The organism is uncultured Croceicoccus sp. (assembly GCF_947496385.1).
In the GTDB taxonomy this organism is placed as follows: Bacteria; Pseudomonadota; Alphaproteobacteria; order Sphingomonadales; family Sphingomonadaceae; genus Croceicoccus.
In genome coordinates this window covers 114,048-166,725 of sequence record NZ_CANMCP010000002.1, presented here as the reverse complement: position 1 = coordinate 166,725, position 52,678 = coordinate 114,048, and the positions used below count along the sequence as shown (strand labels likewise).

The following is a 52,678-nucleotide window of genomic DNA, read 5'->3' as shown; positions in this document are numbered from 1 at the left end:
CTCGCGTAGCGTGGCGCCAGTGTCGCTTGCTTCTCGCGGTGTCATGCACGCGCGACGGCCTCGAAGGTTTCTAGCGCGGCAAGTGCGTCGGCCGCCTTTCGCCGTTTCTTCTCCGCGGAAGGATCGATGCCTGAAACCAACTGCTCGCGGGCTAGGTCGCGTGCCTTCCTGGCTTCCGACAAGGATGTCTGCGGATAGCTGCCGATGGTGAGCAGCTTCTCGCGACCGTCGCGCAGTCGATACTTGTATTTCCAGCTCTTGGAGCCGGTTGTCCTTACCAGCAGAAAGAGGCCACCCGAATCCGAAAGCTTCCGATTCTTGGTAGAAGCCTTCGCTGTCCGGCAGGCCGCATCGGTCAGCATGGAGCCCCCGAAACGGAACCCCCAACGAGACCCCCAAACTGTCCGCGCTTACCTGCTCTTCTATGCACTTCCATGCACCATCAGACAGCGCAAAAACGGCAGAAACGCAAGGTTCCTGCCCCAAATTGCACGTCGATGAAAAGAGGTAGTGGCTCCCCGAGTAGAACAGCGAATACATGTCCAAGTCCCTGCTTCACAAAGCAAATTGCTAGTTTTGAAATACGCGAGGCCCCCATCGAGGCCCCCTTACTTAATTGTGGAGTTCTTCGAGGGTGCGGCGCTTCCAATCGTCGATTTCACGTTCGATCCACGCGACTCGCCCGCTTCCGATTTTGCGGGGCGAGGGGAATTCTCCGGCTTTGATCCTTCGGCGGATCGTCCATCGGCTGAGCGAAGTTTCCTTCTCGACGTCGTCGATTTTCAGGAAGCGGCCGATCGGCCGTTCGGCGTGTTCGTTCATTGTCCGAACCTTTCGGAAAGGCCGCGGCGGCGCTGCTCGGTCGCAATGACGTCGCGCGCGGAATGGAGGGAGATGGCCCAAGCTTTCGACAGGCGATCGGATGCAAGCGAGGCGGTCAGCTGTTCGGCCGACCAGCTGGAGACCACCTCGGCTGCGGCGCGTTTTGCGCGGGCTAGCGTCGCGGCGTCGATGGGGCGCGCTTTGACTTTGGCCATCAGTCGATGCCCAGAGCGGATTTGTAAGTTTCGAGGACCATGTCCATTTCGCGGCGATCGTCGGCCTTCATCTTTCGGAGGCGCACGATCTGGCGCATGATCTTCACGTCATAGCCGACGGCTTTGGCCTCGCCGTAGACCTCGCGCAGATCGTCCGCGATGCCCTTCTTTTCTTCCTCGAGCCGCTCGATCCGTTCGATCAGCAGTCGCAGGCGGTCATCGGTCGTTTCGGCCATGTCCGGCTCTCCATTCTTGGTATGTTTCGGCGTGAGCCCCGCACAGGTCTTTGCCGGGCGCAGGCGAGATGGTGCAGCGCGCGCACAGCGGCGCGCGCAAGTTCCGGTTCGGGACGAAGTCTTCCAGTCGCAGAGACGCACAGCCGGGCGGCCGCACATGCAGCGCTGCCTTGGACGGGTGCCGCAGACGATAGCGTTGCCGCCGGTGGGCATCGGGATCGACTGGCACGCCATCACCAATAGTCCTCGAAGTTATCATGCCCGCACGCGGGGCAGTCGAGGATCAAGGTTCCGTCTTCGTTTACGAGCAGGCTCGACGCGATCTCGGCGACGTCGCCGCAGGCGGGACATTCTGCGAGCCGGCTCGACAGGTCGGGCGCTCGATATGCGATTACGTCGTGCCATGGCGCGTGGCCCGCCGGTCTTTCGATGATGCGGCAATCTTTGGTGACGCAGCTGACGGGCCAATCGCTACGAACGATTGCGGGGGTTTCGCTAGCGGTGCGCTGGTAACGGTGGCTGTCGATGAAGGTGTCGAGGGGCCATTGGTGCCCCTCCGCCTCGATAGTCTGCATGATCATGCGACCTCTCGCCGACGCTCGCAAAGCTCGATGACGTTCGCGTGCTCGGTCGTGAAAGTGATGACCGTGACGCGAGGATTGCAGCGCCACCCGGATATGTCGGCTTTCGAGAACCCGTTTTGCTGGGCACGGTCCCAATCGCGAGCAAATGACGCGCGGCTGCCGAAGCCTTCGCGAAGTGCCCCCTGCTCGTCGATATCCTGAAGGTTCTGCTCCTCGACGAGCGCAATTCGGAGCACCATACGCGAGAAAGTCTTCGGTAGCGTACGACCCGCGCGAGGGCTGCCATATCCTGCCGGCCGATCAGGCCAGTGCGCGACAAAACGCAGGTCGAGGTTCGGATCGGCCGAGCTCGCCTGCAATGGAGAACGGCCGTCGAAGCGAACGGGCAGATAGAAAGGTTCGCGCACCCAAAGCTGCGCGCCAGGCACAACGAAGCGCATGCGCCCGGTGTTGATACGGCGGATGTTCACCTTGTGCCCGGCGGCGATCTTTCGAGCGTCGTCCGCCGAAATGTTGATCGGCTGCGGGGTCATGCCGCCGTCTCCTCGACCTGGTCGTTTACGTTCGGATCCTGGTCCGGGTCGGCGGGGGCTTCTTCTTCGGGGTCAACAGGCTCCCCATCGGGAGAGGCATTTTCCTCTTCGGCCTTACGCTGCGCTTCGGCCTGGGCCTCTTCCAGATCGATCTGGCGGGCGGCCGCTTCGATCTGCGCATTCTGGTCGTCACGTTCGACGCGCACGATTATCGCGACGTAGAATTCCCCATCGGGGCCGGTCCGGATGGGGTCGACATAATGTGAGGTCGGCCAGAACGCGCGACCCTCGAACGCTGTGCCTTTCGTTTGCGGAGTGGCAAGGCGCGCGGCGCGCAATTTGATCGCTTGCTCGCGGGCGATGGCGGTACGTTGCTCGGGCGTAAGCGGCTTGTGGGTGGCCGAGCTCGCGTTCTCGATCTCCGGCACGAAATAGCTGTTGAGCTGCTCGATCCCGGTTCCGTCCGCCTTCAGCGCGAAGGCCGCGATCGCATCAATGCGATCCTTCAGGCGCACGCCACCGCTGCCTGTCCAGACTTGGCGGAACCCCTTCGGCGTCGGAGGGCTTTGGTAGATGGGAGCCGTTACCGGGCGTATCACCGCGCCCTTCCACCCGTTGTAGTCGGCTAGGCGATTGGCCTCGCCTTGCGCTTTTTCCATCGCCAGCTTTTCGAGCAGCGTAGGATCGATCAGCATTTCCCGCTCGCCATCGTCGAAGAACAGGTCGGCCTCTATCCGCCCACCGGCGTCGCGATAGGCGTCGAGGCCGACATAGCGCGCGAGCCGATCGTCGAGCGAATAGACGCGTCCGGCGAGCGCATCGCGGATCCGTTGCGGATCGTGCGGTCGGAAAGCCGATTTCGCTTCGCGGGCGAATATCTTCAGTTGCTCGTCATGGTCGGGATGACGGGCGTAGGCCTGCGCCGCTGCCAAGGTCAGCGCACCGTCACGCAACCCATCGAGGATCTCCGGCGCGAGCGCGGCGAGGGCGAGACGCTGGCCGACGATCCGATCGGACACGCCGAAGCGGCGGGCGCAATTGGCGATGCGTTCCGCCTGTGACGCCATGCCGTTTGCCTCGTATCCGTCGACGATCGCGGCGAAGGCCTCGACCTCGTCGGCAGGGTTCATCGCGATCTTTTGCAGGTTTTCGGCAAGGCTGGCCTCGGTCGCGGCATCGCGCGGCACGACATGAACGGGCACGGGCCAGTTGTACGGAAGATGCTTGTCCTTCGCCAGCAGGCGAAGCGCGCGCAGGCGGCGACCGCCGGCGTCGACTTCGAACGTGCCGGATTTCGCGGCGGCGCTTACGACGAGATTTTGCAGAAGGCCTTTCGAGCGGATTGAATCGGCAAGCCCCGCAACGTCCTCGTCGACATTTGTTTTGCGGACGTTCCGGGGGGAAAGAGCGAGCTTGTTCAAGGGGACGGATTGGGTCATGGGAGGAGTTCTCCGTTCTCAGCTTCGATGGGATCGGGGGTGCCCGCGGCGGCTTCAGACACCGGTGCGGGCGAAGGATGGCGGGAGGGGTTCTGGCCCTTCCCGTCATCCCATGAGGCGGCGAGCCAGAAGGCAGCGCCGATAATGACGCCCCAAAAGACAGCCGCGATTGGTGCGGCAATCGCGAGACCACGCCACACATTGCCGTTAGCGATGGGGTGCAATTTGCCGTGCATCCGCTGGCGCGTAGTCTCTGGCTGTGGGGGCCGGGTCATCAGTCGAGCGCCGGGGGGCAGGCGGTGCATCGGTCCGTCTCGTTGTCACGCCAACCGCAAAGCCCGTCTTTCGAGGCGCAAGGGCGATCCCATGTGCAGCCACAGCCGGTGCAGATCCGCGGGCAAGGCAGTTCGCTTTCGGGATCCTGCGCGAAGCCGACCAGGGTGAGATAGATATTGAAGTCGAGATCGATCTGATCGGCGATCTGCGCGACGCGGCGGCGGTTCTCGATGATGTGATCCGCCTCGATCGCGTGAAGCTCTTCCTCGATCGCGGCGCGGTCTCCGGGCGTTGCGGCGATGATGACCGCCAGTTCGGAACGCTTCCAACCCGCCTTGGCGCGGCGCAGGCGAACATAGGTGCCCGGCGTCATACAGCGCCTCGATCGTGCAGTTTCGGGGCGGCGCGGCGTGTCGGTAAAGCGCGGCGGCTGCGCTTCGGGCGCGAGGGCCGTTGCGGCAAGAAACGCGCGGGCCATCGGACCTGCGGGAAGGCGTGGCGGGCGGGTACGGGCATGAGCGTTCATCGACATGGGATTGGCTTTCTTCAGACAGCAGAAAGGGGTTCGCGAAAGCGCATGGCTTCGCGGGCGGCGGTTGGATCGATTGGGGATCAGGAGGCTGGCGGTTGCCAGCGTCCTTTGTTGTGTACGTGGGTTTTAGAACCCGACGGGCACAGCGTCCGGGTTGCGGTCATCGTCGTTCGCCGGGGCGGCGACCGGCACCTCCCGGCCGGCGGGATTGTCGTTCACGGCGCGTCGAGCGAATGTCGAAGTGCGCAGGTGGATTTCGGGATCGGGGATCGCACTCGGCGAAATGGTATGGGTGATCGTCATGTCGGCAGCGAAAGTGTGCCCGCATTCGGCGTTCCGGCATGCGATATTCAGCTGTCGGTAGAGGGGCGTGACAGCCCGGCTCGTCCGGACCGTGGCCCGTGACGAGCAGTGGGGGCAGGCGATCGATACGCTCATGAGGCGGTTCCTTCTTCAACGCGCAGGGTTCGTTCGGAGTTGAGCCGCGCCCGGATGGCCGCGAGCGTATTCGTCTTCGCCTCGATCGCTTCCTCGATCTCCCGAATGGCGGTGACGTAATCTGTATGGCTGGCGCCGGGGCTGGCCGCGGCGATGGCGGCGGAGATGGCCTCGCCGCCTTCCTTGGCCGCGCTGGCGACCGCCTCGGCAATGGCCTCCGCCGAACCCATGGAATTCGACAGGGCCGATTTCAGGCGCGTGGCGTAGCATTCAAGGAAAGGGGCGCCTTTGCCGCCAGCCTCCTGAAACGCGATATCCAGCAGCTCGGCCGCGTCGAGACGGATACCGGCAGCGGCATCGGGATCCGACCAATTGCGAATCGTGCGCTCCGACTGTCCGAGGATGGTGGCGGCGCCCGCCCACCCGATGGTGCCGGCGATTTTCGTTAAGGCGAGTTCGAAAGTCAGCGGGGCGCGCAGCTTTGTCATTGCGTGGGCTCACTTGCAAAAGAGGCCGCGGATCGCACGGGCGCTGCGGCCGCGGCGGTGATAGAACCGGTGCATGGGGCAAGCAGGGCGATCATGGGGCAGGCGCCCCGAGGGGGGTTGCGACGCTTCGACGGGGGGATGTCGAAGCGTCGCTCTCCGCTGCGCAGGGTGCGGGGGTAGCCACAGCGGAGGAAGAGGTTTCACGCGGGTAGATGTCAGGGCGCAGATCATGGCGGGATACGCCGGTCGCGGCTTCAATCGGCAAAACGTGCTCGGCGGGGAGAGGCTTCGAAACCTGCAGCCAATAATTCACAACCGACTGCCGTTTGCCAATCAACTTGGCAAAAGCAGTCTGCGAGCCCGCTCTGCGGATCGCGATCGCCAGAGGCGAATTCGATTCATGTTCCAATGCCATTAGCAGGGGGTAACGTTAAATCGTTAGCCGAGTCAAATGGAAAGTCGTTAGCGACGGTAACGGAAGATCGTTAGATAATGGGCCTATGCTTCTGGGACAGCGAATAGCTGAGCGTCTTGATGCTTTGGGGATGAGCCAAGCCGAATTGGCGAGGCGCGTTGGCGTGCGCCAAAGCACGATGAATGGTTTAGTCAACGGACGATCGCAGGGCACAAAGCATCTGCATCAGATTGCGCGCGAGCTTCAAACTACGCCAGAGTACCTGTCCGGTGAAAGTGATGATCCCGATACGGGGTCGGAAGATATTCTGTCTTTCGATGACCGGGAATGGCTGCGCCTAGTTGGCGCGTTAACACCTGCCGTTCGTACTCCGCTCATGCAGATGCTTCGCGAAATGGTTCGAGTGCAGCAGGGCGGCCGCAGCTCGACTCTGCACGACCCCAGCAGCGAATTTCTCGGCTTTAATCAGTGACGGTGCGAAACAACATGCACAGGGGAATGAGATGGATTGGTTGAGTAGGCTATCGGAAGAGTTAGGTGGCCGGAAGGTTGTGCCGCTCGATCCTCCTGGCCGGAAGTCGACCGAACATATTGTGGAGGCCGACGATGTGACGCCGGCGGGCGAACCGGATGAGGCTTCAGCGTGGTCGGCTTTCATCACCTACACCAGCGCGGAGGGAGAAGAGACTTCGCGCGTGATTACGCTGCGTCGTATTTCAGGATCATTCGGGGCACCGGAATTGATCGGTGCTCACTGTCACAAGCGGGATTGCTATCGCACGTTTCGGGTTGATCGGATCAGTTCGATGGCATGCGCAGTTACGGGCGAAGAGCTGGACCCGGTCGAGCATTGCATTGCATTGCATCGCAACGGAGCCTTGAAAATCGAGGACAAGGTGCTCACGCGCGTGATGCGGATTATGACCTTCATGGCGCGATGCGACGGTGAATTCCATGCGTTGGAGCGTGACGCATTGGAGGATACGCTCGGTCGGTATTTTCGGTTCTTCGGCGGTGACGACGAGTCTTATGAATGTGCGATCCGGGAGGCGCCACGGCTTGCCCCATCGTCCGCTGATGTTCTGAAGGCGCTCAATTTCCTTAAGCGAGCTCCGCAGCGTCAGGAACTGGCAAGATTTGTATTGAACAGCGCAGGTGCGATGGTCGATGCGGACGGGCGACATACCAGTGAGGAATTACTCTGGGCTACTGAATTGAGTTCGGCGCTCAAGCGATTGGTAAATGCGTGACCGATAATATTCCGACCTACGAAGAGTTGGATGCGCAACTCGAGGCTATTCGCTCGCAGGCGCATAAGGAGCACGAAAAAGCTATCGTGATGTTCATGGATCAAATTCGGATAAACGCCGGTCTCATAGAAGCGCTGCGGAATCTCTCTCTTAAAGGCGAGCTCGATCCCGCAGAAATCATGTCCCTAAGCAGATCCTTCAGCAAAATGCTGAGCGATGCGGAGGAGTTCGTCCAGCTAAGTCTTTTAGGAGGCGAGGGTGTCTCTTGATACTCGACTAGCGGAGATCCATGCTAAGCAGGCGAAGTTGGATCAGATGCAGGACCAAATCATGAACGGAGGAAACGGACTAGGCGGGAGCGGGGGCATGGATGCTCGCGTTACAAGGCTCGAAGGACGTATTGATAAGATTGGCGATGAACTTTCCGGCGTAAAGGTCAATCTAGCTACATTGACTGAGCGAGTCGCCCACCTTCCCTCCAAAGGTTTTATCATCACAGGATTATTGACATCGCTTGCTGTGATTACGGCACTTATCGCATTCGCTGACAAACTGCAGGCGCTCGTTTCCTAAGCCTTCGCTTCCAGCTTCATCCGTGTCGCGAGCCCACCGCCCGCATCGAGCGCGTGGGTCAATTCGCCAACAAGCCACGCCTGCCCGTCGATTTCTGACTTGAAGCCCGAAACCGCCAGCGCGCGATCTGGATATAGATCTGGCCGACCGTGCACGAGCTCGATCTCGAACTCTGCCGCCGCTCGCTCCATCTTCTCGCTTTCGCTTTGTGCTGCGCGCTTGGCTGCCGCCTCGCTGGCGAAGCTCCGCTTTAATTTCTTGCGTGGCCGATCGCTCGCTGCACCGGTTGCAACCGTTTTCCGCTCCGCCGCATTTCGGTCATCCCATTCCGCCTCGACGCCCCCGAACTGCCCGCGCTCACCGCGCCGGTAGCTGTAGCGATCGCCGCTTGCGCGCGTGATGGAGGCGACGGGGATAGGGGTGCCGCTGGCGGTTTGTCCGGCGCCGATCGGGGCGAAGATGAGGCGGCCGGCCTTGATCGTGGCGGCCGCGTCGTAGCGGCGGCCGAGCCGGCGAAGGAGGGCGGCGTCGCTCATGCCGTTCTGCTCGATAGCGTCGATAACGATGTCGGCGAGCTCGGCCGCGATCTGCGCGGTAAGGTTTTGCCGGGTGGCGATGTCGGAGACGATCTCGCCCAGGGTGCGGCCGATATGGCTGCGGTGCTGGCGTTGATCGAAGCTTGCGCTGAAATTAGCCGAGCGGGCGCGGAGGGTCACGATGTCGGGTGGGCCGCTCCATTCGACTTCGTCGACCTTAAAGCGCCCCTTGTCGACCAAGCCGATCGGCACGTCGGACCCTTCGACCCAGCCCAGCTGCAGCGCGAGCACGGCGCCCGGCTTTGGCAGCTCGAGTGCGCCGTCGTGATCGTGGAGGACGATGTCGAGCTGGTCAGCCTCGCCCCCGCGCTTTTCAGTCAGGGTCAGCGAAATGAGCCGGGGGCTGATGGTTTCGGCGAAGCGTTCGCGCAGGATCTCGGCGAAGACGTTCGGGGCGTCGTGGCGAAGGTCGCGACCTTCCAGCGTGAGGCGATAGTCGGCGCGGTTCTGGCGATGGCTGGGCATGGATCAGAGCCGGCGCAGCTCGAGCGTGAAGTCGGCGCGGCGGGCTTCGCCGGTGTTCAGGAATTCCGATTGCCGTTCGTCCAAGCTGACAATGACGCAATCGCCGTGCACGGTGCCGCGTGCGTCGACCAGCGCATGCGCCTCGCCGCTCGCCGCCATGTCACGCAGGGTTCGGATTGCCGAGTGGCGTCCAGACAGGCCGGGCAGGACGATGCCGGACAGGGAGAAGGTTTCGGCGCCGGGACCGAGGAACTGACTGGCCGGGCGGGCGCCGAAGCGCGGCGTTTCCGCGTGGCGCCATTCGGTGCGGCGGACAAGATCCTGAAACGCGGCGGTGCCGATCTCGAACGTGAAAAGGCCGAGGGCCATCAGCATCAATCGTCTCCAAAGCTGGAACGGCGGCGGGCGGCGGCTTGCCTGGCATTCGCCTCGAGCTCGCGCCGAACGGCTGTCGCTATATCGCCTGCCGATTGGCCGGGGTGAGCCGCAACGGTTATCGTGATCGGGCCTGAATAGGTAATTCCATGGTCGGAGCTACCCGCGCGCGCGATAGGCGATGGTGCTGCCAAGGGGCGATAACCACCCGATGCAGCCGCTGCCGGCATTGCCGCGATGGAGGCCGCGCCGGCTACGCCGAGGGCGAGCCGGCGGGCGCTGTTTTGCGCGGCGCGGCTGCGGCGATCGATGCCGATTGCTATGCCGTCTACTATATGTCCGCCATACGCCATGAAAACTCGAGACGGAGATTTAATACCGAGTTTCTCGGCGAACTTCGCGCCGATGGTGCCTGCTAGGTTGAAGATGGCGGATATGACGCCGCCCGTCATCGACGCGATGCCACGAATCAATCCGCCGACGATATTTGCCCCGAAACCGAAAAACTTATCAACAAGCCCGCCGAGGAAATTCCCGATTTGAATGAATGGACGCATGAAGGGTCTGACGATGCCTCCAACGGTGGCCAGCATCTGTAAGGTCGCGCTCTTGATCTTGTCCCAATTGCGAATGACGACCGACGCGGCCAGCATAATGGCAGCGAGGAAGGGGGCAAAAATGACCACGGCACCCAGAAGCACGTTTCGAATGGTGGTCCAGTTGCGCTGAAAGAAGCCTGAGATTGCACCCCAATGTTTGTAAATGGCGTAGGCCGCTGCCGCGACCCCTGCGACGACTAGACCCCACGGCCCCATCATCAAGCGCAGACCAATACCGATCAATCGGCCAGCTTTGGCAACCAGAGCCGCAGAGCGCGGTAGCTGAGTTGCGAACCGGCTCACCCCTTCCACCTTCTTAAAGTAGCCGTAGGCGGTCGCCATCGGTTTGAGCAGTCCGCCGAACGCGAATTGCAGCCCGCCCAACGCGACCTTGCCGAGCGCGAGGGCGGTGACCAGCTTCAGCATCATGCCGGCGGCGGCCGGGTGCTTTTCGGCGAAGGCTGTCACCCATTGGGCGCCAGCGGAAAGCTGGTCGGTCAGCGTGCGCAAGAAGGGCAGCAGCACCGGCGACACCGAGAGCACGAGATTGCTCATCGCGACCGACAGTTCACGCCAGGCAACCGTCTGGTCATTGGCGACGCGCTGGTCGAAGGCTCGGTCGGTGACGCCGGCGGCGGCCCCGACCTTGTCCTTTGCCGCGGCGAAAGCGTCGTAATTCTGGATCAGCGTGCGCATGGCGGCGGCCGATTCCTTGTCGGCGAAGGCATAGCCGATCTTCGACAGATCGCCGCCAGTCGCTTGCCTGGTCAGGGCGATCATCGTCTCGAGCGGGGTGATGCCCGCCTCCGCGCCCTTTTTTATCGCGGCGGGGACGTCGAGGCCGAAGTTCTTGGCAAAGGCGGAGACCGTCGCGGGCGCGGTCAGCTTCGTCAGCAGATCGCTCGCCTGTGTCGCGGCCTGTTCCGAACTGCCGGCTCCGCTGCGCACGGTTTCCAGCATCGCGATCAGCTCGGCCGTGGCGTCGGTTCCGGTTTGGCCGAGCGCCTTCATCTGCGCGGTCAGGCTGGGCAGGGCGGCGGCCATGTCCTTCACCTCGAATGCGCCGACATTGCCGCCCTCGGCCATCATGTCGAGCAGCTTGCCGGTTTGCGCCAGCGGGATGTTCATCGTCTTCAGGCCGGAAAAGATCGCGGCGGCCGCATCGGTCCCCTCGACCTTGAACGCGGTCATGAAGCGGGCCATCGGCGCAGACAGCGTCGCCGCATCCTCGACCGCCATGCCGAGCCCGGCCAGCGTGTCGACAGCCAAGGCCATGTCCGCCGGCATCTGCTTTCCTGCCTTGGCCGCGGCGGTGATGTTGTTGCGCACGCCGATCATCGCGCGATCGGTCAGCTCCGCCTTTTGCTGAATATCGACGAGCGTGCTGGAAAACTCGCCGCCGGCGCGGGCAGCGAGTACGATCGGGGCGAGTATGCCGATACCGCCGACGATATTGTCGCGGCCCCGGCTCATAAAGCGATCGCCTTGGGCGCGGATGGCGTTCGCGCGTTTGTCGATCTCCATGAGGTTGCGCTGGCGCTTGAGAGCGGCGTTCGCCGCTTCGACATCGCGCGTCAGCTTGCGCTCTTGCTGCGCCAGTTCCGACAGTTGGCGTTCGCCGTCGGCCATGCCGACCACGAGCTGCTGGCGAACGTCCTTCAGCTCCTTTTCAAGCCTTCGGCTTTCGCTCGCCATGTCTTTGATCGTATCGCCGGCGCTGCGCCCGAGACCAACGAGATTGCGCAAGCCGCCCTCGAGCTTATCGAGGCCGGCCTGCGCGAAATTGACGACGAGATTGAGGCGGTTGTCCACTTGATCAGCCTTCCTGCCCGTTCATGGCGTTCCAGCGGGCGACGGCCCGTTCCCGCCAGCGTTGCAGATCTTCGAAGTCGAGCGCTTCCAACTCGGACAGCGGCCAGTGGAAGATCGCGGCGATATCGGCGATCAGTTCGTCGACGTCGTGCCGGTCAGCTTTTCGATCTGCGCTTTCTGACGCGGCGTCATAAAAAAACCGAACACCGTGCCCCCGATCTCGGCAAAGTCATCGGCCTCCAGCTCGGCGGCTTCCTCGGCCGTGAGCGCCGGATTGGATATACGGGGGATCAGCGTGATGAGCGCCGACACGTCGGCCTGCAGGATGTCCTGCATCGTGAGACCGCGCAGCGCGCCCGCCTTGGGCTTGCGCAGGGTGATACGCTCGATCGTCGTATCGCCGCGCGTGATCGGCGTGGCGAGGGCGACGTCGGCGGTCTGCGGAACGGAGGCGGCGGGAGCGGGCGTGTCGGTCATGGGTCAGGCCTTCGTGATTGGGGGCGAGGGGCGCGGCGATCAGCCGCCGATGATGGCGCGGATGTCGGCCATGCGGTCATTGCCGCCGACCCGGTAGACGCAGTTCAGCACGTCGATCTCGACCTCGACCCGGCCCGCGATCGTCCATTTGAGGTAGGTGAGGGTGGAGGCGACCTTCCATTCGGTGTCGCTGCCCGCCTCGGCGGAGCCGGGATCGATCTCGGTATGGCGGCCGCGCACGACCAGCTCGGCCGCGACCGGGCCGCCGGCATCGTCAGCCTGATAGGCGCCGACGAAGCGCAGCATGGCGCCATCGATCCGGGTCAGGCCGAACTGGCGCAGCACGCCGACGACGAGGCCGCCATAGGTCGCCGACATGGTCAGCTTTTCGAGGCCCATGTCGGCATCGACAGGCGCGAGCATGCCGGCGCCGCGATATTCCTCGGACGCCATGGCGAGCTTGGGCAGCTCGAGTTGCTTGACGATGCCCAGGTAGGATGCACCGTCATTGAAGACGTTGAACTGTTTCAGCTTGGCGGGAAGCATGGTCGGAAACTCCTTGGATGACAGGCGGGCCGCAGGCGGCAGATCAGATGCGGTTCAGCTGATCGCCGAGGCTGGCGTAGAAGCGGTCGGACACGCGCTAGCCCAGCGTCAGCCCCTCGAGCGGGGCGGGCACGGTGAACTCGTAATCGAGCGCGAGCTGCCCCGCGCCCAGCGAGGCGGCGGTGTTCGCGGCCATGTCGAGCGGCAGCACCTCCGCGCCGATCAGCCGGCCTTCACCTTGGAGGCGGCGGAACTCGGCATTGATGGTCTCGGAAATATCGCGGACCAGGTGCGGGTTGAGCGGCTTGTCGATCGCCCAGACCAGCCCCTGCGCGATCGTGTCCTGCAAGGCCTGGCTCGAGCGGACGGTGCTTTCGAACGCCCATGCCGCATCGTCCGCGCAGGTGCGGTTGCCCCAGAAGCGATAGCCGTTCATGCGCGCCATCGTCGTCACATGGCCAGCGTTGAGAACGCCGGCGGTCGTGCTCGCGTCCTGAAGATCGAAGTGCACGTCCTTCGTCAGCCCCGTAACGCCGTTGATCGCGACGTTCGACAGCGTCTTGTGCCAGCCCGTTTCCTCATCGATGCGGGCGCGCAGGCCCATGGCGCGCGCGACCGCATCGCCGGGGAAGACATCGGTGCCGGCAAAATCGGGCCAGATCAGCATAAGTTCGCGTGCGCCGAAATTTTCGCGATAGGTGACGGCGGCGGCAGCATCGGTGCCCTGCGCCGCGGCATAGACGAAGCCGCGCAGTTTCTGCGCCGCGGTGACCAGCGCATCGGTGACCAGTTGCGTATCGAGGCCGGGCGCGCCGAGGATGCGGGGGCGCACGCCGAGCGCCGCTTCGGCGCCGAGCAGCGCCTCGATCCCGGTGAACTGCCCATCGGTGACGCCGCCGATGACATTCGTTTCGGTGTCGGCGGCATCGATGCCTTCGGCCACGCGAACGACGACGATGACCGGGCTGGCCTGATCGGTGATGGCGGCGAGCGCATGGGACAGCGTGCCCGTGGTTCCGGCCTTGGCAAGAGCGGCGCGAATATCGGTAACGAGTGCCGGGCGGTCCAGCGGGAACGCGGCCGCGTCGGCATCGTCGGCGGTGGCGACGAGACCGATGACGGCGGTGGCGACCGATTGCAGCGCGCGAACGCCGGCGGCGAGTTCATTGACCTTGATGCCATGGAAAAAGGGCATGGGAAGGGTTCCTTCAGTTGAGGCGCGGGAGCGGCAGGGTCAGCCGGGTGAAGCTGTTGGGTTGCGGGACATCGGCGCGGCGGCCCTCGATGACGAGCGCGGCCTTGCCCGCTTCGCCCAGTTCGAGATGGCAGCGCGTGAGGGTGAGTTGCGGGAGCCAGCGGCGCAGCGCATCGGCGGTCGCCGCGTAGAGATGGAGGGCGGTTGCCTCGTTTAGCGGCTGATCGAGCAGCGAGGGCACGGCCGAACCGTAATCGCGGCGCATGACGCGCGTGCCGATCGGCGTGAACAGCACATCGGCGGCGGCCTGCGCCAGCCATTCAACGCCGTCGATCGCGCGGCCGGTTCCGGCATCGAGGCCGGTCATTGCGGCTTGCCCGAGAGCGCGGCGCCCGCCTGCACGTCCTTGTGCCGGTGGTCGGTCAGGCTGATTCCGTCCGCGACGATATCGCCGGTGGCGGTGAGCTTGCCCGACAGTTCGACATCGCCGTCGATCGCGATGCCGCCCTTCGCTACAATGCGGAACGTGGCACCGGCGGGAAGTTCGAAGGCGAGGGTGTGCGCTTGCGGATCATAAGAGAGTTGCGCGCCGTCATCGAAGGCGATCAGTTCGCGCAGCGTGTCGCCCGCAAGGGGAAAGGCGTTCTGGGCGATAGCGCCCAGCGCGATGCCCTGCGCGATATCGCCGCCCGGGCAGAGCAGCAGCACCTGTTCGCCAATACTGGGCGGCGACCAGATGCGGGTCTTGCCCTGCCGTCCGGCGGAGAAAGGGATGGGCGCGGTACGGATTTCGCCGATCGCCACCTTGACCAGGCCGGCCTCGAGATCCACGGCCGCGATCGTGCCGACGCGCAGCAGCGCGGCCGTGTCGATCGGCTCTTCGTCGAAGGGGAAGGGATGGCTGGCCATGACGCGGCACATTGCCGGGCCGCCCCTTCAAAAGCGCGGGCCGCTTGTTGTAACCGTGCCATTTACAACAAGCGGGGGCCTTATCGTGGACTTGCTATAGGCTGACCGGATCGGTCCAGGCTTCGGGCTGGTTCATCGCCCCCGCCGCCTGTACGAGACATTTCACGTTGCCCGTCATGCCGTCAGGCACGGTGTAAGACGCACCATGCTTGCCGCCGACCGGATAGCCGTCGATGTGCCATAGATATTCGATGTGTGACACGCTCGGCAGCTTCGCATCGCAGGTGAAGGTCCGCGTGGCCTTCGTGAGGGTCGGACGCGCCGTGAACGGCGCGGGCGCTGTCGCCGGATAGACGATTTCATTGCGCTGCAATACCTCGACCCAATCAAGCCAGTAACGGATGATGGCCCATTCTTTCGCAGGCGTGCCGGTATTGGTCGTGGTTTCGGCGCCGTTCCCGTCGAGCCACAGCTTGTTCCCGTCCCAATCGACCTTCTGCGAAACGCGCCGGAAATGCCCGCCATATTCTTTCGCCTGCGTCACGCGGGAACATGTGTTGGCGATGACGTTGAAAGGCTGTAAGTGCATCGGAGAGGTAGGGAAACGGAACAGTTCGACCATGCCGCTCCGATCCGTGACCGATTCAGGGCTGTCGAGACAGATGTTGATATAGATGAAATCAGGATCGACGCGGATTTCCCAAGTGACCCATTTCCCGTCCCATCCTCGATATTGCGTATTCGCAGGCCACCCGTTCGAGTCCGTCAGACTGCCAGCGTGCCCCTTGTTCGATGAGAACCGGTCCTCGACGAAACTCCAATTGGTTTCGTGGACGTGATTGACCGCACCGTTCAGATAGGCCGCGTTCCACCCTTCGGTTTCCCAGTAGTCGAACTCGATACGATGTTCGTGCCCCCATTCGAGCGTGCGAGTGCCATAACCCCACAGCGCCCAGAACAAGGCCGGTAGATCAGCCTTCGGGTCCGACCAGTGGTCCATCTTCGTGCGGGCGCGGACGACATAGCCGCCCTTGAACGAGCGACCAAAGCCGCTGTTGTCCGTTGTGAATATGGCCGTCGAAAGGATCTTGCCTTTTGACACGTCCGGTTGGGGATCCTGAATCGGAATGTCCGCTTCGGGCGGCGGAACTGCATCGGGGGCCACGTCGGGATACCACCGCTGCAACAGTTGCAGCTTCTTTCGCGGGCCGTTCCAGCGTATCATTTCCGGCGTGAAGGGGTTCTCGCTCGAAAAGGTTATCATCTGCGGGTTCTGTCCCCCGGCGTCACCGCCGATCGCGGGGTTCCATCCCGGCCCAAACCATTGCCCCCGTTCGTCTGTGCGATAGACGGAACTGTCGGCCACCGTGCAGATACGAAAATCGTCCAAAAAGACGCGAGTATAGTCGGTCAAGGGCAGCGAAGGCCCGCCCCGATTTGCGTATTTCTTGGTGTCGTCTGCAAGAAATGTCGCGGTTTCAGTTCGCCACGCATCCCAATCGGTCTTGGCGAGGCGGAACATTTCATCGAAGTCGTCCGCTTCGACGACAGGGTGCGTTGTCCGGTAAGGATGGTTGGTTGGCAGGCTGGCTTGCTGCCCAACGTCCCAAGCAACCCACGCCTCCAATTTGCGCTCGAATTTCTCGGACAATTCGCCCTGACCCATGAACAGATATTTCAGGGTCACCTTGCTATTGGTGGTGGACTGAAACGGCCCAATGATGGTTCGTATGCCAAGCTTGCGTACGCAATTCCACCGCTTGTCAGGGGCACTATGCGTCGAATGAGGGACGCCGTTAAGCCGGCTGAACGTCTTGCCGTTGCGGCGATGCGAAAGCGAGATGTTCCAGCGCGTGTCGTCAAAAACCGGGCCGTCGCAATCCGAGATAAACGAATTGTCACGGCGATTGCCCGCCGATCCGGCAAGGGGAAGGCCGGTCGTTTGGTCGAAGTCGCGTTCTTGCCCGTCCCATTGCGAACGGACCTTGCCGTTCACTACCGAAACGCGCGGCATCTTGTGCGTGTAATTGATCGAAAAGATGTGCCCATCGTCCACCGGAGCCTTGTTCAATTTGAACACAGGCATGAACCAACGCATGACAGGCGCGCTGCTGGTTTCCTCGGACTGAAAAAGAAACTGGCCGCTGTTTTCCGCAAAGACTACGCCGTCCGCTGTTTTCGTCGGCTGCAACGCTTCGTTCGTCTGATAGCCGATGCGAGGCGAAAGCAGTGTGTCGTAGTCGTTGCCGACCAGCCCGCGCGGCACCCATTCCGCGACCTTCCCATCCGGCAAATCTTCGGCATAGAACGCGCAGAACAGATGGCGGGGGAACACGTCGGGCGTCCATTTTTCGCCAATGTTCGGAAGCCGGGTCGTGACCTCTTTGATGACGCCGTCACCAATATCGACTTCATATTTGATTTCGGCGGGAAGCCGCTTGATGGCAAAGCCGGTCGCGGGTCCGGTCGCTCTTTTCCAAGCGGTTTCACCCTTCTTGCGATAGAATACAGAACGCTCGGCCATGTTCAATTCTCCGTATAATTCATTGAGTAGGCTCCGCCATCCATCGTCCCGCTGTCGTTGGGTTGCGTGTTGGCCTGGATGGAATAGGCGCCGGCCTCCACGCTCTCCTGGGCAGGAGCGGGGGCCGGTGTGGCAAGCGGCTTGATCGAGACGTTATCGAATTGGGCGAATCCGTTCTCACGGCCCACCACGAAGTGCACCGCGTTCGTCGCGCGGGCGGTGAAGTCGATGAAATCCGTGCGCCATGTGGAACCGTTATATGCGGTCGGGTGCGACGCGAAGGTCGTTGAATTTGGATTAATCGTCTCTTTCATCACGAAGAGAGCTTCGGAATTATCTCCGTTCGGATTGCGCCGATCAACCTGCAACCGATACTGCTGACCTTCGATCAGGTTCACGGCTTGAAATACATAGGGGACGGCCCCGCTGCGCTGGATGCTCAGAACACCGTTCGATATCGTGACATTGGCGGGGATGTTGCTATTCCACGGTGCCAGTCCGTCGAACGTCCCATTCGTCACGAGATCGGTGCTGACCGCCGCGATCGTGAGGTTCACAACGGTGTCGCGCGGACTGTTTGGCGAACCGGCCAGCGTCTCGGTCAGCGTGATCTGATAGTCGCCAGCGACACTGTCGCCGTTGACGGCCAGAAAGCCCGGCTCGATAGCGAGCCATGCCGGGCTTTCGCCGGCGATCGCGATATCGCTTCCTTGCGTAGCGCCGATAATCGGGATCATCGCCGCGACGCCCTCGTTGACCGTCGTTTGGTCGATGCTCAAGGCCGCGAGTTCAGGGCCGACCTCGGGGATATCGCGGTCCCCTTTGCGCGCCGTAATCTGGATGGTGCACAAGCCCAGATCGACCGTGCGGCCGGTGGGATTGAACAACCACAGCGTCGCCTCATCGGTGCCGGTGATCTGCGGCGTCGCAACGAGGCCCAGCAACGGGGTCGAGACGGCAAAGCCCATCACGATATCGCCGAGTTCTGCGCCCGGCACCGGAACAGGGATGCTGTCGCTGTCGAGCGTGTCGATCGGCGGCACGGTTATCGTGACCTGGCCGATGAATTCCGGATCTGTTTTGGCCTTCAGCGGTACGCCGGCGGGCCAGATGCCTTCCACCTTGGGGCCATGAATCGCGGCGGCGTCCTGATCGAGATAGAAATCGCCATTGCGGCCGAGCTCCGCCGGCGGCGGTCCCTTACCCGCGCGCCACCCTGTGCCGTCCTCCCCATCGCGCGGTGTTGGCAATCCGGCGAGCAGCCAGTCGCGCAGCGTGCCGAGCGGCATGCGTTGTAGCGCGGTCGCGCCGACGCCGATCGGCAGGCTGTCGACCTCGTTGATGTCCGTCAGCTCGTCGAGGTTCTGGACAAGGGTGGTCTCGGGCATGGCTCAATCCTCGCGAGCGTAGGTGGGTTCGTCGTCGCTTTCGAAGCTGACGCGGCAATGGTCGGGCTCGAAGAAGAACAGGGCATCGATGGTGGCGACCGCGAAGCGGCCCCACCAGATGCCGCGCAGCTTCGCTTCCCAGCTTCGGCCTGAGAATGTCTGGTCGCGATTGCCGCGCCAGACCGCGTTCCAGAATTGCGACCACGCGCCGCAGACCGAGACCAGCCAGCGCGTCATGGCCAGTTCTCATCGGCCGAGACGTCGATGGCGGGATCGCCTGCGAGCAATTCGAAATAGCGGTGATAGATGGGTTGCCGAACGGCAGCGGCCGCCTTCAGCACTTCGAGCCATTCGCGCCCGGTGACCGCCGCCGGGCCGGTGTCGGTGACGATGGCGATGCGGGTCGTATCATCGCCGGTACCGGCGAGTGCCTGCGCGTAGGGCGTGACGTCGCGGCTCCACGCATGCATGTCCGCCTCGGCCGTGCCGATTCGATGGGTGCCGCGCGTATCGCCGAAGTCGTAATCGAAGCCTGCCGCGAGGCGGCGTTCGCGCTCTGCGATCAGCGCGGCTTCGAAATTGGCGCGCGCCTGTTCCGCCATTTGTGCGCGCTCTTCGTCAGAGAAGTCGCGAGCCGTCCACGCCTGTTGCCAGCGGCCGGAGACGAGCTCGGGCGCTGCGGCTTCCTCAACGACGTCGCCGTCGGGTCGGGTCGTAGGATGGACGATCGCATAGCCGCGCTTTGCGAGCATGGCCTCCGACGGTTCGCGCGGGAAGCTGTCGGAAGGAAACTCGGCGCGCAGATCGGCAAGCGTGCAGGGGAAGCGGCGATCGCGGGTGCGGATAAGCTGCATCAATAGATCTCCACAGTCTGGCTGGAAGCTTCATCGACCTTGGTTGAAGGGAAGGCGCGTCCCTGACCCCAAACGATGCGGAGTGCGCCCTGCGCGCCCTTAGCGAAGGTATCGCTGCTGCTGGTGGAGCAACCGCCGCCGCCGCCGAACCTGCCGCCTGCGCCGCCGCGCGACGAACCAGCACCGCCTTTTTCACCGCCCGATCCACCGCCGCCCGGCGCGGCGGTGTCGGAGCCCCCGATCCCCGACGCGCCTTCACCATACAGGCCAACACCGCCGCCGCCGGCAGAATACACACTGCCGTAGTGACCGCCGCCGCCGCCGCCGCCGCCTCCGCTGCCCGCTGTTCCTGTGCCCGGCCTTGACTGCGTTCCCGATGATCCGCCATCGCCACCATTCCCGGAATAGCCGCCGGCGCCGCCGCCGCCGGAACTGGCGCTCCCGCCAGAGCCGCCGCCAGAGGCACCGGCAACGCCGGCAGTGGCGCCATTTGTGCCGCCGGATGTCCCATATCCGCCGGTCGCATATAAAATGCGCTGACCGTTCTGGCGCAGGGATGTTTCACCTCCGGCCGAACGAGTAGCGTTATACGTGGCTGATGTTCCGTAGTCGGTCGGACCGCCTCTTCCGACATTGATGGTCAGAACCTCGCCGGGCGTTACCGGAAGATCATTGTGCCACAACAGGCCGCCGCCCCCGCCGCCCTTGAGATAAGGGCCGCAGTAGCCCCCGGCGCCCCCGCCAATCATGACAACGGAAATTCTGCGCACTCCTTCCGGAACCGTCCATTGCCGGGATAGAGAAGCCGCCGTAAAAACAGCTTCCCCACTTGGGGGCGTGCCCGTCGCCAACAACATCTCGATCATGCACGCGGCCCCACGGTGCCCAGCCATTTGGCGCCGGTCCAGAACAGGACGATGCACATTTCGGTGCCCTCGATCACGGGGGCGGCGCCGTCCGACCAGGTTACCGGCGCGGGCCAGCTGATCATGCGGGTCGCAAGGCTGGCGCCCGACAGGTGAACGACAGCAGTGAGCGCGCGGTCCGCCGCCGGCGGATTGGCAAAGGTGATGGCAATGTCGGAGGCGACATTGATGCGGAACACCTGCGCCTTGGCAAAGTCGAGCGCGCTGGTCGCAGGCGCCGACAGCAGCGAGACCGAACCCAGATTCGTGCGCAGGTCGGCGGCGACGTTCGACAGATCGGGCCTGGCAAAATCGGTTGCCTTGGCCAGCGCAGCCGAACCGAGACCGAGATTGGCGCGCGCGGCCGCCACGTCGACGAGGTCGCCAAGGTTGGCATCCTTGACCAGTAGCGGATCGAACGCGCCTTCCTCGCGCAACCGTTCCTCGAGCGCACGCACTTCACTTTCGATCGCGAGCACCTGCTCGAAGATCGGCTGCAGCGCCTCGGTCAGCCGTTCGAAGCCGATGGTGCGCAGCTCGTTGATGACGGCCGCGAGATCGGGCTGCAGCGCTTCGAGCGCGCGGAGCCGGGCAAGAAAATAGCCCGACATGCGGTTCATGCGCTCAGGCGATGCAGCCGGGTCAGCCGCGAAGTCGATCTCAGAGGGGAGTGACATCGTCCACCGCCCCATCCGCGATCATTGCATCGAGCAGTTCCTGATCGACGGCAATCTTCGCGCCCGGCTTGTAGATGAAGCCGCGGCGTTCGAAGGGCTTTGACAAGCCGACCCTGTAAAAGCCCGACGACGATTTCTGATAGGTGTTGGCCATCGGCCGGTCTCCTTAAAGCGCGTAATCCTTGCGGGTGGCGATGTGGAACAGGTCGAGCGGATTGGCGGCCGCGCCGGTCAGGCGAATGCGGTAGGACGTGACCGCACTGCCGAGATCGAAGATCCACGTCCGCTCGATCGCGCCATCCTCGGCGATGCGATCGACGTAAGAATTCGCGGTGCGCGTCGTCGCATAGCCAGCGCCCGTCAGCAGGGTGCAGCCGGCATCGTGTGCGGCCTCGTCGAAATATTCGAGGCGGGCGATGACGCGCACCGTGGACGATCCTGCGCCGGGCAGGGGGCGCGGCTTCGAGACATGCAGGAGGCTGGTCTTGGACGAGGACACCTTTACCTGCGAGCCGGTGAGGGTGAGGGCGGGCATGACATCGGGTGTGCCGTTCATCACGACGCGCAGGGGAAGCAGCGGCGAGGTTACGCCGCCCGGCGTCAGGTCCAGCGAAGGATCGAGCGGATGCCAGGCATTGGCGATCTGCACTTCGTATGTGAGCTGACATGCGCCGGGCACGATGCTTTCGGTGAGGATATCGATGTCGGAGATCCCGCCCGCCAGCTGCAGCGGTTGCAGATCGATGACGGCCCGCGATGCGCCGAAGTCGGCGGCATGGAGCGAGAACATGATATCGCGCGAGGTATCGCCCTGCTGAAACACGCCGTCGATGACATAGAAGAACGTGCCTTGCGGATATTCGCTGCCCTGGACGGTGGCGAGCCAGTGATCGGCCGAGGTGATGATGACCATCGCATAGCTGCTGCCGCCCGAAAGGAAGACAGGCTGCACTGGCACAATCGTCTCTTCGTTCAGCTTGAGGTCGGCGCGCTCGATCGTGGTCTTGGAAATCACCTTGTCGAGCAGCGGCAGGCCGCGATCGGTTTCGCAAATGGCGACGGTGACAGACCCGGCCGCAGCGAGGCGAGTGAAGGTGAGGCCGACAGCGTCGAGCCACATGTCATTCGCCTGCAGCCAGGTCTCGGCCACCTGCGCGCCTTGCGCGACATGGGGCACCTTGACCGTTTCCCAATAGGGTTCTTCGACGCGATCGCCCCAGAACTGGGCGATGCGGGCAGTCGTCGCGCGCCCCCCGCGCACGTCGAAGCCATTGTAGACGACGAATTTCTCGCCGTCCTTTTCGAAAAGGAAATTGTCGGTTTGTTTGCCCGACTGCCACCAGATCGAGCTCGTGCTGACCGTTCGCTTCGGCCCCGTGCGCAGGCGGGAGCGGGTCGATTTCTTCTGCACCAAATCATAGGTGCCGTAGGAATAGGTCGAGACCTGCACCTCGCCCGATCGCTTCGTCAGCGCAAAGCGCTTTACGCGGTTGTAGGCCGGGAACAGCGTACCGCCGACAAGCCGGGCGCGAGGATTGAGAGCATCGAAGATCTGCAACTCGCTCTTGGCAGTGCTGGCATTGGGGAAGCGCACGCCATCCTCGACCATGGCATCGTAACCGGCAAAGGCGGTGTCGGTGCTTTCCTCATCGAGGAAGAAATCGGCGGCGGAATCGACGGCGGCCGTGGGAATGCCGACCTCTTCCTCGAGCGTTGCGAGGCGTAGCAGCGAGCGGCCATAGGTATCGGCGCCGACGAGACCGCGCTGCCCCTTCGCCAGGGCGGAGATGTCGGAGGCGAGCGAGCCGATCTGCGGTTCGGCGCGGGCGCGGAAATCCTCAATCCGCGCGGTGCGGCCGCTCAAGGATTGCACGCTGTCGAGCGCATTGGCCGCATTCATCGTGACGCTTTCGATGCCAGCGGGGGTAAGCACGATCTGGGCGACGACGGTGACATCGGCGCCGACGATCGGCGCGGTCGGGTCCGCGTTTTCTTCGCCCGCGACCGTGTTGATATTGGCGATACGCGCGCGCTCCATGGCGACGACGCGCGGTTCGGATGCGCCGGTTTCCTCGTTGATCAGGAACTCGCGCGGGCGCTGGTCGGTCTCGACTTCCTGTCCCCATGCGACGAGGCTGACGATCTTGCGGGTCGCGAGCGGCAGGGAGGTGGTGAAGTCCTTCTCGAACGCGGCGGCGCGGTCGAACACCTTGCCGCCAGAATAGAGCCGGCCCGGCTGTACGGTGACGGTGGTGACACCGGTGGCGGCGGCCTTGAACCCTGCAAACTTGCGTTCCGGCGTGACCGCATCGGCCACGATATGGTCGAACGAGCTCTGCGCGAAATCCTGCAGATTGTTGTAGTCGGCGGGATCGTTGTCCATCCCGTCGCGGAAGATCGTGCGGCGTTCCATGTTAGACCTTTCTGAGCTGGCCGAAGGTGAAGTCGCCGAAGCGCAGGTCGCTGGCGAAGGCGGCGCGGCGATGATTGGTGGTGTCGAGGCGGATCGTATCCCGGAGCGCCCTGGAGACGCCGACGGCCTCGATCGCCTTTGCAAGCGCGGTCATGTCGGCCGCCTTGCGAAAGCCGGCGCGGTGCCAGCGGCCCGAGCGGCGGCGGGGGCGGTGCATGGGCACGGCGAGCTTCAGCTCGGCCGAATAGGGATCGATGCCGAAGCGCCCGTGTCCGTGCCAGGACAGGGCGCGGCGCCGCGCGCCCATGCGGCCCGGCGCGTGGAGGGCGATGCGGTCATAGAGGAACAGCGGCGCGGCGCTGCGCATGAGGAAGCCGATGCGGCCGTGATGCTGCCGCCCGAAGAAGGCGCGGGGTGCAGGCGCGATGCGGGGCTGCGCGATGCGTTGCGGTCGGACGTCGACCGGTGCCATGCCGCGCGTCGCGGCCAGTGCCTGTGCATCGGCGTCAGCGCGCATGGTGACGATGCCAAGTTCGGCGCGGCTATGGGTGAGGAATCCTGTCCCATGCCCTTTGCCATGCCAGCTGCGGCGTGAGCGCGCGTTGGCCAGAAAGACGCGGGTGATGGTGCCGCCCTCGATATCGGCGAAGGTGATGTCTTGCTCTTCGCCGCGGTCATAGAAAGTGGCACGGCGACCGTAGAGCATCGGTCCGCGCGAGTGGCGATGGAATGCGACGGGCTTCGCCGGGGCATCGATCGAGCGCGCCTCGCCGGAAAGGCCGCCCAGGGCGATGCCGTCGCCAGTGCCGATCGCGAGAGTGACCTCGGCGAAGCTGCCGCCGCCGTGGAATTGCCGCCGCGCACCCGGCCCGGTGTAGAAGCCATGGGCGCGCGGAGCGATGCCACGGTGCGCGAAAGGGTAGAGCCGGATCTGAGGTAGGTCGGCCCGCCATGCGCCACGCTGTGCCTCGCTCATCGCGCCGCGCAGGAAGCCGCGTGCCGGCGGGCGGATCGCGCGCACCAGCTTTACATCGACGAGATCGAGATGGGCGCGAATGCCGGCAAGCGTCGTCTTGCCTCGGTGCAGGGCGAGCGCATGGCGGCAGACATTGCGCTTCTTCGCCTCGGGCCAGGCATCATCCCACAGGTCGATGGAATAATGCCACGCGAGGAAACCTAGGTAATCCGCCGGGCAGCGATCCGGATCCATCACGTCGCGGACGAGATGGACAGGCAGCGCGGCGCGCGCGGCGGTTGCATCTTCGAACGCGCGTTCGAAGCCGCTCGCGTTCGGCGGCAGCAGCGGGCCGGCTATCTGGGCCGTGCCGATCATGCCCGGTCGACCGTAATCATGAGGTTACGCAGCCAGGCCGCACCGGCGTCGCCAGGGACGATATCGGCCAGCGGGCAAGTCGCATGTTCGACGCCGCCGACGCTGGCAACGGCAGCCAGTTGCTGCGCGTAGACGGTACGGCCGATCGCGTGGCGTCGTGAGGCATAGGCGCGCACCGCGCGTTCCGCCTCGATGCGCACCAGCGTCGGATCTGGACCGCGCGCAATGGTGAGGCGGATCTCCGCATCATAGGGCAGAATCGTCGCACCGCGCACCGAGACGATATCGGTGAGCTGCACCGCGTCATCCTCGGCAAAGGCAGCGGCGACATCGGCGACAATATCGGCGGGCACGTCGCCATCGCCATCGCGGCCGAGGAGGATGATATCGACACGCCCGCCGCCGCGATTGATCGCGGCAACATCCTTCAGCGCCGGCGCGATTCCCAGCGCACGCGCGCGATAGAAGCCACCGGTGACGCCGGCATGGGGCAGAGCCTCGGGCGCAAGCTGGATGCGGGCGCGCAGCTCGTCATCGCTTTCCATGACCGCCGGTTCGGTGGCCGTGGCGGCGGAAAGCATGCGCCGCGAAACGCCGAGCAGCGCGCCGATCTGGTCGAGATTGCCGCCGCGCGCATAGGCCAGCATGGTCGAGCGCGCGGCATCGTCGATCGCGTGACGGGTGAGCAGTTCGCGCCATGCCACCACCTGCAGCAGCTTGACCGCCGGATCGCTGTCTACCGGCGTGTCGAACTGCGGCCAGCGTGCCTGCAGATCGGCGATCGCGTCGCCGAGGATCGCCTCGAAATCCTGTGCCGCCAGCGTGTCGGGCGCGGGCAGGGCGGACAGGTCGAGTGCGTTGGAAGATGGCGAGGCGGGCATGGCCGCCAGCTATCGCGCAGGGATGGCAGGGGCGGCGAGCGGCTGTTGTTGTAGGGGGGCGGTTTACAACAGAGCGGGCGTCTTCGGTCTAGGCAGGCATAGGCAAGCGTGCGACGGCCAGATCATCTCGGCGTTCCTCCGCTTGTGCTAGGTCATACGAAATCTGCATGCGCAGCAAAGTTTCCGCCGACAGGCCGAACGCCTTTTCGAACCGCAAAGCCATCGTCGCCGACAAGGCCGCGCGACCGTTCAATAGGGCGCTCAGCGCTGCGCGAGTGACGCCCAGATGCTCTGCGGCGGCGGTCGTGGTCATCTTGTAGGGTTCGATCGCGTTGCGCGCCAGCCAGGGGCCGGGATGGACGAAGATCGAGGGGTGAATCTTGATAGCCATCAGTGATAATCCTCCAGATCGAGATCGGCGATGCTGTCGGCACCGGTTTTGATGAAAGTCATGCGCCAATTGCGGGTCACCGTCAGCGCGAAGGTGCCCGCCCGGTCTCCAGTCAGCGGGTGGAAACCGAAATTCGGCGGCGTACCCAAGGCATCGAAATCGGTTGCCGCAAGAATAAAGGCGATCATATCGCGGATACGCGCGGGTTCGATCAGGCCTTTCGCCTTGCCGGTTTCGACGAATTTGCGAAGCGCTTTATGCCGGATGGTCTCGATTTCCATGCATAGTGTATTGTCATACTATACGCTTTTGCGCAAGTGTTTTGTAAAGTCTGACTTTACATTTTTGATCGTTTTTCCTCGCCCGGGGCGGGGCGTTTCATATCCTGCAACTCCTCGGTCGAGAGCCAGATGTTATCGACGGCTTCGGGGTCGGCATTGATCTTGATGCCTTCCGCCAGTCGCTCCAGCAGGGTACGCAGGAGCGGTCGCTCCACTTCGACGATCGGTTCGTTCCATTCGCCGCCCGATACAAGCTGCGCGAGACCGAGGATTGCCAAGCGGGTATCGTCAAGACCCGCCATCTGCGCATCGGAGACGAGGTAATAATTAACGTTCTGCGGACCGGTCATGCCACGATCCTCCCGCCGTCGATGTCGGCCAGCAGGATGGCGGCGAGGCGCAATTCCCAATTGCCATAAAGGTCGCCAAGATCATCGAGGTCGAAATGGGTAAGCGTCGCTGCGGTCGCATCCATATGATCGAGCAGCATTTCGAGTTCGAAGCGGGCACCGTCGCCGATTTCGCAGCTGTGGATCGCGGGGCGCAATTCGCGGCGGACGATGCCCAGTTGGATCGCGTGTTCGTCCAGATCATGGTTGAGGCAATCGGCGGCCATGTCGAACAGGTCGGAGCGGGCGTTGCGGCACAGGCGCGCAACCGCGGTGGTCAGATCGTGCGTGTGATTGCGCGGGTTGCCGAAGGGGCCGCGAAAAACAGTGGCGGCAGGCAGGCGTGGTGATGTAGAGAAGAAAGCAGCTTGGACCATGAGTCAGTTCCTCGGTTCGAGTTAGGGTCGGGTGGGAAGTTGCTGCTTCCCCTCGGCCTGTCACCACTAGTTACGTAACCTTGACCCCCTTGTCAATGGGTGTTACGTAACTTTTATGGCTGAAGAACTCCTTTCCGTGCGCTTCGAAATGCGCGCTACTGAAACTTGGATTGCGGAACTCGACGATTGGCGGCGCAAGCAAGCCGATATCCCCTCCCGCGCCGAAGCTATCCGCCGTCTCGTAGCGACAGCGATAGAGCGGGATACGTAGCCATGTGGGAGTTAATCGTCCTGGGATGCTGGATCGGCGTGCCCATCGCCACGATAATCATGGAATTGCGGCATAGTGATGGGATGCCCGGCGTCCTCGGCGTACCAATCTGGGCCTTTGCCACGGCGTTGGGCATTTTCTGGACCGGGTGGGCGGTTATCATCATCTTCGTGATGGTCGCGATAGTCGCCGTTTTGCGCAAGCATCCTGATCGTATCGCTCACGAAAAGGCGCAGGATGCCGAATCAGCCCGCGAATTCGATCGCCAGATGCGGCGCGAGGAGCGCGCCGCCATCGAGGAAGATTACAAGCTGGGCCTCATCGATGAGGCCGAATATCGCCGGGCACTGGACGAGACAGGTTTCCGCACTTAATCCCGGCTCATCCATTCGAGCAGCGTATCGGTCATCTTGCCGATATCCTCATCATCGAAGCCTAGCAGGCGGCGGGCCGCATATTTGTGCCGCACCCGCGCCCCGGATTTGGTTCGACCGATGGTCATTTCCTTGCCGTAGTGATGCAGGCTCGCCAGGGGGTTGCCGATGCCGATCGTGACTTCGTCCTGTTCCGGATAGACGCGGAGGTATTTCGCCTTGGGCAAATTGCGAAACATCTTGCCGCTGCGGATCTTCTTGCCGCCGCGCGTCATGCTGTATTTCTGCTTGCGCGGCTCCATGGCGCCGCCGTCCGGCTCGACATTCTTGCGGATGCGGCCCTGATTCGAGCGACGCAACTGCTGCCCCACCTTTTTTGAAATGACCTTGCGCCGGGCGGGACTAAGGTCCGACAGCATTTCTTCAAAATATTCTGCGAAGGCCTCCATGCTTTTGTTCGAAAAGCTCATGGCAACAGGCCTGCGCCGCCGAGCGTGATGGCATCGAGCGAGGTTTCGGGCGGTACGCCATCGAACGGCGGATTGATATCGGGTTCGTCGCGATAGGTCATGGTGCCATCGGCGGCGATGTCGACCGCTTCGTCCAGCTCGATCGTGATGGCGATGTCAGCCTTCTGATCATCGAGGATATCGACCTCGAAGCTGAAAGCCTCGTCGCCGGTTCTATGGTTCTGCAGCCGTTCGGGCTGCGCGGTGCGGATCCATTCGAGCACGGTGACGGCGAGATGGTTGGGATCGCCGGCAAAGTCGAGCAGCACGGCATTCACGGTATAGCGCCATTCGAAGCCGGTAGCCCGGTAGGCGCCGCCAGGCCCTGCGCGGGCGGCGATGCGGCCCTTGTCGATATAGATCGACAGCGCCTGCGGATCGCGGGTCAGATCGGGGAAGGCGGCGGTGAGCGCCGCGCGTAGGGTGTCGTGCTTGCGCATGGCTCAGTGCATCGCCTCGAGCGAAATTGCCCAATCGCGCGCGGCTTCGGCGCGCAGCGTGTTCGACGTGCAGATCCGCACGTCGGCGGCGCTTACGACCACCATGCCTCCATCATCAGGCTCAGAGGGCGCATCCAGCTGGGGCGATCGACCGGCTGCTTCAGCGTGTCCGGCGCCGCGATCGCTGGCGGGGGTAAAGGTTCCGCCGGGTGGACAGTCAGCGGTTTTGGCCCGCACGCGGTGAGCAGCAATGTAGCGATCGGCAGCAGCCATCGCTTGCGAGGTCTGGTCATCGGCATTGTCATCGATCCTTTGCGCGAGTTGGCGATAGGCGGTTTCGGCGCGGGCATGTTCGGCGCGGGCGCGGGCGGAGGCTTCGTCCTGGGCGGCGGCAACGTCCTTCATCTCTTGAGCAAGGCGCATCGCCTTCGGCCGCCAGCCTTCGACCGCGATCGGGCCGATGCGCATGCCGCCCAGCTGCACGCTTTGAAACGCGGCGATAAAGATTGCGATTGCCAGCAGCAGGCCGGTCAGGCCGACGCGGGCCACGATACGAGCGAGGAGGGGCGGCAGCGTCATGCGACCAGCCCTTTCCAATATTTGCGGCGGGTATAGGTCAGCACCGAATGACGCGCGCGATCGGGGCGATAGCTGCAATGGATCCAGCCCGAGTTGGGATCGCCGCGGACGTAGTTTTCGAGGATCAGCTGATCGAAGCGCAAATTGTCGCGGATCCATGTCGCGACAGCGAGGTTGGAGACGCCGGCGATCTCGAAGTCGGCGGCCTGCCCCTTGCAATGCTGCGATCGGGCTGAAGATCCGACGGCGCGGCTAAGCGCGGGGCAGCGATAGCCGCTGGTGATGCGCACCGGGCGGCCGAACTGTTCACGCACGGGTTCGAGCACCGCGCGGCTCAGATGCCCCATCGCCTCGATGTGATCGAGGGTCGGGCCGTTGGCTATGCCGAGGCGGCGCGCGGTGGCGCTGTTCGTGAATTCCGCGAGACTGAAGTGCGGCGAAAGCTTCATGGGTCAGGCCTCCTGCGGCACTGGTTGGGCGTCGTCGGTGAAGTTGTAGGGCGGGATGCCGGTCATGCGCGCGTCGCGCAGGATGCCAGGGAACTCCTCGCCCAGCAGCACCTGCACATGCGCCAGCTCGGGAGCGGCCGGTTCGTCGCGGGCGATTTTCGAAACCAGCAAGTGGATGGCGGTGCGCTGCTTGCTGACCGTTTCCATGATCTTTTGCATCTGCTCGCCCATGCGCGCGACCTCGGCCTCGAGCACGCGGATCCGGCTGTCGCGCATTTCCTCGAACGCCTTTTCGCGCGCATCGAGTTCGGCGCCGCGCTTGTCGATGCGGCCCGTCAGCTGTTTCCAGGCAAAGCGCAGACCCCCGCCGATCAGTCCGAGGACCGAAAGAGCGGTGAAGCCAGTGAAGAATTCCTGTGTCATCGTTCGGTCAATCCCAAAGCTGGACGAGTTTGATGGTCGGCGCGGTGACGGTCGGCGTATCGGGCAGGTCGATTGGTGTGCCCGCCGGCAGCACCGGCCCGAGCGCGGCGAGATCCGGATTGCGGGCCAGCACGGCGCTCACCGATCGTTCGCTGCCCAGCTCGCGCCAGCAGACGAGATCGACCGTGTCGCCCTGGATCGAATGGACCCGCATCAGGTCCAATCCCGCCAGAATTGTGAGGTCAGTTCAAAAGCGAAACCCATGTCTTCGCCCAAGGTGCGGGTGAATGCCGCCAAGGCGGAAATCGGGGCCAGGAGAAACGCCAGGAGGACAGCGAAAAGAAAAATGAGCGCGCAGCACGAAACCACAGCGAGGAGCAAGATCGCCTTTTTCATCAGATCAGCTCGACTGTCGTGCGTGTAACGCCGATGATGTCGCGGATCGCGTGGGTCGCGTTGCGGCGCAGCTCGTCCGCTGCGGTGACCTCGTCATCGATGCGGCTGCGGCCATCGGCCGTGGCGCTGACGTCATGGTGCGTTTCGGCAAGATCGGCCGCGGCCGTGCAGAACACCGCCCGGCGATAAAGCAGGACCGAGGCCGGTTCGCCGTCGATCATTTCCGTATCGATCGCTGCGAGCGTGGTGGCGCCGGCGAGAACATGCGCGAGCTTCCACATGCGCAGTTCGCGGCGGACATGGACCATGGCGCCGCGCAGGGCATCGCGCACGCGCTCATCGTTGACTGCGCTGCGCCCGAACTTCATCGCGTCGCGAAAGCCGGCAATCGATACGCCCGGCCAGAACGCATCGCCCGCGACCAGGTCGGCCGCCGGGAGCGGGGCCGTTTCGGACGGCGGGCGGGCAACGAAGCCGGACATGGTGCTCCTTTCGAGCGGTCAAGGTTTTCGGGGGTGGGGAAGCGCGAGAGGATGCGGTTTGGCAGGCAAGCCTGCTCCGTCCTTCGTCTTCCGCCCCCGAGCGCCGTGGGGCGAGGTCGGTGCGGCCGGCGGGCCGCGAATTTCAGGCGAGACCGGCTTTTCGCGTCTCGAAAATTGATCGGGGTTGGCGCGTGGCAAAGTGGTTGAGCCAAGAATTTCGCGATCGATCTGCGATGAGCGCAGCCGTTCCAAAAAGGTATGCACCCAGCAAAAGTGCGAAAATAGACAGCAAGATCAGCATCGAATATCCTTTCATTCGTCGTTCGCGGCTGCCAGCTTGATGGCCTCCCGCTCCCGTTGTTCGATCAGCTTCTTCACGCCCGATTTGTCATCGAGCGCGAGGGCGCGGCGCGCATGGCGCAGCGCAAAATCCAGTGCGGCCTTTTTCCCGCCGGCGGGGCCATCGCCGGACTTGTCGCCCGCCTCGGCCGCGTCGGCGGCGCGCAGGGTCGCAATCGCGATCGCTTTGTGCAGCTTGGCGCGTGCCTGGTCGGGCATGTCCTCGCCTTCGGTCAGCTCGGCGATCTCGAGGAGCGGGCGCGTTTCGGGCACGGCGTTGCTATCGCTCGTCATGGCGCGCAGCGCGGTCTCGGCAAATTCCTCGGCGATCATGCAGCCCAGCGTGCGTTCGAAGCGCGAGGGCAGTTCCATGCCGTGCCGCAATACGCAGCGCGCTCGGGGCAGGGCGCGGGCCTCGTCGGCGGTGTCGATCGCCCAGATCATCGTCTGCACCAGGATGCGATCGCTTTGCACCATCTGGTTCTTGTCCTCGGCCTCGCGTGCGGCGGCGAGCACGCCTTCGGCCCAGTCGTCATACTTGGGCAGCAGCTCGGCCTTGCGGGCGATTTTCGCCTCGATCGATTGCATGTCTTTCAGCCCGCGCAGATCTTCGCCCAGCTCGGCAAGCCGGATCTGGTAATCGCTCTCGGCGCGATCGGCGCGGCGCGGCGCGGCCTTGGCGGCAGGGGCTGCACGCTTTTGCGCCATGGTCCGGGCGCGGTGTCGCATCGCGAGGCTGGTCATCGAAGGGCGGTCCTGTCGGAAAGGGTGGCCCGGCCCGGATCAATGCCGGGCCGGGGTGTCAGCGATTGGGGTTATGCGGGGGCGGGTTCGGGGCGTGCCGGGGCGGCGCCGATCACGATATTCTCGACCAGCACGGCGAGCTCGTAATCCTCGACGACGTAATCCTCGTTCACGCTTTCGTAGTTGGCGATGCGATCATATTCGCTCTCGTCCTTCAGCTGCCGGCGGCGCGTGCCTTCCTGGATATAGATGGCGAGGTTATCGAGCCGGGTGATGAGGATGCCATCGGCCGGGAAGAACGGCACGCGCACGGCGGGAAGCCCGCCGATCTGCTTGTCCGAGCGGATGATGCGATCGGCGGCCTCGACCTCGGTGGCGAGGGCGCCGGCGTTCTGGACGATGTTGAAGTACTTGTCGTCGACCAGGTCATGGCCAACGATGACGACGAGATCGGTATCGCCGCGGTGCCATTCGGGAAGCAGCCGCTTTGCGTCGAGAACCAGCGCGTCGAGCGAGGAATAGTCCGCCGCCGCATTGACCGCGTTTTCGAGGCTCGCATCGTAGAGTTCAGCACCGGCCTTGACGTAAATGGCATCGAGCGCCGGATTTGCCTCTCCATCAGACATCACCGTGAGATCACCGTCCGACATCACCATTTCCGGCGCGCGGTTGCGGATCTTGTGCAGCCAGCCTTCGTTGACGTCCTGAAGCATCGGGTTCGCCACGCGATCGGTCTCGGCAGCGGCATGGGTGCCGTGCCAACCGATCATGATCCGGTCGCGGCCCTGCTGTTTCAGGATCGCGTCGCGCAGCTTCGTTTCGAAGTCGGGACGGTGGCGCCAAGCATCCATCGCGGCATAGCTGCGCGCCCAGTCGAAATTGGTCTGGCGGCAATGGTAGTTGTTCCGCTCCTCATTGCCGGTCGGGTCGGTGGGATTGCGGCGATTGCCGCCGGCGGTGTTGGTACGCCCGGCGATGGTGCGCGTGGCCTCGAGACCGATGGTCTGGCCGACCTGCTGGGAGACCGGCACCATGTTGATCGCGCTCAGGAACTCGGACGATTCCTTCATCCGCTCCTCGAGCTTTTGCTCGATCGACGGATCGACGGCGAAGCGGACGGTGGCGTCGGGTACCGAGTTCAGCAGGGCGATCTGGCTGACATAGGCGGAAAAGAGGGCACGGGTTTCGTTGCGCATAGGGGCGGTCCTGTCGGGAGAGAAGTGCGGGGGAGAAGGCGGGGATCAGCAGTCGGTGCGGGCGAAGTTCGCGTTCTGGCCGCTGGCGAGCGGGCGCTGCGCGCCGCCCTTGTCGGTCTTCTCGACCGATGCTTTGAGCGCGTCATGATCGCCGCGCAGCTGAGTGATGCTGGCGGTAAGATCCTTTCCTTGCTTCTCGACGGCCGATGCCAGCTTGTTCATGCCATCGGCAAATGCGTTGAAGGCGGCGATATTATCGTTTGCCGGTTCGGGTTGTTCGGGCTTTTCTTCAGACTTGGGATCGCTCTGCCCTGCAAAGAACTGCTTCATCGACGCGAACAGGCCTTTTGCCTCTTTCACCAGAGCGGCGGTCTCAGACGGCTCCGCCTGGGCGTCGGAGAACTCGAGTTCGGTGACCTCGTGCGCGGCCGAGAAGAAATTGCCCTTTTCGACCTTGCGCTCCGCAAAGGGGTTGGTGGACGCATTCGCCGCGAACTGCATGACCTCCGTGCCGAGCGAAGCCGGGCTGTCGGTGACGGCGAGACCCTGGAGATAGGCTTTCCCGGTGCCGGCGAAGTTCGGATTGAGCTCGACCGAGCTGAACAGCTTCTGGCCCTTGCCATTCAATTCGATCAGCGTGTCGAGTGCATCGATCTGCGCAAACAGGCCGAGCTTCGTCTCGGTCTTGCCGCCCAGCTGGATCTCGACATCGCGGGTCTCGAGCGCAACGACGTCGCCATAGGCATTGAAGGGCGCGTCGGCGGAAAAGCCGCGGATGTGTTCCATGTTGATCCGCGCCGTGTAGGTCTTGGGATCGTAGGTTTCGGCCATCTCTTCGAGCGCGCTGCGATCGAGCGTGCGGCCATCGCAGGTGGCGCCTTCGACGGCGATGCAGAAGAATTTCGAACGCTTGGGCATGATGGTCGCGAGCTCCGTTGTCAGGTGAGCTTCGACGCCCCGAGAGGAGGGGCAGGGCGCCGAAGCTCGGGGTCGGCAGGCGGGCACGCGCCATGCCGAGTTCATCGCTTGCGAAAGGGCACCGATGCGGGGTCAGGTTCAAGCGGGGGGTGTTGTAAACGGGGCGGTTACAACAAGAGGGGCGCGCAAGGTCGGCAGCGGTGCGGTTAGCTGGCGCCCATGCTTCTCGCCCCCCTCGATCAACCTGCCTATGCCGACGTACGCCGAGAGGCGCGCTCGCTCTATTGGCGCGGGTGGGGCATCACCGACATCGTCGACGAGCTCGAGAGGCTCGGCATCCGCGGCGAGGATGGGAAGCCGGTCCCGCGCCCGACGATCGCCAGCTGGGCCAAGCGCGAGAAGTGGAAGGAAGCGCCTCCGCTCCGCGCGGCCGAGGAATCGGTGCTGGTCCGGTACCAGATGCTGGTTGCGAAGGAGGAGAAGAGCGGGAAGGACTTCAAGGAGATCGACCTGCTCGGCCGCCAGATCGAGCGGTTCGAACGATGCCGCCGCTATCGCGACAGCGGGAACGAGGCCGATCTCAATCCCAAGGTCGCCAATCGCAATGCCGGGCCGAAGAAGCCGAAGCGGCCCAACCTGATCGATGCCGATATGGCCGCGCAGCTCAAAGCCGCGTTCGAGAAGGAATGTTTCGGATACCAGGGTACGTGGTGGGCCAATGCCAACCAGCGCACCCGGTTCATCCTGAAGAGCCGACAGATCGGCGCGACCTGGTATTTCGCGCGCGAAGCTTTGATCGATGCGCTCGACACCGGGCGGAACCAGATCTTCCTGTCCGCTTCGCGCCGGCAGGCCGAGATCTTCCGCCGCTATATCATCGAGTTCGTGTTCCGCGTCACCGGCGTCATGCTGAAGGGTGAGCACATGCTCATCGATCGCGGCGATGACGAGGACGGCAAGCCGCTGGAACGGCCGACGCTATTCTTCCTCGGCGCGAACTATCGTACCGCGCAGGGCGAACACGGTAATTTCTATTACGACGAGTGTTTCTGGGCGCAGGATTTTGAACGCATCGATGAGGTCGCCAGCGGCATGGCGAGCCAGAAGCGATATCGCGAGACCTATTTTTCGACGCCATCGAGCACCGGGCATGGCGCCTATCGCAAATGGTCGGGCGAATGGTTCAACGAGGGCAAGCCCAAGAAGGACTGGACGAAGATCGAAGCCTATTCGGCCGACGATTTGCGCGACGGCGTGTTGTGCGCCGATGGTATCTGGCGGCAGCGCGTCACGATCGAGGACGCGGCGGCCAGCGGATGCGACCTGTTCGACATTGCGGATCTGCGACGGCGTAAGTCGCCCGACGTCTTCGCCAATCTCTATCTGTGCGAGTTCGTCGACGATGCGCAATCGGCCTTTCCGATGGCGCTGCTCAACCGTTGCCGCGTCGATGCCGACGACAAATGGCGCGATTTCGATCCCTATGGCCTGCGCCCGTTCGGCGATGGCGAGGTCGCGATCGGCTACGATCCGCAGGAAAGTGCGCAGGGCGACGATGCCGCGCTCGTCGTGATTGCCCTGCCGACGAAAAAGGGCGCGCCGTTCCGCGTGCTGGACAAGCGTCGGCTGCGCGGTGATTTCGAACTGCAGGCCGCCGCGATCGAGGACATGATGGGCCGCTATAACGTGGTGGACATCGGCATCGATACGACCGGGGTTGGCGCAGCGGTGCTGCAGCTGATCCGGCCGAAGTTCCCGGCGGCGCGCGGCATCACGTATTCAGCCCAGGTGAAGAACCTCATGGTGCTCAAGGCGAAGAACGTCATCCGCGCCGGCCGGCTCGAGTTCGATGCGGGCGATAAGGACATCACCGCCAGCTTCCTGTCGATCCGGCCGCAGCTGACGAAGTCGGGCCAGCAGCTGACCTATGTCGCATCCCGCAGCGAGGACACCGGCCATGCCGATGTCGCGTGGGCGGTGATGCACGTCCTTTTCAACGAACCGCTCGACGGCGACGCCGCGGGCCAGAAATCCACGATGGAGATTTTTTGATGGCGCAGCCTGTCACGATTTACGATGCGCAGGGCCAGGCGATGGAGCGGGCCGCGGCGACGGCGACGATCGACCAGGACGGCAAGCGCGGCGTCACCGCCTTCAGCTTCGGCGAGCCGGAGCCGGTTCTCGATCGATCCAGCATGCTCGGCTATATCGAAAGCGTCACGAATGGCCGGTGGTACGTGCCGCCGGTGTCGCAATGCGGCCTTGCGCGCGCATTCGACATGCCGGGACCGCATGCGAGCTGCATCCGGCTGAAGGTGAACCTGCTGGTGAAGCACTTCGTCCCGTCGCGCTGGCTCGACCGCGCGAACTTTCGCAAATGGGCGCTCGACTTCCTCAGCCTCGGCAATGGCTATCTCGAGCTCCGCGACAATCTCGCCGGGCGCCCGATGCAGCTGCGCCATGCGCTGGCACGCTACATGCGGCGCGGCGTCGACGAGGGGCACTTCTTCTTCGTGCCGGGTTGGCGCCAGGAACATGCGTTCGAGCCGGGCCACGTCCACCAGCTGCTGCAGGAACATCCGGCGCAGGAGATCTATGGCGTGCCGGAATTCTTCGGGGCTCTGCAGGCCGGGCTACTCGGCGAGGCCGCGACCCTGTTCCGGCGCCGCTATTATCTCAACGGGAGCCACGCGGGCTTCATCTTTTACGCCTCGGGCGCGGGGATGAGCAACGAGGACGCCGACCAGGTGCGTGAGGCGCTTCGTCAGTCGAAGGGACCGGGCAATTTTCGCAACCTGTTCCTGCATGCGCCGGCGGGTGGCAAAGACGATGTGAAGATCATCCCGATCAGCGAGGTCGCGGCGAAGGACGAATTCCTGAATGTGAAGCGCGTGAGCCGCGACGAGATGCTGGCCGCCCATCGCACGCCGCCGCAGCTCGTCGCGATCATTCCCGAAAACAATGGCGGGTTCGGTGATGTGCAGAAGGCGCTCGACGTCTTCATGCTCAATGAGATCGAGCCGCTCATGTCGCGCATGATGGAGGTGAACGACTGGCTCGGGCTGAAGGCGGTGGATTTTACGCCTTATGCTCCGCCATCGGCCACCGCCTGATACGAATTCCGCCCGCCGGTGAGGCGGGGGAACGGGCGCAGCAACGCCCAGTTCCGACGAAAAAGAGCTTCGTCATGTCCCCATCGGTCCCGCCAAGGGATCATCCCGCCTGCCCTCGAGAGGCACGGCGGGCATACGGAGTTTTCGTTAATGAATAGTAACCTGGCACCCGCTCTTTCGCCGATCGATCCGGTGCGGCCCGCCGCGCCCTATATCGGCGGCAAGCGCAACCTCGCGAAGCGGCTCGTCCCACTGATCGCCTCGATCCCGCACACGACCTATGCCGAGGTATTCGTTGGCATGGGGGGCGTGTTCTTTCGCCGCACCGAACGCCCGCGTGTCGAAGTCATCAATGACTGGTCCGAGGATGTCAGCACGTTTTTCCGGGTGCTGCAGCATCATTACGTTGCCTTCATCGAGATGATCCGCTGGCAAATTTCGAGCCGCGCCAATTTCGAAAAGCTCGTGGCCCAAGATCCGTCGACGTTGACCGACCTGCAGCGCTCGGCGCGGTTCCTATATATCCAGCGCTTGGCTTTCGGTGGCAAGGTCGCGGGCCGCAACTACGGCGTGAATCCGATCGGGGCCGGTCGGTTCGATGTCACGAAGCTTGGCCCGATGCTCGAGGCGATCCATGAACGGCTTGCCGGCGTTGTGATCGAGCGGCTCGACTGGAGCGCATTCATCGCCCGATACGATCGGCCGGGCACGCTGTTCTATCTCGACCCGCCATATTTCGGCAGCGAAGGGGACTATGGCGCCGACCTGTTCGACCGGAGCCAGTTCGAGCGCATGGCCAAGCAGCTGCGCGGCTTGCGGGGATCGTTCGTGCTGTCGATTAACGATCATCCCGAGGTGCGCAGGATCTTCGCCGGGTTCGATATGCGCCAAGAGGATGTGCGCTATACGATCGCGGGCAATGACAATGGGCGGACGTTTGGCGAGCTTATCATCAGCAGCGGTAACGCTGCCTAGCCGAGAAGGTGGACTAGTTCCGGGCTGCACGCACCGGAACTAGTCCACCGGCCTTGCAGCTCGCAGAGTTTTGCCCAGTGTTGCGGCGCGACACCTTGCTGACATGTTCTTATTTCGTTCTATAGAGCGAATGGGCAGCAAACACTTCCGAACCATCCACGACTTTTCTAGGCACGGATACGATGTCGAGCTGCGTTGCAGTTGCGGCCATCGCGCCATGCTGTCAGGCCGCGCGGTCGTCACGCGGTTCCATGAGATGCGCTGGCCGATCGGCCTCGAGGGCGCGGCCGAACGATTTCGATGCAGCGTGTGTGGGCGCCGGCCGCAATCCATCGGGCCGCTCGCGCGAGAGTGATCCGGTCGACACCTCACTGCCACCCGGAGCGCCGCGCTTGCCCCCACGCCTCGCCCGCAGGCTTTTTGCCCCGGTTTTGATGCAAATGAGTTAGAGCGCTCCGCCGCAGTTTCCCGGCGCGGCCGCTTTATCAGGCAGCTGAAGCCTGTGTTGCGATATGATGCACAAAACGACTGATCGAGCCGTGACGCCCGCCGGAAGGATCTGGCGGGCTGGGCGGTTCGAGGTCGGTGGCATTCAAACCGCCCAGCTTGAGTGGATCATCTCCGCTCCGCGTCAGCGTCGACAGCGGCTCATTCATGGATCGCGCGGCCACGAAATATCCCGTTCCCCGGCAGATCGTAAGTCGACAGGTGCAGGTCTGGCCGATCAGGGAGAACTCGCCGCCGCGTGCTCGATATAGAGCCGAGAGATCCGCGTCGAAAAAATGTCCGCAATCTACACAACCGACGCGCAATATTATTCGGTTATCGATCATGTGCTGAAGGGATCGAAAAGCGACCGGCCAGATACGAAATTTCCCCATGGAGCTACTATATCAACGCGAACAAACGGCGAAAGTGCTTTGTGGCCGCGCTGCAAGTCTTTGAGAAAGAGGAACAACACGACTTGCGATACCGTCATGGTTGGCACAGCTTTTGCCCCCTTGGCCCTCGCCAAGCACCGGAGCGGCGCAAGCCGCTCCGTCCGACGGTGCGGCCGTCGGTGTTTTCCAGTTTTGTTTGAACGTTTCGGGGCCGGTCAGCAAAGATATGGGGCGCAGCCCGCGCATGAGAAGGCGAAAGCCTTCTCATTCCTTTCATGGATCAGAATGATCCCCCGGTTTCTCCAGCACTGGAGGATTCGCGGTCAGAGCATCGCGGGCGTCGATTGCGCGAGCGACATCGGCCAGAATGTCTCCGTTCTTCGTCGCGCCGAACGCTGCTTGCCAGTCCGTGGCGGTCATGTTTGCCGCGATCCGGTCCAGTTCCTCCCTGTCGGCCGCCAAGCGGTCCTGCGCGCAAGCTGGCGTCGGCGCTGGTCGAAGGAGCCGGCCGAGCCAGTTGCGCATCTGTTCGGGCACGAGCAAAGCGTAAGCATTACTGATTTGCCTGACCTGCGGGCTGTCGGGTTCGGGGTTCTCGATCGGTTCGCTGCGTCGCATCCAGCGGAGGAAGCCGCATTCGCGCAGCCGAACGAGGGCGCGGTGGGTTGCGGAGTATGATCGTCCGATTGCATCGGCGATCGTCGCGATAGCAGGTTCGAGCCGTCCCGTTGCATAGTCGACGATGCCAAACATGTATTCGAGCACCTCAAGCCCGACATGGCCGATCACACCGTTCTCGCTTCCAGGCAATTTCTCGCGCCGTTTGAGCCGCGAGGCGAATTCGAGTTCCCGTGCACGCTTCAGCAGCGCCCGCGTCCAGCGTGCCCCGCCTCGCTTCGTGCCATCGTGGATCGGTCGCCAAAGGCGGTCCTCCATCTGACCGCGGGAATAGCTGTTGCGCCAGACAGGTTCGCCGCTGCGCGGGCTGTCGCCCCGGCCGAGCCGCGCGCGCACCTTGCGGTCCAGTTTGACGCCGACCAGCTGCGCCGCGATCGCGCCAAAGCTCGTGACGTTGTCACTGCCACCCGCAAGCTTGTCACCGAAAACCGAGGCCGTCATGCGCGGCCTCCTGCGCGCGTCAGCGCGGGATAAGCGTTCCGGGCAGAGGCATGCCGTCCATCAATAGGTCCGCCCAGACCTGTGCCAGTTCGCGCCGGCGAGGCATGTAGGCGGCCCGATTGTAGGCTGCCTCGACGCCCTCGGGCACGTGCGCCAGCATCAGGTCGATGATCGCACGGTCGCGTTCGCGATCCTCCACCGCCGCGCGTTCGTTCATGATCGTGGAAAAGCTGGAACGCCAGCCATGCGGTACATGCCGCCCCGCGAGGCCCGCATCGCGATAGTGTTTGCTGAGTGTCGAATCGCTGATCGGTTTGCGCCAGCTTCCAATGCCGGGAAACAGCCATTGTGGGCTGGGGCTCGCTTCCATCGCCGCCTTCACCGTTTCGACAGATTGGCGCGAGAGCGGCATAACGAATTCGAAGGCCGCGTCGCGTTTGCGCTCGCGGGTGAGTTTCATCTTCCCGGCCGGAATTCGCCAGATCGGCTGCTTTCCGTCCAGATTCTCGAACTCGGTACGCTCGGCCAACCGTATCACGCCCGGACGCGCCGCGGTCAAGGCCAGCAATCGGGAGGCGAGCCGTGTTGCCCACCAGATATCGTTGAGCGCCTCGGTCGAGGTGAGAACCTTGCGTGCGTCCTTCAGCTTGGTGCGGGCAGGACGAAGCTTCGGATCGGTCGGCTTCAATGCCTTGCGAATGATCGCGGCAGGATCCTGCTGGCAGATACCCGACGCGATCGCCCAGACAAACACGTCGGAAGTATGCGTTCGCACCCGATGCGCCATTTCCTTCGAGCCGCGCGCCTCGATCTTGCGTATTGCTTCGAGCACCTGCGGCGGTTGAACCTTGTCGATCGGTAACGCGCCGATATGCGGGAACATGTTCTCCTCGAGCCGAACTAGAACCTGTTTTGCGTATCGCGGAGTGAGCGTGGATTCTTTCTCGCGATGCCAAGCCCGCGCGACCGCTTCGAAGGTTTCGAGCGCAGCCAGCGCATTCGCCGCCTTTCGCCGCTTTTTCTCCGCCGATGGGTCGATGCCGGACGTCAGTTGCTCGCGCGCGAGATCCCGTGCCTTCCGGGCCTCGGCCAAGGTCACTTGCGGATAGGTGCCGATCGTGAGCTTCTTCTCGCGACCGTCGGGCAGGCGATACTTGTATTTCCAGCTCTTGGAGCCGGTCGGCTTCACCAATAGAAAAAGGCCACCCGAATCGGAAAGCTTCCGATCCTTGGTAGCCGGTTTCGCCGTTCGACAAACCGCATCGGTCAGCATGGTTTTGCTGCCAAAACGAGGCCCCCAAAAAGGCCCCCAAACTGTCCGCGCTTAGCTGCTCTTTTATGCACTTCCATGCACCATCAGACAGCGCAAAAACGGCAGAAACGCAAGGTTCCTGCCCCAAATTGCACGTCGATGAAAAGAGATAGTGGCTCCCCGAGTAGGATTCGAACCTACGGCCAAGTGATTAACAGTCACCTACTCTACCGCTGAGCTATCGGGGAGCAGCCCTTTGCAAGGCAGGACCGGGCGTATAACAGCGCTGAGATTTTTGACAAGCCGTCTCCGGCAAAAAAATCGCAAAAATCTTCGCTCAGATCACGAATTGTTCGGTCACGATCCGCTCGTCCAGGCTATGGCCCGGATCGAACAGCAAGGTGAGGTCGCGTTCATGCGCGACGCGGACCTCGATCGTGGCGATGTTGCGCACTTCCTTCTGATCGGCGACGGCGGAAACCGGGCGTTTTTCCGCCTCCAGCACGCGGAACGCGATCGGCAGGTGATCGGGCAGGATCGCGCCTTTCCACCGGCGCGGGCGAAATGCGCTGATCGGGGTGAGGGCGAGCTGCCCCGATGCGAGCGGAAGGATCGGGCCGTTCGCGGAAAAATTATAGGCCGTCGATCCCGCCGGCGTCGCCACCAGCACCCCGTCGCATGCGAGTTCCGGGATCCGTACCTTCCCGCCGACCGACACCTCCAGCTTGGCCGTCTGCCGCGTTTCGCGCAGCAACGACACCTCGTTGATGGCGCAGTTCTCGAAGCTCGACCCGTCCTGGCGAACGGCCTTCATGAAAAGCGGCGACACGGTGAGCGGCTTTGCGCGGGCGAGCCGCTCCATCAACGGGCGGGCGCTCTTGTACCTGTTCATGAGAAAGCCGACCGTGCCGAGGTTGAGCCCGTAGGCGGGCACGATCCGCCCGGCGTCGAGCATGGTATGCAGCGCGGTCAGCATGAAACCGTCGCCGCCCAGCACCACGATCGCATCCGCCTCGGCCAGCGGAACCCAGTCATGCGCATCGCGCAGCGGGGCCGCGGCCTCCTGCGCACGCTCGGTCGGCGACACGAACAGGCTGAGCTTTTCGTAAATCGGTTTCAGCTCGGTCATGCGGCGTATCCTTCCCCTTTGGCGCGCGACCCTATGGGGCGGGGGCGGGCTTGGCAACGCGGGCGCGTCTTCACGCCGATGATTTCGCCCTTGCCGCGCGCCGCACGACGCCCGCAAGCCCCTTGGTCAGCTGGTGCAGGCCGTGAAGCCGCGCCTTCGGATCGCCCCACGCGCGATTGATGACCAGCTTCATGTCGGGCCGCAGTTTCGCCGTGCCCTTCAACCGCTCGACATAGGCGATGAGCCCGGCCGGTTCGGGAAAGCTGTCGTTGTGGAAACTGACCAGAGTGCCGCGTGCGCCGACATCGATCTTCGCGATGCAGGCCTCCACCGCGAGCGCCTTGATCTCGATCAGGCGGACCAGGTTTTCGGTCGCGGAGGGGAGGGGGCCGAACCGGTCGATCATCTCTGCGGCGAGCGCCTCGATCGCCTCGCTGTCGGCGGCATCGTTCAACCGGCGATAGAGCGCCATGCGCACGGCGAGGTCGGGGACGTAATCCTCCGGAATCATGATCGGCGCATCGACGGTAATCTGCGGCGACAATCCGCTGCGGTCTTCCTCCAGCCCGGCGTCGCCCGCCTTTGCGGCCAGAATCGCGTCCTCCAGCATGGATTGGTACAGTTCGAAGCCAACCTCGCGGATCTGCCCCGATTGTTCGTCGCCGAGCAGATTGCCCGCGCCGCGATGGTCGAGATCGTGGCTCGCCAGCTGAAACCCCGCGCCCAGCGAATCGAGATCGCCCAGCACCTTGAGCCGCTTTTCCGCGACCTCGGACAATTGTTCGCCGCGCGTGTGCGTGAGATAGGCATAGGCCCGCAGTTTCGAGCGGCCCACCCGCCCGCGCAGCTGATACAATTGCGCGAGGCCGAACCGGTCGGCACGGTGGATGATGATCGTATTGGCCGACGGAATGTCGAGGCCGCTTTCCACGATGGTGGTCGAAAGCAGCACGTCATATTTCTTTTCGTAGAAGGCGCTCATCCGCTCTTCCACCTCGTTCGCGCCCATCTGCCCGTGGGCGAACACGGCCTTCACCTCCGGCACATATTCGCGCAGCCAATCCTCGATTTCCGGCATGTCGGAGATGCGCGGCACGACGATGAAACTCTGCCCGCCGCGATGATGCTCGCGCAGCAAAGCCTCCCGCATGACCATGTCGTCCCATTCCATGACATAGGTCCGCACGGCGAGCCGGTCGACTGGCGGGGTCTGTATCACCGACAATTCGCGCAGGCCCGACATCGCCATCTGCAAGGTGCGCGGGATCGGCGTCGCGGTCAGGGTGAGGACGTGGACATTGGAGCGCAGCGCTTTCAGCTTTTCCTTGTGGGTGACGCCGAACCGCTGCTCCTCATCCACGATGACGAGGCCGAGCCGCTTGAACTCGACCGATTTGGACAGGATCGCGTGGGTGCCGACGACGATGTCGATGGTGCCATCGGCGAGGCCCGCGCGCGTGGCGGTCGCTTCCTTTGCGGGCACGAGCCGGGACAGCCGCCCGATATTGAGCGGGAAGCCGCCGAACCGTTCGACGAAATTGCTGTAATGTTGCCGGGCGAGCAGGGTCGTGGGTGCGATCATCACGACCTGACGCCCGCTCATCGCCGCGACGAAGGCGGCGCGAAGGGCGACCTCGGTCTTGCCGAAACCGACATCGCCGCACACCAGCCGGTCCATCGCCCGCCCATCGGCCAGATCGCCGAGCACGTCGCCGATGGCGCGTTCCTGATCGTCCGTCTCGTTCCAGGGGAAGCGATCGACGAAGGGGGCGTAACTCTGCTCGTCCGGTTCGATGACGGGCGCTTTTTGAAGCGCGCGTTTCGCCGCCGTGCGCAGCAAATCATGCGCGATTTCGCGGATGCGCTCCTTAAGCCGGCTCTTGCGCTTCTGCCACGCCTCGCCGCCCAGCCTGTCGAGCGTGACCCCTTCGGATTCGCTGCCGTAACGGGACAAGACGTCGAGATTTTCGACGGGAATATAAAGCTTGTCCCCGCCGTGATATTCGAGCGTGACGCAATCGTGCTTGCTCTTGCCCACGGTGATCGGGTCGAGACCGAGATAGCGCCCGATCCCGTGATCCATGTGCACGACGAGATCGCCGGGGGTGAGCGCGGCCAGCTCCGCCATGAAGGCGTCGGCGTCCTTCTTGCGCTTTTTCCGGCGGACCAGCCGATCGCCCAGAAGATCGCGCTCGGTCAGGACGTCGAGGTCGTCGTTGGCAAACCCGGATTCCAGCGGGAGCACGACGGCGACCGCCTTGCCCTTCGCCGCGATGCCGAGCGCATCCTGCCACCCGTCGGCGATGGCCGGCGCACTCTTGCCCGCCTCGCCAAGCTGGCTGACGATGCGGGCACGCGATCCTTCGGAATAGGTGGCGAGGATGGGTTTGCGCCCCCCCTTCGCCACTTTTCCAAGGTGAGCGGCCGCCGCTTCGTAGACGTTTTCGCCGCGGCTGCGTTCGGGGGCGAAATCACGCGCGGAATGAAGGCCGAAATCGACCACGCCGTCGCTTTCCGGCTCGGCGAAGATCGAGGTGCGGTGAATGGGCCGCTCCGCCATGCGCGCGCTCCATTCCGCCTCCGACAGATAGAGCGATTCGGGCGCCAGCGGACGATAGCTTCCGGGTGCCTGCGCGGCGCTTTCGCGGCGGGCGCGGAAATAATCGGCGATCTCCTCCAGCCGCGTTTCGCCCGACCGGATCGCCCCGCCATCCACCACCGCAAGGTCGTCCGGATCCAGATGGTCGAACAGCGTCGCCAGCTTTTCCTCGAACAGGGGCAGCCAGTGCTCCATCCCGGCCTGTCGCCGGCCTTCGCTCACCGCCTGATACAGCGGGTCGGACGTGGCGGCGGCGCCGAACATTTCGCGATAACGCCCGCGAAACCGCTTGATCGTATCGTCGTCGAGCAAGGCCTCGCTCGCGGGGAGCAGGAGGTGGCTTTTCACCGAACCCGTGCTGCGCTGATCGCCCGGATCGTAGAGGCGCAATGTCTCCAGCTCGTCGCCGAAGAAATCGAGCCGGAGGCCGAGCCGCTTGTCCTTTTCGCCAAGGCCTGACGGCACGATGTCGAAGATCGAGCCGCGCACCGCGAATTCGCCTGCGTCGATGGCGGTGTCGGCGCGGCTGTAACCCTGCCGCTGCAACAGCGCGATCAGGCTTTCATGCCCGACCGACATGCCCGGTTCGAGCAGGCGCGTGGCCTCCCGGATGCGGAACGGCGTCAGGACGCGCTGCAACACCGCATTGACCGTGGTGACGAGCAATTGCGGCCCGTTGCGTTTCCTCTGCAACGCCTGAAGCGCGGAGAGGCGGCGCGCGCTGACCGAGAGCGCCGGGCTCGACCGGTCATAGGGGAGGCAGTCCCATGCCGGGAATTCGATGACCTGCAATTCGGGAGCGAAGAACGGGGCCGCGTCGGCGACGGCGGCCATCGCCTGTTCGTCGGGGGCGATGAACACGGCGCGGCCCTTCGCCCCGCGCGCCAGATCGGCCATGACCATCGGCAACGCGCCGCGCGCGAGGGAGGACAGCACCAACGGGCGCCGGGCGGTGGTGATATCGGAAATTTCGGCCATGTGTCCTTCGGGACGAACGGGGGGCGGGGCGGTTCCCGCGGGGGTTATCGGTGGACGTGCACGTAATCGAGCCGGCGCATCGCGTCCATCATCGGCCCTTCGTAAAGCGGCGGGGCGGGTTGTACGCCCAGCGCCCATGCCATGATGTCGACGTCATCCTCGTCCAGCAGGGTTTCGAACCATTTCAGTTCGCCTTCGTCCCACGTGTTGGAATATTTGTCGAAAAAACCGCCGATCATGAAATCGGCCTCCCGCGTGCCGCGGTGCCAGGCACGGAATTTCGCGCGGGCGAAGCGGGCGGGTTCGTGAAAGGGAACAGGATCGGCCATGAAAACCGGGTAGCGAGCGCGCTTGCGCGGTGCAAGCGGCGAAAAACACCGCTATAGCCGCCGCCATGCGTCCCGAAAGGCTCAATCCCCTGTTCGCCAGTGCCGACACGTTGAAAGGCGTGGGGCCGAAACTGGAAAAACCGTTGAACCGCCTGGGGCTGCGGCGGGTGAAGGATTTCATCTATCACCTGCCCGACCGTTTCGTCGAACGGCGGCAGGTCGCCGATTTGGACGAGGCGCAGGTGGGCGAACATATCATCATCCACCTGACCGTCACCGATCATCGCGGGAGCAGCACCGGGCGCGGCCCGTTCCGCGTGCAGGCGCGCGATGCGGCCGGCAATATGGTCGCGCTCACCTATTTCGGGCGCGCGTCCTATTCGGCGCGGAAACTGCTGCCCACCGGCGAGGCGCGATGGGTGGCGGGCAAGCTCGAGCAATATGGCGACATGTTGCAGATCGTCCATCCCGATCACGTTTCGCCCGACGGCGCGGCAGTGATGGGGGCGGCGTGCGAGCCGGTCTATCCGCTGGCCGACGGGCTGACGCAGAACCGGCTTGCCGCGATGGTGGAGCAGGCGCTGGGGCTGGTGCCCGAACTGCCCGAATGGGTCGATGCGGGGTTGAAGGAAAAGCGCGGCTGGCCCGATTGGCGCGATGCGCTCGTGCTCGCCCATCGCGGCGGGCATCGGGAGGCGCGCGACCGGCTCGCCTATGACGAATTGTTTGCGAGCGCGTTGGCGCTGATGCTGGTGAAGGCCGACAATCGCCGGCGGCGCGGGCCGTCCTTGCAGGGGGACGGGCATCTGCGCGACCGGTTGAAGCTTCCTTTCTCGCTGACCGGGGCGCAGCAGCGGTCGATTCGCGAGATCGAGGGCGACATGGCGCAGGAATATCCCATGCTGCGCCTGCTTCAGGGGGACGTCGGATCGGGCAAGACGGTCGTCGCGCTTACCGCCATGCTGATCGCGGTGGAGGCCGGCGCGCAGGCCGCGATGCTCGCCCCGACCGAAATCCTCGCGCGGCAGCATTACGAGACGCTCACCGAAATGGCGCGCGGCACCGGGGTCGAGATCGCGATCCTGACCGGCCGGGACAAGGGGCGCGCGCGTCAGGCGACGTTGATGGGATTGATGGACGGCACGATCGACATCATCGTCGGCACCCATGCCATATTTCAGGATGCGGTCAATTATCGCAATCTCGCGCTCGTCGTCATCGATGAGCAGCATCGGTTTGGCGTGGGGCAACGGCTCCTGCTCACGCAGAAGGCGAAGGGGACGGCCCACTGCCTCGCCATGACGGCGACGCCCATTCCGCGCACGCTGACGCTCGCGCAATATGGCGAGATGGAGGTGTCGAAACTCGACGAGTTGCCGCCGGGGCGCAAGCCGATCGACACGCGCGTCGTCGCGGTGGAGCGGATGGACGATGTCGTCGCCGGCCTGCGCCGCCATGTCGAGGGCGGGGGGCAGGCGTACTGGGTCTGTCCGATGGTGCATGAAAACGAACGCGCCGATCTCGCCGCGGCAGAAGAGCGTTTCGATGCGTTGCGCGACGTGCTGGGCGACCGGGTGACGTTGGTGCACGGACAATTGCCCGGCGATGTGAAGGACGCCAACATGCAGCGTTTCGCGAGCGGCGAGATGCAGGTGCTCGTCGCGACGACGGTGATCGAGGTGGGGGTCAACGTGCCCAATGCCTCGCTCATGATTATCGAGCAGGCGGAGCGTTTCGGTCTTGCCCAGCTGCACCAGCTGCGTGGGCGGGTCGGGCGCGGGGCGGCAGAATCGGTGTGCCTGCTGCTGCGCGGGCAGGCGTTGAGCGAGACGGCGCGCGACCGGCTCGCGCTCATGCGGGAGACGCAGGACGGGTTCCGGCTGGCAGAGGAGGATTTGCGTTTGCGCGGAGGCGGCGAACTGCTGGGCACGCGCCAATCGGGCGAACATGCCTTTGCCGTGGCGACGCCCGAACAGATCGGCGATCTTCTTGAGCCGGCGCATGACGATGCGCGTCTTTTGATCGAACGCGATGGCGGATTGACGGGCGCACGCGGCGATGCGGCACGCACGCTGCTCTATCTGTTCGAGCGGGATTACGGGGTGCAATTGCTCCGCGGCGGATAAAGCCGGGGCGGGTCAGGATAACCCGGCGAGGTTCAGGCGACCGAGACGGAACGGCCCGGTGCTTCCTTCACCAGATCCTCGAACTGCGCGACGGTGAGGGGCGCGCTGAATAGGTTGCCCTGAATATTTTCGCAGCCCATCGCGCGGAGCATGTCGAGCTGCTCCGTCTCCTCCACCCCTTCGGCCACGCAGGGCAGCCCCATGGTGCGGCACAGCGTTATAACCGCCTGAAGCAGGTCGCGGCTCCGCGTCATCCGGCTCTCCACGATGAAGGACCGGTCGAGCTTCACGACGTCGATGGGCAGCTTGTGCAGATAGCTCAGGCTCGATTGCCCGGTCCCGAAATCGTCGAGCGCGATCCGTGCGCCCAGCGCGTGAAACTCCTCCATCGCCCGATGTGCCAGCTCCAGATCGCGCAGCATCGCCGTTTCCGTAAGCTCCAGCACGAGGCGCGAGGCATCGACACCGCTGTCCCGGATGCAGTCGGCGATGGCGGCGACCGTCTCTTCGCTCGCCAGATCGTATGCCGACAGGTTGAACCCCAGGACGACGCTTTGCGGCATCTGGCCAAGCGTACGCAGCATTTTTCCGAGCAGAACGAGGCTTAGCCGGTTGATGAGCCCCAACCGTTCGGCCACCGGAATGAACACGGCGGGCGCCACAGGTCCGAGCGTGGGGCTGTTCCAGCGTGCGAGCGTTTCGCCCCCCATGATGTGAAAGTCGGACAGCCGCACGATCGGTTGCAGGTTGATATCGAATTCCGCCTCGTAATCGGCGTTTTGCAGGGCGGTTTCCAGCCGGCGTTGGTGGCGCATCGTCTGATCCAACTCGGCGGAATAGGTGATGGACGAACCGCGCTGGTGATTCTTGGCGTAGTAGAGCGCGTAGTCGGCCTGATCGTAGAGCGAGACGATGTTCGTGTGTTCGTCGCTGCGCATCGCGAGGCCGCAGCTTGCGCCGATGGTGATTTTCGTGTCGCCCAGGTGAAATGGCTGCGCGATCTTGCGGCATGCCGTCTGCGCCAGCTGCTCTGCGCGGCGCAGGTCGGTCTCCATCACAAAGGCGAATTCGTCCCCGCCCAGCCGCGCGATCATCGCCTCCTTTCCAAGCGCATCGCGCAGCCGTTCGGCCACCTCGGCCAGCAGCGTGTCGCAGAGCGCATGGCCGAACGTGTCGTTCGCCGCCTTGAACCGGTCGAGGTCGATGGTGCCGAAAACGAGCGCCGTCCCGTCTCGCGCGCATCGCTCCATCATGGCGGTGCTCTTGGAAAAGAAATAGCGCCGGTTGGGCAGCCCGGTCAGCGTGTCGGTATTGGCAAGATGGGTAACCTCCTCGTGCAGACGCTCGCCCTCGATGCGGGCCTCGACCAGCTTTTGAAAGCCATGGAAATTGTTGAGCAGCACCCGGATCAACATGATGAGCACGAGCAGGATGTTGAACGCGATCGCGGTGTAGATCGGCCCGCCCATCGACAGCTGATACGAAAGATAGGGCACCATCACGATGACGGTGACGAGCAAGGCGGCCTGCGGCAGATAGGTGAGGCACGCGATGCATCCGATCACCGTCGTCGCAATGAAAAGCGCGACATGGGCGCGCTGCTCGTCCCGGGCAAAGCCGTACAGGGCGAGTGACCAGCTTACATAGGCAAAGGCGATGAAGGCGGCGAGCATGGTCGTGCGGCGCAACATACGGATGGCCCCGGCCGCATTCACATCCATCCGCGGCCGATACCGCCACGCGATGGCGCGCAACGTGCTCATCGTGACGAGGAGGAGCGGGATCCACAAGGTCATGTAAAGCGGGGCGACGTAGAAATGGGTCGCCGCCACCGCGACGGCGTTGACGCTCAACACCGCATAAAGCATCGGGATCTGACGCTGCAACTCGTCGTGCTGCGCGATCGCAAGCTTGTCCGGTACCGAAGAAATCTTCAGCCAGTCAGCAAATCTGAGCAGATGAGGCTTCATCATTGCCTCATATGAGAGTCCGACCCTAATTTATCCTTAGGCGCCCTTAGGCAATTGCCCGTTATGGGGATCGCGCAAAGATATTGCGGGCAGCGGGTCGGCCCAGAGTTATCCCTTCCCGGGGGGAACCTTGGTCTCCGTAATCATCGCGACGAATTTCTCCCGCCACCAATGGACATCCTCGGTCCGCACCCCGTCGAGCAATGATTCAAAGCGGCGCTTGCGTTCGGATAGCGGCATCTTCAACGCCTGCTGCAAGGCTTCGGCCACCTCCTCCGGCGAGTAGGGATTGACGAGCAGCGCCTCCTTCATCTGCGACGCGGCGCCGGCAAAGCGGGACAGGATCAGCACGCCCGGATCTTCGGGATCCTGCGCCGCGATATATTCCTTTGCCACAAGGTTCATCCCGTCGCGCAGCGGCGTGACCAGCCCGACCCGCGCCGCGCGGTAAAGCGCGGTGAGTTCCGCCCGCGCATAACCGCGATTGACGTAGCGGATCGGGGTCCAGTCCACCTCGGCAAACTCGCCATTGATGCGCCCGGCCAGCTCGTTGAGCTTTTCACGGACCTTCTGATATTGCTCGACCTCGCCGCGGGATGGGGGCGCGACCTGGATGAGCACGACCGAGCGGTGCAGTTCTTCATGCGTGTGGAGCAGATGCTCGAAACTGTTGAGCCGTTCCTCGATCCCCTTGGAATAATCGAGCCGGTCGACGCCAACGATCATGGTCAGCTGCCGCAGCGAGGTGCGCATGCGTTCGGCAATGGCGTTCGCCTCGCGCGTTTCGCTTGCCTCGCGGAAATTCTTGAAATCGATGCCGATGGGGCACACCACCGCGCGCACCATCTTTTCGCCGACGTGGATATATTCGCCCTCGCTGCGCCCGCCCAGCTCGTGCTCGCAATAATGGCGGAAGCTTTCCAGCCATTCCTCGGTCTGGAACCCGATCACGTCGTAGAAGAACATCGAGCGCACGAGTCGCTCGTGATAGGGCAGGGATACGAGCAGGCGGGTCGGCGGCCAGGGCGTGTGGAGGAAGAAACCAATCCGGTTGCGCACCCCCCGATCGCGCAGCAGCATCGCCATCGGGATCAAATGATAATCATTGATCCAGACCACGTCGTCAGGCTCGATCATCACATGGAGCGGTTCGGCAAAGCGCCGGTTCACGCGTTCGTATCCCTCGCCGAAGCTGCGGTTGTATTTCGCGATGTCGACGCGGTAGTGGAACAGCGGCCAGAGCGTGCGATTGGCAAAGCCGTTGTAATATTCCTCGACATCCTGCGCCTCGAGATCGACCACGGCGGAGCGTACGCCGTCGCTTTCCTCGAAATTGACGCTGCCGGTGAACTCCTCGACCTCGCGGCCGGACCACCCGAACCACAATCCGCCGCTCTCGCGCAGGGCCGCCTGAAGCGCGACGGCAAGTCCGCCCTGCGCCCCGTCGGGCGATGGCATGGAAACGCGGTTCGATACGACGATAAGACGGCTCATGATTTCCCCCTGGGTTTCCTTCGATCCGCTCTCAATTTCGTAATGACCGGTCGAGCCATTCGTTCACGGAATTAACATCGGGCAATCGAAAATTGGCGGCGGTGGCGCGCATCGTCCCGATCAACACGCCATGCCCGCCCGACCGGGTCACCTGCTCGAAACCGGCCTCGTCGGTGACGTCGTCGCCCAGGAATATCGGGCGATGGCCTGCGAACGGGGCGCGCTCCAGAATGTCGGAGATGGCGACGCCCTTGTCGACGCCGGCGCGGCGCAATTCGACCATCTCGTGGCCGTGCTGCACATGGAAACCGTACGATTGCGCGAGATTTTCGGCAAGCGCGACACATTCATCGCCCCATTCCGGCGACAGCCGGTAGTGCAGCGCGGCGCCCAGCGGCTTGTCCT

The 52,678-nt window shown here is 63.6% G+C and carries 64 protein-coding genes and 1 tRNA gene (1 of these 65 running past the window's edge); 10 read left to right on the top strand and 55 right to left on the bottom strand.

What is annotated here, in order from left to right; genetic code table 11:
* Nucleotides 1-41: 41 nt before the first annotated feature.
* The 11 genes from Q0897_RS04505 to Q0897_RS04455 all read right to left on the bottom strand — a co-directional run bounded on the left by Q0897_RS04505 (nt 42) and on the right by Q0897_RS04455 (nt 5,978).
* On the bottom strand, nt 42-362 hold the full coding sequence (locus Q0897_RS04505) for an Arm DNA-binding domain-containing protein (protein ID WP_299307841.1): 321 nt from the start codon (nt 360-362) through the stop codon (nt 42-44).
* Between the two features lie 250 nt (nt 363-612).
* Nucleotides 613-822 carry an AlpA family phage regulatory protein gene (locus tag Q0897_RS04500; protein WP_299307840.1) on the bottom strand — a complete coding sequence of 70 codons (210 nt, stop codon included), beginning with the start codon at nt 820-822 and terminating at the stop codon, nt 613-615.
* Entirely contained in the window at nt 819-1,037 is a 219-nt protein-coding gene (locus tag Q0897_RS04495) for a hypothetical protein (protein ID WP_299307839.1), read from the bottom strand. The genes Q0897_RS04500 and Q0897_RS04495 overlap by 4 nt, the downstream gene beginning before the upstream one ends.
* The gene (locus Q0897_RS04490) at nt 1,037-1,273 is read right to left on the bottom strand and encodes a DUF2312 domain-containing protein (protein WP_299307838.1); all 237 of its coding nucleotides are present in this window, start codon (nt 1,271-1,273) and stop codon (nt 1,037-1,039) included. Before Q0897_RS04490 ends, Q0897_RS04495 begins: the two co-directional genes overlap by 1 nt.
* A 233-nt stretch (nt 1,274-1,506) precedes the next feature.
* Nucleotides 1,507-1,848 carry a hypothetical protein gene (locus Q0897_RS04485; RefSeq protein ID WP_299307837.1) on the bottom strand — a complete coding sequence of 114 codons (342 nt, stop codon included), beginning with the start codon at nt 1,846-1,848 and terminating at the stop codon, nt 1,507-1,509.
* A gap of 2 nt (nt 1,849-1,850) precedes the next feature.
* Nucleotides 1,851-2,390, bottom strand: a complete 540-nt coding sequence (locus tag Q0897_RS04480; RefSeq protein ID WP_299307836.1) for a hypothetical protein — start codon at nt 2,388-2,390, stop codon at nt 1,851-1,853.
* Nucleotides 2,387-3,829 carry a ParB/RepB/Spo0J family partition protein gene (locus Q0897_RS04475; RefSeq protein ID WP_299307834.1) on the bottom strand — a complete coding sequence of 481 codons (1,443 nt, stop codon included), beginning with the start codon at nt 3,827-3,829 and terminating at the stop codon, nt 2,387-2,389. Before Q0897_RS04475 ends, Q0897_RS04480 begins: the two co-directional genes overlap by 4 nt.
* Before the next feature lie 274 nt (nt 3,830-4,103).
* The gene (locus Q0897_RS04470; protein ID WP_299307832.1) at nt 4,104-4,637 is read right to left on the bottom strand and encodes a hypothetical protein; all 534 of its coding nucleotides are present in this window, start codon (nt 4,635-4,637) and stop codon (nt 4,104-4,106) included.
* A gap of 126 nt (nt 4,638-4,763) precedes the next feature.
* Complete coding sequence (locus Q0897_RS04465; protein ID WP_299307830.1) at nt 4,764-5,075, bottom strand: ogr/Delta-like zinc finger family protein; 312 nt, start codon at nt 5,073-5,075, stop codon at nt 4,764-4,766.
* Nucleotides 5,072-5,563 carry a hypothetical protein gene (locus tag Q0897_RS04460; protein ID WP_299307828.1) on the bottom strand — a complete coding sequence of 164 codons (492 nt, stop codon included), beginning with the start codon at nt 5,561-5,563 and terminating at the stop codon, nt 5,072-5,074. Before Q0897_RS04460 ends, Q0897_RS04465 begins: the two co-directional genes overlap by 4 nt.
* A gap of 91 nt (nt 5,564-5,654) precedes the next feature.
* Nucleotides 5,655-5,978 (bottom strand): YdaS family helix-turn-helix protein, encoded by a 324-nt coding sequence (locus Q0897_RS04455; RefSeq protein ID WP_299307826.1) that lies wholly within the window; start codon nt 5,976-5,978, stop codon nt 5,655-5,657.
* A gap of 85 nt (nt 5,979-6,063) precedes the next feature.
* Here Q0897_RS04455 and Q0897_RS04450 point away from each other — a divergent pair, with 85 nt between their 5' ends.
* Genes Q0897_RS04450 through Q0897_RS04435 form a run of 4 tightly spaced genes read left to right on the top strand, consistent with a single transcriptional unit; the run spans nt 6,064 to nt 7,801 of the window.
* Nucleotides 6,064-6,450: a helix-turn-helix transcriptional regulator gene (locus Q0897_RS04450; RefSeq protein ID WP_299307824.1), complete on the top strand. Its 387-nt coding sequence runs from the start codon at nt 6,064-6,066 to the stop codon at nt 6,448-6,450.
* A gap of 31 nt (nt 6,451-6,481) precedes the next feature.
* Nucleotides 6,482-7,228, top strand: a complete 747-nt coding sequence (locus Q0897_RS04445) for a hypothetical protein (protein WP_299307822.1) — start codon at nt 6,482-6,484, stop codon at nt 7,226-7,228.
* Nucleotides 7,225-7,497, top strand: coding sequence for a hypothetical protein (locus tag Q0897_RS04440; RefSeq protein WP_299307821.1), 273 nt, complete (start codon nt 7,225-7,227; stop codon nt 7,495-7,497). The genes Q0897_RS04445 and Q0897_RS04440 overlap by 4 nt, the downstream gene beginning before the upstream one ends.
* Nucleotides 7,487-7,801: a hypothetical protein gene (locus Q0897_RS04435; protein WP_299307819.1), complete on the top strand. Its 315-nt coding sequence runs from the start codon at nt 7,487-7,489 to the stop codon at nt 7,799-7,801. The genes Q0897_RS04440 and Q0897_RS04435 overlap by 11 nt, the downstream gene beginning before the upstream one ends.
* Here the strand turns inward: Q0897_RS04435 and Q0897_RS04430 are convergent.
* The 23 genes from Q0897_RS04430 to Q0897_RS04320 all read right to left on the bottom strand — a co-directional run bounded on the left by Q0897_RS04430 (nt 7,798) and on the right by Q0897_RS04320 (nt 27,188).
* Nucleotides 7,798-8,862 carry a contractile injection system protein, VgrG/Pvc8 family gene (locus tag Q0897_RS04430; protein WP_299307817.1) on the bottom strand — a complete coding sequence of 355 codons (1,065 nt, stop codon included), beginning with the start codon at nt 8,860-8,862 and terminating at the stop codon, nt 7,798-7,800. The genes Q0897_RS04435 and Q0897_RS04430 overlap by 4 nt on opposite strands.
* 3 nt (nt 8,863-8,865) lie before the next feature.
* Nucleotides 8,866-9,237, bottom strand: a complete 372-nt coding sequence (locus Q0897_RS04425) for a phage tail protein (RefSeq protein WP_299307815.1) — start codon at nt 9,235-9,237, stop codon at nt 8,866-8,868.
* On the bottom strand, nt 9,237-11,648 hold the full coding sequence (locus tag Q0897_RS04420; protein WP_299307814.1) for a phage tail tape measure protein: 2,412 nt from the start codon (nt 11,646-11,648) through the stop codon (nt 9,237-9,239). Before Q0897_RS04420 ends, Q0897_RS04425 begins: the two co-directional genes overlap by 1 nt.
* A gap of 4 nt (nt 11,649-11,652) precedes the next feature.
* The gene (locus tag Q0897_RS04415) at nt 11,653-11,772 is read right to left on the bottom strand and encodes a GpE family phage tail protein (protein WP_299308152.1); all 120 of its coding nucleotides are present in this window, start codon (nt 11,770-11,772) and stop codon (nt 11,653-11,655) included.
* 8 nt (nt 11,773-11,780) lie between these two features.
* Nucleotides 11,781-12,125 (bottom strand): phage tail assembly protein, encoded by a 345-nt coding sequence (locus Q0897_RS04410; RefSeq protein ID WP_299307812.1) that lies wholly within the window; start codon nt 12,123-12,125, stop codon nt 11,781-11,783.
* A 39-nt stretch (nt 12,126-12,164) separates the two neighbouring features.
* Nucleotides 12,165-12,671, bottom strand: coding sequence for a phage major tail tube protein (locus Q0897_RS04405; protein ID WP_299307811.1), 507 nt, complete (start codon nt 12,669-12,671; stop codon nt 12,165-12,167).
* Nucleotides 12,672-12,768: 97 nt separating this feature from the next.
* The gene (locus tag Q0897_RS04400; RefSeq protein ID WP_299307809.1) at nt 12,769-13,866 is read right to left on the bottom strand and encodes a phage tail sheath subtilisin-like domain-containing protein; all 1,098 of its coding nucleotides are present in this window, start codon (nt 13,864-13,866) and stop codon (nt 12,769-12,771) included.
* Nucleotides 13,867-13,879: 13 nt separating this feature from the next.
* A complete protein-coding gene (locus tag Q0897_RS04395; RefSeq protein WP_299307808.1) occupies nt 13,880-14,233 on the bottom strand; it encodes a GPW/gp25 family protein in 354 nt (117 codons plus the stop codon).
* Nucleotides 14,230-14,775, bottom strand: coding sequence for a phage baseplate assembly protein V (locus tag Q0897_RS04390; protein ID WP_299307806.1), 546 nt, complete (start codon nt 14,773-14,775; stop codon nt 14,230-14,232). The genes Q0897_RS04395 and Q0897_RS04390 overlap by 4 nt, the downstream gene beginning before the upstream one ends.
* Nucleotides 14,776-14,869: 94 nt before the next feature.
* Entirely contained in the window at nt 14,870-17,299 is a 2,430-nt protein-coding gene (locus Q0897_RS04385; protein WP_299307804.1) for a hypothetical protein, read from the bottom strand.
* A gap of 2 nt (nt 17,300-17,301) precedes the next feature.
* A complete protein-coding gene (locus Q0897_RS04380) occupies nt 17,302-18,687 on the bottom strand; it encodes a hypothetical protein (RefSeq protein ID WP_299307803.1) in 1,386 nt (461 codons plus the stop codon).
* Between the two features lie 3 nt (nt 18,688-18,690).
* Complete coding sequence (locus tag Q0897_RS04375; protein ID WP_299307802.1) at nt 18,691-18,924, bottom strand: hypothetical protein; 234 nt, start codon at nt 18,922-18,924, stop codon at nt 18,691-18,693.
* The gene (locus tag Q0897_RS04370) at nt 18,921-19,541 is read right to left on the bottom strand and encodes a hypothetical protein (RefSeq protein WP_299307801.1); all 621 of its coding nucleotides are present in this window, start codon (nt 19,539-19,541) and stop codon (nt 18,921-18,923) included. Before Q0897_RS04370 ends, Q0897_RS04375 begins: the two co-directional genes overlap by 4 nt.
* The gene (locus tag Q0897_RS04365) at nt 19,541-20,407 is read right to left on the bottom strand and encodes a glycine-rich domain-containing protein (RefSeq protein WP_299307800.1); all 867 of its coding nucleotides are present in this window, start codon (nt 20,405-20,407) and stop codon (nt 19,541-19,543) included. The genes Q0897_RS04370 and Q0897_RS04365 overlap by 1 nt, the downstream gene beginning before the upstream one ends.
* The gene (locus Q0897_RS04360) at nt 20,404-21,066 is read right to left on the bottom strand and encodes a hypothetical protein (protein ID WP_299307799.1); all 663 of its coding nucleotides are present in this window, start codon (nt 21,064-21,066) and stop codon (nt 20,404-20,406) included. The genes Q0897_RS04365 and Q0897_RS04360 overlap by 4 nt, the downstream gene beginning before the upstream one ends.
* Before the next feature lie 40 nt (nt 21,067-21,106).
* Nucleotides 21,107-21,277, bottom strand: coding sequence for a hypothetical protein (locus tag Q0897_RS04355; protein WP_299307797.1), 171 nt, complete (start codon nt 21,275-21,277; stop codon nt 21,107-21,109).
* 12 nt (nt 21,278-21,289) lie between these two features.
* Entirely contained in the window at nt 21,290-23,536 is a 2,247-nt protein-coding gene (locus Q0897_RS04350) for a hypothetical protein (RefSeq protein WP_299307795.1), read from the bottom strand.
* Nucleotide 23,537: 1 nt separating this feature from the next.
* A complete protein-coding gene (locus Q0897_RS04345) occupies nt 23,538-24,869 on the bottom strand; it encodes a phage tail protein I (RefSeq protein ID WP_299307794.1) in 1,332 nt (443 codons plus the stop codon).
* The gene (locus Q0897_RS04340) at nt 24,866-25,750 is read right to left on the bottom strand and encodes a baseplate J/gp47 family protein (RefSeq protein WP_299307792.1); all 885 of its coding nucleotides are present in this window, start codon (nt 25,748-25,750) and stop codon (nt 24,866-24,868) included. Before Q0897_RS04340 ends, Q0897_RS04345 begins: the two co-directional genes overlap by 4 nt.
* 88 nt (nt 25,751-25,838) lie before the next feature.
* Nucleotides 25,839-26,141, bottom strand: a complete 303-nt coding sequence (locus Q0897_RS04335; RefSeq protein ID WP_299307790.1) for a HigA family addiction module antitoxin — start codon at nt 26,139-26,141, stop codon at nt 25,839-25,841.
* On the bottom strand, nt 26,141-26,422 hold the full coding sequence (locus Q0897_RS04330) for a type II toxin-antitoxin system RelE/ParE family toxin (protein WP_299307788.1): 282 nt from the start codon (nt 26,420-26,422) through the stop codon (nt 26,141-26,143). Before Q0897_RS04330 ends, Q0897_RS04335 begins: the two co-directional genes overlap by 1 nt.
* Before the next feature lie 56 nt (nt 26,423-26,478).
* Nucleotides 26,479-26,772, bottom strand: coding sequence for a hypothetical protein (locus Q0897_RS04325; protein ID WP_299307786.1), 294 nt, complete (start codon nt 26,770-26,772; stop codon nt 26,479-26,481).
* On the bottom strand, nt 26,769-27,188 hold the full coding sequence (locus Q0897_RS04320) for a hypothetical protein (RefSeq protein WP_299307785.1): 420 nt from the start codon (nt 27,186-27,188) through the stop codon (nt 26,769-26,771). Before Q0897_RS04320 ends, Q0897_RS04325 begins: the two co-directional genes overlap by 4 nt.
* A 115-nt stretch (nt 27,189-27,303) precedes the next feature.
* On the opposite strand from Q0897_RS04320, the gene Q0897_RS04315 reads away from it, so the two are divergent.
* Together Q0897_RS04315 and Q0897_RS04310 are read left to right on the top strand one after the other, a co-directional pair.
* On the top strand, nt 27,304-27,459 hold the full coding sequence (locus Q0897_RS04315; protein ID WP_299307783.1) for a hypothetical protein: 156 nt from the start codon (nt 27,304-27,306) through the stop codon (nt 27,457-27,459).
* Nucleotides 27,460-27,461: 2 nt separating this feature from the next.
* Nucleotides 27,462-27,833: a hypothetical protein gene (locus Q0897_RS04310; RefSeq protein ID WP_299307782.1), complete on the top strand. Its 372-nt coding sequence runs from the start codon at nt 27,462-27,464 to the stop codon at nt 27,831-27,833.
* Here Q0897_RS04310 and Q0897_RS04305 read toward each other — a convergent pair.
* From Q0897_RS04305 to Q0897_RS04255, 11 genes are all read right to left on the bottom strand, one after another.
* A complete protein-coding gene (locus Q0897_RS04305) occupies nt 27,830-28,282 on the bottom strand; it encodes a phage virion morphogenesis protein (RefSeq protein ID WP_299307781.1) in 453 nt (150 codons plus the stop codon). The two genes, Q0897_RS04310 and Q0897_RS04305, sit on opposite strands and share 4 nt — an antisense overlap.
* A gap of 17 nt (nt 28,283-28,299) precedes the next feature.
* Nucleotides 28,300-28,782, bottom strand: coding sequence for a phage tail protein (locus Q0897_RS04300; protein WP_299307780.1), 483 nt, complete (start codon nt 28,780-28,782; stop codon nt 28,300-28,302).
* Between the two features lie 3 nt (nt 28,783-28,785).
* On the bottom strand, nt 28,786-29,361 hold the full coding sequence (locus tag Q0897_RS04295) for a hypothetical protein (protein ID WP_299307778.1): 576 nt from the start codon (nt 29,359-29,361) through the stop codon (nt 28,786-28,788).
* Nucleotides 29,358-29,810 carry a D-Ala-D-Ala carboxypeptidase family metallohydrolase gene (locus Q0897_RS04290; protein WP_299307777.1) on the bottom strand — a complete coding sequence of 151 codons (453 nt, stop codon included), beginning with the start codon at nt 29,808-29,810 and terminating at the stop codon, nt 29,358-29,360. Before Q0897_RS04290 ends, Q0897_RS04295 begins: the two co-directional genes overlap by 4 nt.
* 3 nt (nt 29,811-29,813) lie before the next feature.
* Complete coding sequence (locus Q0897_RS04285; RefSeq protein WP_299307775.1) at nt 29,814-30,233, bottom strand: hypothetical protein; 420 nt, start codon at nt 30,231-30,233, stop codon at nt 29,814-29,816.
* A gap of 7 nt (nt 30,234-30,240) precedes the next feature.
* Nucleotides 30,241-30,447, bottom strand: coding sequence for a tail protein X (locus tag Q0897_RS04280; RefSeq protein WP_299307774.1), 207 nt, complete (start codon nt 30,445-30,447; stop codon nt 30,241-30,243).
* Nucleotides 30,447-30,629 (bottom strand): hypothetical protein, encoded by a 183-nt coding sequence (locus tag Q0897_RS04275; protein WP_299307772.1) that lies wholly within the window; start codon nt 30,627-30,629, stop codon nt 30,447-30,449. The genes Q0897_RS04280 and Q0897_RS04275 overlap by 1 nt, the downstream gene beginning before the upstream one ends.
* Complete coding sequence (locus Q0897_RS04270) at nt 30,629-31,111, bottom strand: head completion/stabilization protein (RefSeq protein ID WP_299307770.1); 483 nt, start codon at nt 31,109-31,111, stop codon at nt 30,629-30,631. Before Q0897_RS04270 ends, Q0897_RS04275 begins: the two co-directional genes overlap by 1 nt.
* Before the next feature lie 312 nt (nt 31,112-31,423).
* On the bottom strand, nt 31,424-32,194 hold the full coding sequence (gene gpM, locus Q0897_RS04265) for a phage terminase small subunit (RefSeq protein WP_299307769.1): 771 nt from the start codon (nt 32,192-32,194) through the stop codon (nt 31,424-31,426).
* Between the two features lie 71 nt (nt 32,195-32,265).
* On the bottom strand, nt 32,266-33,390 hold the full coding sequence (locus Q0897_RS04260; RefSeq protein WP_299307768.1) for a phage major capsid protein, P2 family: 1,125 nt from the start codon (nt 33,388-33,390) through the stop codon (nt 32,266-32,268).
* A gap of 45 nt (nt 33,391-33,435) precedes the next feature.
* Entirely contained in the window at nt 33,436-34,308 is an 873-nt protein-coding gene (locus Q0897_RS04255; protein WP_299307767.1) for a GPO family capsid scaffolding protein, read from the bottom strand.
* A 219-nt stretch (nt 34,309-34,527) separates the two neighbouring features.
* Between Q0897_RS04255 and Q0897_RS04250 the strand changes: the two genes are divergently transcribed.
* From Q0897_RS04250 to Q0897_RS04240, 3 genes are all read left to right on the top strand, one after another.
* Complete coding sequence (locus Q0897_RS04250) at nt 34,528-36,360, top strand: terminase family protein (RefSeq protein WP_299307766.1); 1,833 nt, start codon at nt 34,528-34,530, stop codon at nt 36,358-36,360.
* A complete protein-coding gene (locus Q0897_RS04245) occupies nt 36,360-37,421 on the top strand; it encodes a phage portal protein (RefSeq protein WP_299307765.1) in 1,062 nt (353 codons plus the stop codon). The genes Q0897_RS04250 and Q0897_RS04245 overlap by 1 nt, the downstream gene beginning before the upstream one ends.
* Nucleotides 37,422-37,571: 150 nt before the next feature.
* The gene (locus Q0897_RS04240; RefSeq protein WP_299307764.1) at nt 37,572-38,396 is read left to right on the top strand and encodes a DNA adenine methylase; all 825 of its coding nucleotides are present in this window, start codon (nt 37,572-37,574) and stop codon (nt 38,394-38,396) included.
* 485 nt (nt 38,397-38,881) lie between these two features.
* On the opposite strand, the gene Q0897_RS04235 is transcribed toward Q0897_RS04240, so the two are convergent.
* From Q0897_RS04235 to Q0897_RS04205, 7 genes are all read right to left on the bottom strand, one after another.
* On the bottom strand, nt 38,882-39,229 hold the full coding sequence (locus tag Q0897_RS04235) for a hypothetical protein (protein ID WP_299307762.1): 348 nt from the start codon (nt 39,227-39,229) through the stop codon (nt 38,882-38,884).
* Between the two features lie 321 nt (nt 39,230-39,550).
* Nucleotides 39,551-40,396 (bottom strand): hypothetical protein, encoded by an 846-nt coding sequence (locus tag Q0897_RS04230; RefSeq protein WP_299307761.1) that lies wholly within the window; start codon nt 40,394-40,396, stop codon nt 39,551-39,553.
* Between the two features lie 19 nt (nt 40,397-40,415).
* Nucleotides 40,416-41,669, bottom strand: a complete 1,254-nt coding sequence (locus tag Q0897_RS04225) for an integrase arm-type DNA-binding domain-containing protein (RefSeq protein ID WP_299307759.1) — start codon at nt 41,667-41,669, stop codon at nt 40,416-40,418.
* Between the two features lie 152 nt (nt 41,670-41,821).
* A tRNA-Asn gene (locus tag Q0897_RS04220) sits at nt 41,822-41,896 on the bottom strand.
* Nucleotides 41,897-41,985: 89 nt separating this feature from the next.
* On the bottom strand, nt 41,986-42,777 hold the full coding sequence (locus tag Q0897_RS04215; protein WP_299307758.1) for an NAD kinase: 792 nt from the start codon (nt 42,775-42,777) through the stop codon (nt 41,986-41,988).
* A gap of 70 nt (nt 42,778-42,847) precedes the next feature.
* Nucleotides 42,848-46,354: a transcription-repair coupling factor gene (mfd, locus tag Q0897_RS04210; RefSeq protein WP_299307757.1), complete on the bottom strand. Its 3,507-nt coding sequence runs from the start codon at nt 46,352-46,354 to the stop codon at nt 42,848-42,850.
* A 44-nt stretch (nt 46,355-46,398) separates the two neighbouring features.
* On the bottom strand, nt 46,399-46,683 hold the full coding sequence (locus tag Q0897_RS04205) for a succinate dehydrogenase assembly factor 2 (protein ID WP_299307755.1): 285 nt from the start codon (nt 46,681-46,683) through the stop codon (nt 46,399-46,401).
* Between the two features lie 65 nt (nt 46,684-46,748).
* Between Q0897_RS04205 and recG the strand changes: the two genes are divergently transcribed.
* Nucleotides 46,749-48,809, top strand: coding sequence for an ATP-dependent DNA helicase RecG (gene recG / locus Q0897_RS04200; RefSeq protein WP_299307754.1), 2,061 nt, complete (start codon nt 46,749-46,751; stop codon nt 48,807-48,809).
* Between the two features lie 32 nt (nt 48,810-48,841).
* Here the strand turns inward: recG and Q0897_RS04195 are convergent, their stop codons facing one another.
* The 3 genes from Q0897_RS04195 to otsB all read right to left on the bottom strand — a co-directional run.
* The gene (locus Q0897_RS04195) at nt 48,842-50,782 is read right to left on the bottom strand and encodes an EAL domain-containing protein (protein WP_299307752.1); all 1,941 of its coding nucleotides are present in this window, start codon (nt 50,780-50,782) and stop codon (nt 48,842-48,844) included.
* Nucleotides 50,783-50,887: 105 nt separating this feature from the next.
* A complete protein-coding gene (otsA, locus tag Q0897_RS04190) occupies nt 50,888-52,273 on the bottom strand; it encodes an alpha,alpha-trehalose-phosphate synthase (UDP-forming) (RefSeq protein WP_202085470.1) in 1,386 nt (461 codons plus the stop codon).
* A 31-nt stretch (nt 52,274-52,304) separates the two neighbouring features.
* A protein-coding gene (otsB, locus tag Q0897_RS04185) for a trehalose-phosphatase (protein ID WP_299307749.1) crosses the window boundary here: on the bottom strand, nt 52,305-52,678 show its 3' portion. It continues 364 nt past the right edge of the window; only the last 374 of its 738 coding nucleotides appear in the window; the start codon falls outside the window, past its right edge; its stop codon occupies nt 52,305-52,307.

What these genes read in the sequence shown, in the direction of transcription:
- Q0897_RS04350 (WP_299307795.1), bottom strand. Translation starts at nt 23,536, where the DNA reads ATGGAACGCCGCACGATCTTCCGCGACGGGATGGACAACGATCCCGCC.
- Q0897_RS04335 (WP_299307790.1), bottom strand. Translation starts at nt 26,141, where the DNA reads ATGGCTATCAAGATTCACCCCTCGATCTTCGTCCATCCCGGCCCCTGG.
- Q0897_RS04310 (WP_299307782.1), top strand. Translation starts at nt 27,462, where the DNA reads ATGTGGGAGTTAATCGTCCTGGGATGCTGGATCGGCGTGCCCATCGCC.
- Q0897_RS04295 (WP_299307778.1), bottom strand. Translation starts at nt 29,361, where the DNA reads ATGACGCTGCCGCCCCTCCTCGCTCGTATCGTGGCCCGCGTCGGCCTG.
- Q0897_RS04240 (WP_299307764.1), top strand. Translation starts at nt 37,572, where the DNA reads ATGAATAGTAACCTGGCACCCGCTCTTTCGCCGATCGATCCGGTGCGG.
- Q0897_RS04320 (WP_299307785.1), bottom strand. Translation starts at nt 27,188, where the DNA reads ATGGTCCAAGCTGCTTTCTTCTCTACATCACCACGCCTGCCTGCCGCC.
- Q0897_RS04450 (WP_299307824.1), top strand. Translation starts at nt 6,064, where the DNA reads ATGCTTCTGGGACAGCGAATAGCTGAGCGTCTTGATGCTTTGGGGATG.
- Q0897_RS04380 (WP_299307803.1), bottom strand. Translation starts at nt 18,687, where the DNA reads ATGCCCGAGACCACCCTTGTCCAGAACCTCGACGAGCTGACGGACATC.
- gpM (WP_299307769.1), bottom strand. Translation starts at nt 32,194, where the DNA reads ATGACCAGCCTCGCGATGCGACACCGCGCCCGGACCATGGCGCAAAAG.
- Q0897_RS04405 (WP_299307811.1), bottom strand. Translation starts at nt 12,671, where the DNA reads ATGCTTCCCGCCAAGCTGAAACAGTTCAACGTCTTCAATGACGGTGCA.
- Q0897_RS04340 (WP_299307792.1), bottom strand. Translation starts at nt 25,750, where the DNA reads ATGCCCGCCTCGCCATCTTCCAACGCACTCGACCTGTCCGCCCTGCCC.
- Q0897_RS04500 (WP_299307840.1), bottom strand. Translation starts at nt 822, where the DNA reads ATGAACGAACACGCCGAACGGCCGATCGGCCGCTTCCTGAAAATCGAC.
- Q0897_RS04505 (WP_299307841.1), bottom strand. Translation starts at nt 362, where the DNA reads ATGCTGACCGATGCGGCCTGCCGGACAGCGAAGGCTTCTACCAAGAAT.
- Q0897_RS04390 (WP_299307806.1), bottom strand. Translation starts at nt 14,775, where the DNA reads ATGGCCAGCCATCCCTTCCCCTTCGACGAAGAGCCGATCGACACGGCC.
- Q0897_RS04270 (WP_299307770.1), bottom strand. Translation starts at nt 31,111, where the DNA reads ATGTCCGGCTTCGTTGCCCGCCCGCCGTCCGAAACGGCCCCGCTCCCG.
- Q0897_RS04355 (WP_299307797.1), bottom strand. Translation starts at nt 21,277, where the DNA reads ATGGCCAACACCTATCAGAAATCGTCGTCGGGCTTTTACAGGGTCGGC.
- Q0897_RS04395 (WP_299307808.1), bottom strand. Translation starts at nt 14,233, where the DNA reads ATGACCGGCCTCGATGCCGGAACCGGCCGCGCGATCGACGGCGTTGAA.
- Q0897_RS04300 (WP_299307780.1), bottom strand. Translation starts at nt 28,782, where the DNA reads ATGCGCAAGCACGACACCCTACGCGCGGCGCTCACCGCCGCCTTCCCC.
- Q0897_RS04495 (WP_299307839.1), bottom strand. Translation starts at nt 1,037, where the DNA reads ATGGCCAAAGTCAAAGCGCGCCCCATCGACGCCGCGACGCTAGCCCGC.
- Q0897_RS04250 (WP_299307766.1), top strand. Translation starts at nt 34,528, where the DNA reads ATGCTTCTCGCCCCCCTCGATCAACCTGCCTATGCCGACGTACGCCGA.
- Q0897_RS04400 (WP_299307809.1), bottom strand. Translation starts at nt 13,866, where the DNA reads ATGCCCTTTTTCCATGGCATCAAGGTCAATGAACTCGCCGCCGGCGTT.
- Q0897_RS04285 (WP_299307775.1), bottom strand. Translation starts at nt 30,233, where the DNA reads ATGACACAGGAATTCTTCACTGGCTTCACCGCTCTTTCGGTCCTCGGA.
- Q0897_RS04470 (WP_299307832.1), bottom strand. Translation starts at nt 4,637, where the DNA reads ATGTCGATGAACGCTCATGCCCGTACCCGCCCGCCACGCCTTCCCGCA.
- Q0897_RS04305 (WP_299307781.1), bottom strand. Translation starts at nt 28,282, where the DNA reads ATGGAGGCCTTCGCAGAATATTTTGAAGAAATGCTGTCGGACCTTAGT.
- Q0897_RS04465 (WP_299307830.1), bottom strand. Translation starts at nt 5,075, where the DNA reads ATGAGCGTATCGATCGCCTGCCCCCACTGCTCGTCACGGGCCACGGTC.
- Q0897_RS04315 (WP_299307783.1), top strand. Translation starts at nt 27,304, where the DNA reads ATGGCTGAAGAACTCCTTTCCGTGCGCTTCGAAATGCGCGCTACTGAA.
- Q0897_RS04475 (WP_299307834.1), bottom strand. Translation starts at nt 3,829, where the DNA reads ATGACCCAATCCGTCCCCTTGAACAAGCTCGCTCTTTCCCCCCGGAAC.
- Q0897_RS04230 (WP_299307761.1), bottom strand. Translation starts at nt 40,396, where the DNA reads ATGACGGCCTCGGTTTTCGGTGACAAGCTTGCGGGTGGCAGTGACAAC.
- Q0897_RS04205 (WP_299307755.1), bottom strand. Translation starts at nt 46,683, where the DNA reads ATGGCCGATCCTGTTCCCTTTCACGAACCCGCCCGCTTCGCCCGCGCG.
- Q0897_RS04410 (WP_299307812.1), bottom strand. Translation starts at nt 12,125, where the DNA reads ATGACCGACACGCCCGCTCCCGCCGCCTCCGTTCCGCAGACCGCCGAC.
- Q0897_RS04455 (WP_299307826.1), bottom strand. Translation starts at nt 5,978, where the DNA reads ATGGCATTGGAACATGAATCGAATTCGCCTCTGGCGATCGCGATCCGC.
- Q0897_RS04255 (WP_299307767.1), bottom strand. Translation starts at nt 34,308, where the DNA reads ATGCCCAAGCGTTCGAAATTCTTCTGCATCGCCGTCGAAGGCGCCACC.
- Q0897_RS04215 (WP_299307758.1), bottom strand. Translation starts at nt 42,777, where the DNA reads ATGACCGAGCTGAAACCGATTTACGAAAAGCTCAGCCTGTTCGTGTCG.
- mfd (WP_299307757.1), bottom strand. Translation starts at nt 46,354, where the DNA reads ATGGCCGAAATTTCCGATATCACCACCGCCCGGCGCCCGTTGGTGCTG.
- Q0897_RS04365 (WP_299307800.1), bottom strand. Translation starts at nt 20,407, where the DNA reads ATGATCGAGATGTTGTTGGCGACGGGCACGCCCCCAAGTGGGGAAGCT.
- Q0897_RS04480 (WP_299307836.1), bottom strand. Translation starts at nt 2,390, where the DNA reads ATGACCCCGCAGCCGATCAACATTTCGGCGGACGACGCTCGAAAGATC.
- Q0897_RS04430 (WP_299307817.1), bottom strand. Translation starts at nt 8,862, where the DNA reads ATGCCCAGCCATCGCCAGAACCGCGCCGACTATCGCCTCACGCTGGAA.
- Q0897_RS04460 (WP_299307828.1), bottom strand. Translation starts at nt 5,563, where the DNA reads ATGACAAAGCTGCGCGCCCCGCTGACTTTCGAACTCGCCTTAACGAAA.
- Q0897_RS04225 (WP_299307759.1), bottom strand. Translation starts at nt 41,669, where the DNA reads ATGCTGACCGATGCGGTTTGTCGAACGGCGAAACCGGCTACCAAGGAT.
- Q0897_RS04345 (WP_299307794.1), bottom strand. Translation starts at nt 24,869, where the DNA reads ATGATCGGCACGGCCCAGATAGCCGGCCCGCTGCTGCCGCCGAACGCG.
- Q0897_RS04195 (WP_299307752.1), bottom strand. Translation starts at nt 50,782, where the DNA reads ATGATGAAGCCTCATCTGCTCAGATTTGCTGACTGGCTGAAGATTTCT.
- Q0897_RS04445 (WP_299307822.1), top strand. Translation starts at nt 6,482, where the DNA reads ATGGATTGGTTGAGTAGGCTATCGGAAGAGTTAGGTGGCCGGAAGGTT.
- Q0897_RS04370 (WP_299307801.1), bottom strand. Translation starts at nt 19,541, where the DNA reads ATGCAGCTTATCCGCACCCGCGATCGCCGCTTCCCCTGCACGCTTGCC.
- Q0897_RS04425 (WP_299307815.1), bottom strand. Translation starts at nt 9,237, where the DNA reads ATGCTGATGGCCCTCGGCCTTTTCACGTTCGAGATCGGCACCGCCGCG.
- Q0897_RS04290 (WP_299307777.1), bottom strand. Translation starts at nt 29,810, where the DNA reads ATGAAGCTTTCGCCGCACTTCAGTCTCGCGGAATTCACGAACAGCGCC.
- Q0897_RS04260 (WP_299307768.1), bottom strand. Translation starts at nt 33,390, where the DNA reads ATGCGCAACGAAACCCGTGCCCTCTTTTCCGCCTATGTCAGCCAGATC.
- Q0897_RS04490 (WP_299307838.1), bottom strand. Translation starts at nt 1,273, where the DNA reads ATGGCCGAAACGACCGATGACCGCCTGCGACTGCTGATCGAACGGATC.
- Q0897_RS04330 (WP_299307788.1), bottom strand. Translation starts at nt 26,422, where the DNA reads ATGGAAATCGAGACCATCCGGCATAAAGCGCTTCGCAAATTCGTCGAA.
- Q0897_RS04280 (WP_299307774.1), bottom strand. Translation starts at nt 30,447, where the DNA reads ATGCGGGTCCATTCGATCCAGGGCGACACGGTCGATCTCGTCTGCTGG.
- Q0897_RS04375 (WP_299307802.1), bottom strand. Translation starts at nt 18,924, where the DNA reads ATGACGCGCTGGCTGGTCTCGGTCTGCGGCGCGTGGTCGCAATTCTGG.
- Q0897_RS04485 (WP_299307837.1), bottom strand. Translation starts at nt 1,848, where the DNA reads ATGCAGACTATCGAGGCGGAGGGGCACCAATGGCCCCTCGACACCTTC.
- Q0897_RS04325 (WP_299307786.1), bottom strand. Translation starts at nt 26,772, where the DNA reads ATGACCGGTCCGCAGAACGTTAATTATTACCTCGTCTCCGATGCGCAG.
- Q0897_RS04360 (WP_299307799.1), bottom strand. Translation starts at nt 21,066, where the DNA reads ATGAACCGCATGTCGGGCTATTTTCTTGCCCGGCTCCGCGCGCTCGAA.
- otsA (WP_202085470.1), bottom strand. Translation starts at nt 52,273, where the DNA reads ATGAGCCGTCTTATCGTCGTATCGAACCGCGTTTCCATGCCATCGCCC.
- Q0897_RS04385 (WP_299307804.1), bottom strand. Translation starts at nt 17,299, where the DNA reads ATGGCCGAGCGTTCTGTATTCTATCGCAAGAAGGGTGAAACCGCTTGG.
- Q0897_RS04235 (WP_299307762.1), bottom strand. Translation starts at nt 39,229, where the DNA reads ATGATCGATAACCGAATAATATTGCGCGTCGGTTGTGTAGATTGCGGA.
- Q0897_RS04245 (WP_299307765.1), top strand. Translation starts at nt 36,360, where the DNA reads ATGGCGCAGCCTGTCACGATTTACGATGCGCAGGGCCAGGCGATGGAG.
- Q0897_RS04275 (WP_299307772.1), bottom strand. Translation starts at nt 30,629, where the DNA reads ATGAAAAAGGCGATCTTGCTCCTCGCTGTGGTTTCGTGCTGCGCGCTC.
- recG (WP_299307754.1), top strand. Translation starts at nt 46,749, where the DNA reads ATGCGTCCCGAAAGGCTCAATCCCCTGTTCGCCAGTGCCGACACGTTG.